A 57,671-nucleotide genomic window follows, 5' to 3' on the forward strand; every position below is an offset into this window, starting at 1 on the left:
ACGCTATGGCGATGATCAACGCGCGCCCCGTCGTGAGGGCGATCAACGTCCTCCGCGTCGTTTCGATGACGAACGCCCGCCGCGACGCTTTGACAACGACCAGCCGCCGCGCCGCTTCGAAGATCGTCCGACACGTCCGCAACGGCCAGAGCGTGAACGCGAGGAACGCGCTCCGCGCCATGCTGAAGAGCGCGCACCCCGTCAGGCACCGCAAACCGAATCGAGTGGTTTGGTCCGCCTGTCCAAGCGCATGTCCGAACTGGGTCTGTGTTCGCGCCGCGAGGCCGATGAATGGATTCCGCGCGGCTGGGTGCTGGTGGATGGTGAGCCCGTCACCGAGCTGGGTTCGCGCGTCAAGCCGGATGCGATCATCGAAATCCATCAGTCGGCGCGCTCCGAGCAAGGCGAGCGCGTGACCGTGCTGATGCACAAGCCGGTCGGCTACGTTTCGGGCCAGGCAGAAGACGGCTATCAGCCTGCCGTTTCGCTATTCGTGCCGGAAAACCAATGGGAAGGCGACCCCACGCGCAAGCGCTTCGCGCCTTGGCAACGCCGGGCGTTGGCGCCGGCCGGCCGACTGGATATCGACTCCACCGGCTTGCTGGTGTTGACGCAGGACGGACGCGTGGCGCGCCACCTGATCGGCGAGGATTCGACGGTCGAGAAGGAATACCTGGTGCGCGTGGTGTGGGATTCGCCGAACGGCCTGGTTGAGCGCGATATCTCCAAGGTCTTCCCGGAAGAGCTGATGGAGAAGCTGCGCTTTGGCCTGTCGCTCGACGGCGAAGAACTCAAGCCCGCGAAGGTGAGCTGGCAGAACGAAGAGCAGTTGCGCTTCGTGCTGCGCGAAGGCAAGAAACGCCAGATCCGCCGCATGTGCGAACAGGTGGGACTGGAGGTGGTAGGCCTCAAGCGCATCCGCATGGGCAGCATCGTGCTGGGCGACCTGCCGGTCGGCCAGTGGCGCTTCCTGGGGCCGTTCGAGAAGTTCTGAGGCTGCCTCTGCCCCAAAGAAAAACCGGTCAACGCATTGCGCGCTGACCGGTTTTTTTATGCCTGCCGTCCAGGTTACAGACGCGGAGCCTGGCAGGCGGCCCCGGTGGTGTTGGCCGATGCGGGCATGCCAAACACCGCTTGCGCGCCGCAGCGCGAGCCGAACATCTTCGCTTGGTCGTGGCCAACGCCAACCACTTCGTGCGCCTGGTGGTTGACGCGCCTGCGCCCCGCCATGTGGTGCTCGTAGCGCCAGTAGTTGCGTGCGCGATCCAGGCGCGTCGGGCCTTCGGCCTCGGCACCGCAGAGCTTGTCGAGCACGCGGTGGTTCGGATCGTTGTCGCTCGTGCCGGCCAGGTAGGTCACGTGGCGCTGCGCATATCGGTTGAACAACTGCCGGCCGGTCTTGCCAGCGGCATACGGGACCATGTCGACCATGCCGTACTTGTAGTGGTCATAGTCCGGACAAACGCTGGTGCTGTAGCGTGCAAAGCCCTTGCCGCGCGGACGCTCCGGCGTGAAGTACAGATATGACGACGGATTGGCGACCACGTAGCGCAGATCGATGCCACGCTTGCGGATCGCTTCGTCCACGTTGTTGAGGACGGCGTAGCGTTGCACGATCTGGCCACCGCCCGAATGGCCTGCCACCGTTACGCGCTTGACGTTGGGCGCACGCGCCGGGTCCGTCACGTAGCCGATCAGGTCATCGAGTACCTGGAGCGAACTCAGGTCCGTGTACGGCGCGTTGGTGGCGTTGAAGCCGCCGATCCAGCCATCCACCGACCACACCGGCATGCCGTCGAAACCCTTGCCCTCATCGGGCGTACCGGGAAAGTTCGGGGCAATCAAAAGGACTTCGTCGGGGTTGCGGCCGCTGGCCTGGAGCAGATCGGCGCCCGCGGTGTAGTAATCGTTGCCGTTGCGCTGCAGGCCGTGCTGCATGAATACGACTTCGCGGATGCCGCTCAGATCGCCATCGAGCGGATGGTTGGCGTAGACGGGGAAATCGTAGGCCACGGCATCCGCGCCCAGATGCACGCGTTGCCAGACCGGACCCTGAGGCTTCTGGGCAGCCGGTGCGGCCGCCGTGGTTTCGGGTGCCTGCGGCCCCGCGCACGCAGCCAACCCCAGCATCGCCGTCATGGCGACCCCAAGCGCCAGCCGGCGCCAGCCCCTCAAACCATCGCGCTTCATATCGTCTCCGTGGTGGATGAAACATGCGTCCACCCGCCCCCGCAGGTGCGACGCTCCCGCAGTCTCGATCAGTCGTCGTGATTGGCGGGCAATTCCGGGAACAGCACTTCGGTAAAGCCGAAGCGGGTGAAATCCTTCACGCGCATCGGATACAGCACGCCCTGCAGGTGATCGCATTCGTGCTGCACGACACGGGCGTGGAAGCCCTCGGCAATGCGGTCGATGGCGTGACCGTGCTGGTCGAAGCCGGTATAGCGCAGGCGCGTATGGCGCGGCACGACGCCACGCAGGCCCGGCACCGAGAGGCAGCCCTCCCAGCCGTCTTCCATCTCGTCCGAAAGCGGCTCAATGGTGGGGTTGATCAATACCGTCTTGGGCACGGCCGGCGCATCCGGATAACGATCGTTGCGATCGAACCCGAAGATGACGACTTGGAGATCCACGCCGATCTGCGGCGCCGCCAGACCGGCACCCCGCGCCGCATCCATGGTGTCGAACATGTCTTCGATCAGGGCCGTCAGTTCGGGGGTATGGAAACGCTCGACGGGCTTGGCCACGCGCAGCAGACGGCTGTCGCCCATCTTGAGGATGTTTCGGATCATGCCTGGTCTCCCGCCGGTTTTTTTAACAGCGCGAGCATACCCGCTTCGTCCAGAACCTTCACGTTCAATTCTTCGGCTTTAGCGAGCTTGCTGCCGGCTTCTTCTCCGGCGACAACATAGTCGGTCTTCTTCGACACCGAACCCGATACCTTGGCGCCCGCCGCTTCCAGCATGGCCTTGGCTTCGTCACGCGTGAGGTTGGGCAATGTGCCGGTCAACACGACCGTCTTGCCGGCCAGCACGCCTTCTTCGGTGGCTTCAGCCGGCATGGCGGCAAGCAGCTCGTCGCGCAGCGCGTCGAGCTGCTCCAGTTGCGCGCGATGGTCGTGCGAGCCCAGCCATTCGAGCAGCGACGCGGACACATCCGCCGGCAGCCCGGCCAACTGATCAGGCTCCACGCCGGCCAACTGGACTAGCGTCGGCGCCGCCACAGCCAATTGCTTGGCACGCGCGGCTGTCAGCTTGGGCACCCCAAGCGTGGCGTACAGCTCAACCGGCTCCAGTTTCTCGCGCAGCTTCGCGTTGGGCGCATGCTCGCCTTGCGGGGCGACGCCGGCTTCCAACAGCGCATCCAGCGCCTGCTGATTCTTCGGTTCGGCAAAGAAATCGGCAATGGCTTCAGCCACCGTGGCACCCACGTCGGGCAGCGCCAGCAGCAACGGTGCCGGCGCCCGCCGGATGATGGCCAGACTGCCGAGCCAATCCGCGAGCGTCTTGGCGGTGGATTCTCCAACGTGGCGAATGCCCAGCGCAAACAGGAAGCGCGCCAGCGGCGGCGTCTTGCTGGCCTGGATACCCTCCAGCAGATTCTCAGCCCACTTAGTGGCGATCTTGCCAGCGGCGACGGTTTCCGGTGTCGCGCCATCGCGCTCATCGGCGCGGCGCTTCATCTCCAGGAAATCTTCGAGCTTGAGCTTGTACAGATCGGCGATGCCGTGTACGTAGTCCAGCTCGACCAGGTTGTCGATGTAACGCTCGCCCAGGCCTTCGATATCCATCATGCGGCGGCCGGCAAAGTGGCGGATCGCCTCTTTTCGCTGTGCCGAGCAGAACAGCCCGCCTGAGCAGCGGGCCACCGCCTCGCCCTCTTCGCGCACGACGTGCGAGCCGCACACCGGGCACGTCTTCGGCAGTTCGAACGGTGGGTGCTTCGGACGCTGCTGCGGATTGAACAGGTCGCTGCCCGGCACGTCATCCATCGGGCGGCGATCGAGCACTACGCCCACCACCTCGGGGATCACGTCACCCGCGCGGCGCACGATCACAGTGTCGCCAATGCGTACATCCTTGCGGCGTACTTCGTCTTCGTTGTGCAGCGTCGCGTTGGTGACGGTCACGCCGCCAACAAACACCGGCACCAGCCGCGCCACCGGTGTGATGGCGCCCGTGCGGCCGACCTGCACGCCGATGGACTCGACGGTGGTCAGCGCTTCCTGCGCCGGATATTTGTGCGCAACTGCCCAGCGCGGCTCGCGCGTGCGAAAACCGAGTTCGCGCTGCAACGCGAGCGAATTGACTTTGTAGACCACGCCGTCGATATCGAACGGCAGGCTGTCGCGCTTGGCGCCAATGGCCTCATGGAACTCGACGAGCCCGTCTCCTCCCTTCACAGCCGCGCGCTCCGAGCTGACCGGAAAACCAAATGCCTGCAGCGCATCGAGCATGCCGGAATGGGTGTCGGGCATGCCTTTCCAGCCGACCACCTCGCCCAGGCCATAGGCGAAGAACGACAGAGGGCGCTCCGCAGCCATCTTCGGATCGAGCTGGCGGACGGCACCGGCCGCGGTATTGCGCGGATTGACGAAGGTCTTGTCGCCGCGCTCACGCTGACGGGCGTTGAGCTTTTCAAAATCGTCGCGGCGCATGTAGACCTCGCCGCGCACTTCGAGCACGTCGGGCACAACGCCATCAAGCGGATGCACGCCCAGCGGAATCTGCCGGATCGTGCGGATGTTCTGCGTGACGTCTTCGCCTGTGGTGCCGTCACCGCGCGTAGCCGCCTGCACGAGATAACCGCGCTCGTAGCGCAGGTTGATCGCCAGGCCATCGAACTTCAGCTCAGCGGCATATTCGACGGGCGGATCGGTGTCATCGAGGCCCAGTTCGCGGCGTACGCTGGTGTCGAACGCGCGGGCGCCGTTGGGGGTGGTGTCGGTCTCAGTGCGGATCGACAGCATGGGAATGACATGCCTGACCGCCGCAAATTCGGGCAGAACCGCCCCGCCGACCCGCCGCGTGGGCGAGTCCGGCGTCTTCAGCTCGGGATGTTCAGCTTCCAGCGCTTCCAGCTCGCGATAGAGCCGGTCATATTCAGCGTCGGGCACGCTGGGCTGGTCGAGCACGTAATACTCATGGGCGTAGCGGTTCAGCTCAGCGCGCAGCCAAGCTGCCCGCGCCTCGGACGTGGCACCGGACGCGGGTTCTGCAGTCTTGCTCATCGTGCGTCCGTCAGTGGCTGAACAAGCGCACCGCGGTGCTGGAACCGGCCGGGATGCCGCGCGATTCCAGCTTGTCATACAGCACGCGCAGATGCTTCTGGATGGCGACGAACGATTGCTCCGTCAGCGGACGCAGGTTGTCATCCACCACCTGCGCACCCATGCGCTGCGACAGCGTGTACGCGTATTCGCACACCAGCTTGAACGGCTTGCTCGGCTCTTCCGCCACCGGCACATCGAGCAGCAGCGTGATCTGGCGGCCGGCCTTGACGGTCAGGTCATCGCGCAGGAAATTGGTGTCGCCAAACTGCAGCGTGAACAGTGCGCGCTGCACACCATCGGCGCCCGCATGGAAGCGCGTGAAACGCGTGCCGTCGCGCGAGAGCACAAGGCCGTCTTGCGTGGCCACCGTCTGCACGTACGCGGCCGACCAGGGCGCACCGTCGGAGATCACGCTCACGCCCAGTTGCACATCGCACTCGGCGGCAAACGCGTCGAGTTCGCGCGCATTGGAGATCGTCTCGTTCATGTCCGGCAGTTCCGGCACGGCATCGGCCGCTTCCGACAGCGGATCGATCGCGTTGATGAATTCCGAGAACTCCAGCGCATTCAGCGGGCCGGTGCGGTTGGCCAGTTGCACGGCCACTTGCACGTCGAGGTAGCGCTGACCGGCGCGAATGGCTTCCCATGCATTGGCGGCGGGGTTCAAACCTTCCACGTGGATCTGCTTGGTGCCTGCGCGGCGCAGCTTGGCCAGCGCCGGCAGCAGCCGGTCGCCCGACACTTCACGATCCGGATGCAGCGGCACGATGCAATCGATCAGCGGATCGATCACGCCATTGGCCGGCTCCAGCGAACCCGGGGCAGGTTCGGCAACCTCTTCCGTCTCGGCGGCTTCGAGCACGGCATCGTCGCCCGAAGGCGTGAGCTCAGCGCCGATCACGCCGGCTTCGGTGTCGGCACTGCCCGTGGCGGGAATGTGCGTCTTCGCCGAGAAACCGGGCTCAAGACGCGGTTCAACGCGGTTGGGTTCCTCACGCTCGCCACCCAGGGCGGGCTCGGCGCGCTCGGTCCAACCGTCGCCGCGCGGGGTCTCGTCGGCCGGCGGGTTGTACGCCTCGGGACGCCGCGCCTTGCGGATCTGCCACTGGTTGTACACAACGATCACCAGCACAAACACCACGCCGGCGCCCAGCAGGGCCATCACCAGGTTGTTGTCCTGCATTTATGCTGCCTCCGCCATGGTCAGTGCGGCATCCATATCCACTGCCACGATCCGGGACACACCTTGTTCCTGCATGGTCACACCGATGAGCTGTTGCGCCATTTCCATCGCAATCTTGTTGTGAGAAATAAAAACGAATTGGGTCTTGTCGGACATGCGCTTGACCATGTTGGCGTAGCGCTCGGTGTTGGCGTCGTCCAGCGGCGCGTCCACCTCGTCCAGCAAGCAGAACGGGGCCGGGTTCAACTGGAACATCGCAAACACCAGCGCAATCGCGGTCAGCGCTTTCTCGCCGCCCGATAACAGGTGAATCGTCGAGTTCTTCTTGCCCGGCGGCTGCGCCATCACCTGCACGCCCGCGTCGAGAATCTCTTCGCCGGTCATCATCAGCTTGGCCTGGCCGCCGCCGAACAGTGTCGGGAACAGTTCACCAAAGTGATAGTTGACCTGGTCGAACGTACCTTGCAGCAACGCACGCGTTTCCTGATCAATCTTGCGGATGGCGTCTTCGAGCGTGGTGATGGCGTCGGTCAAATCGGCCGATTGGGCATCAAGGAAGCCCTTGCGCTCGCGCGCCGCAGCCAGCTCGTCGAGCGCGGCCATGTTGACCGGGCCGAGCGCGTTGATCGCGTTGTTGATGCGCGTGACTTCACCTTGCAGGTACGAAGGCTTCAGGTCGCCCGTCAGGCGTTCAGCCAGCACGGCTTCGTCCACGTTGGCAGCGGTGAGCTGCTCGGTGAACTGCTCTTGGTTCAGGCGCGCGGCCTGTTCCTTCAATTGCAGTTCGGTAATGCGATCGCGCAGCGGTTGCTGGGCGCGCTCGGCAGTCAGGCGTTGCTCGTCATGTGTGCGTAGCTGCGCCGTCAGCGCATCCAGTTCCATGCGTGCCAGCCCGAGCTTTTCTTCCTTCTCGGCGCGGCGCTCCAGCGCTTCCTGCAAACCGGTGTGCGCAGTCTGCTCGTTGATGGTTTCCAACTCGGCGCGCGCGTTCTCCAGCGTCAGCACGATCTGCTGCGCCTGATCGCCCGCCACCTGGATGTTTCGCTTCAGTTCTGCAATGCGGTTCTGCAGATTGCGCTCGGCAAAGTGCGCTTCCTGTGCGCCGCGCTCCTGATCTCGCAACGCGTTGCGCGCATCGCTCAGGCGAACTTCGAGTGCTTCGAACGCCTGCTGGCTGTCTTCAAAGCGCGCCTGCATGTCGGCAAGCGCCGCATCGTGCTGCTCGAATGTCGCTTCGGATTCCGCACGGATGGCACGCTGCTCTTCGATCTGCGCGCGGATCTCATCCAACTCGCTGTCGATCTGGCCACTGCGCGCGTTGTAGCGCTCCATCGCCTGCGACAGCTTGAGCACGTCCATCTGCAGCACGTGCACGCGGCGTGTGGCCTGCTCGGCGCGGGCGCGCACCTGCGTGAGGTTTTGGCTCGCTTGGCTGTAGGCCGCTTCGGCGCGCACGGCAGCGCTCTTGGCTTCGTCGGCCAGCAGCATCTGCGCACGCACCTGCTTGTGCAGGTTCTCGATTTCCTGGGCGCGAGCCAGCATGCCGGCCTGTTCGGAATCGGGCGCGTACAGCTGCACCGATGACCGGCCAATCAAGTGCCCTGCCTTGATGACAAACGTGCCGCCTTCCGGCAGCGTCTGGCGCGCAGCGAGCGCAGCCTGCATGTCGTCGGCGATATAGACGTCGGCCAGCCAGTCTTGCAGCACGGCGCGAATGCCCGGCTCCGTCACCTGGACCAGCGACATCAGCGGACGCAACCCCGCCGGCGCCTCCACCGGAAGCGCTGCCGGCGGCGGCGCATAGAAAGCCAGCTTGGCCGGCGGCGCGTCAGCTGCAAACGCCTTGATCCAGTCCAGATTGGAGACTTCGAGCGCGCCCAGCTTCTCGCGCAGCACGGCTTCAAGTGCCGGCTCCCAACCCTGCTCGATCTGCAGCTTCTTCCAGAAGCGCGGCAGCTCGCTCAGTTCATGTTTGGCCAGCCATGGCTGAACCTTGCCGTCGGTCTGCACGCTCTCCTGCAACTGCTTGAGTGCCGCAAGGCGGGCTTCCAGGCTGGCAATGGTGGCGGCTTCCGATTGCACGCGGTCTTGCGCAGCACGGCGTGCCTCGTCGAGCTGCGGCACCTGCGTCTCGGCGTCTTCCAGCGCGGCTTGCGCTTCGGCCAGCACCTCTTCCTGTTCAGCCAGTTCGGCACGCAGCGTTTCGAGCTGCACGTCGTCCGGCTTGTCGAGGCCGGATGACTCCTGCGTCAGACGTTCGCGGCGCTGGTCAAGCTGCAGCAAGGCCTGGTCGGCATTGCGCTGGTGCGCGGCTTCGAGTTTGAGCGCCTGTTCCGATTGCAGGATCGCAGCGCGCTGATCGTTCAGCGCGGTCTGCGCATCGCGCCATTGCGCTTCCATGCCAGGGAGTTCGTCGGCTTTGCGTGCAACGTCCTCGGCGGCCTGCGCGGCGCGCTCCTCGGCCATGGCCAACTCTTCCTCGGCCGCGGCAAGGTCTTCCTGCGCCTGCTCGCCCTGTGTATGCCACTGCTCTTGCTGCGCGGTCAGCGTGGCGATCTGCTGCTGGATGCGGTTGCGCGACTCCACCACGTAGCGGATCTCGGCTTCCAGGCGACTGACCTCGGAGTTGGCTTCGTACAGCGCACCCTGCGCGGCGTGCATCGCGTCCGACGACGCGTAATGCGCAACGCGCATCGTTTCGAGTTCGGCCTCGATATGGCGCAACTGTGCGGTCTGCGCTTCAAGGTCGATCTGCGCCTGTTCGATGGCGCGCTGATGGCGTTCCTGCTCGCCCTGCGCTTCACGCTTGCGCAGCAGCCACAGCAGGTGCTGCTTCTCTTCGCCGTCGGCCTGCAGCGTCTGGAAGCGCTGCGCGACTTCGGCCTGACCTTCGAGCTTTTCGAGGTTGGAGCCGAGTTCGCGCAGGATGTCTTCCACGCGCGTGAGGTTTTCGCGGGTATCGGAGAGGCGGTTTTCGGTTTCGCGGCGGCGTTCCTTGTACTTCGACACGCCCGCAGCTTCTTCCAAGAAGATGCGCATGTCATCGGGCTTGGCCTCGATGATGCGCGAGATCATCCCCTGCCCGATGATGGCGTAGGCGCGCGGCCCAAGGCCCGTGCCGAGGAAGATGTCCTGGATGTCGCGGCGGCGCACCGCCTGGTTGTTGATGAAGTACGACGAGGTGCCATCGCGGCTCAGAACGCGCTTGACCGCCACCTCGGCGTATTGGCTCCACTGGCCGGCGGCGCGGCCTTCCGCGTTGTCGAAGACGAGTTCGACGCTGGCCCGGCCAGCCGGCTTGCGCTGGGTCGAACCGTTGAAGATGACGTCCTGCATCGATTCGCCACGGAGTTCCGCAGCGCGTGACTCACCGAGCACCCAGCGCACGGCGTCGATGATATTGGATTTACCGCAACCGTTCGGGCCAACGATGCCGACAAGCTGGCCCGGAACATGAAAATTGGTTGGATCGACGAAAGACTTGAAGCCTGCGAGCTTGATCGAAGAGAGGCGCACGTTGTGTTCGTCTCGAAGGGATCAGAAAAGGGGATAAAGCGGGCGCCCAAGGAACGCGCCTTTGTCATCACATCTGCGCCGTGGAGCGCGAAGTGACAAGGCACGCCCCAGGGGCGCGGATGGCGCCATCATACCATTCGCACCCGGTGCTCCCGCCAATCAAATCGCTACAAAAATGGACGAAATTTGCCGCGCAAGAGAGCAAATTGCTGCAAATTTGTAAGCAGTTTCGCCTTCGTGACAAATAGCGTCAGTCCGGGCGGCGCGTGCGCGAACGTTCCGGCGTGGTGAGCCATTCGAGCAGCGCATTGTGCAGCGCATCAGGATCCTGGATTTGGGGCGCATGGCCCGCATCGGGGAATTCCACCAGCGTGGCGCGCGGAATGGCCTTCGCCGCCGCCCGCCCAAGCTCCGGGTAATGACCAAGCTGCGCACGCGCCTCCGGCGGGGCTGCGTCCTTGCCGATGGCCGTGGTGTCTTTCTGGCCGATGAGCAGCAGCGTCCACGGGCGCAACTGGCCAAACTCATAGACGACGGGCTGTGTGTAGATCATGTCGTACAGCAGCGCGGAATTCCACGCCACCAGATCGCGCCCCGGGCCGCGGTACATCCCGGCCAACATCTGCACCCACGGTTCATATTGCGCGCGCCATTGCCCGGCGTAGTACGTCGACTGCTCATAGGCGCGTATGCGCTCGGCGGTGGTCTGCTTCTCGCGCGCGAACCACTGGTCGACGGTCATGGACGGCACGCCTTTGGCCTTCCAGTCTTCCAAGCCGATCGGGTTGATCATCACGAGCCGGGACACCGCGTTCGGATACATCAGCGCGTAGCGCGTCGCCAGCATGCCGCCTGTCGAATGGCCAATCATGATGGCCTGCTCGATCCCAAGCGAGGCCAGCAACGCATGCGTATTGCTGGCCAGTTGCTGGAACGTGTACTGATACGAACGCGGCTTGCTCGATTTGCAGAAACCGATCTGATCCGGTGCGATCACGCGGTAACCGGCACCCGTCAGCGCGGCGATCGTGCCTTCCCAGGTGGCGGCGCAGAAGTTCTTGCCGTGCAGCAGCACGGCCACCTGACCGTTCGGCTGCTTGGGCGCGACGTCCAGGTACGCCATCTCCAGCGCGTTACCCTGCGACTCGAACTTGAAGAGTTTGACCGGGGCCGGGTAATCGAAGCCTTCCAGCCGGGGGCCATACACGGGGCCAGCCTCTGCGGAAGCAGCGTGCACGGCCGTCGCGGCCATTAACAGCGCAACCGTCAGCGCCGTGGAAATCGAGCGAAGCAACATCCGCAACTCCTCGGTTGATTTGCGAAACACCGGCAGCCTACTTGCGCCGCGACAGCCCCGACAATGCGCCCGCCAGAATGATGCACGCTCCGCCCGCCATTTCCTGGGGGGATAGGCGTTCCGCCGTCAGCAGCGCCGACGACACGGCCGCCACCACGATTTCAAACAGCATCAGCAGCGCCGCGCGATTGGCCGGCAAGCGTTGCAGGCCGCGCTGCACCATCGCATTGCCGCCCACCAGCACGCAGGCCATGCCCACCAGCAGCAGCCACGTATTGCCCTGCGAAAAAGCAGCCGGCACCGCGTGCACGCCATCGAGCAGCAGCGCAGCCGGAAAACCCACCAGCGCGCAGCCCGTGAAGACGACCACGGTGCGCATTTCCGGGCGCATGGTCGGGTGACGTTGCCCCGCCAAGCGCGACAGCACGTTGTTGCACGCAAAAGCGAGCCCTGCAATCAACCCTGCCCATTCCGCCGCTGAACCCGGCCACGGCGTGCCGGCCTCGCCCGACCACAGCATCATCATCGCGCCCGCCAGCGCCAGCGTAAGCAGCACACCGCCGCGCCAGCCCAGCCGCTCGTGCAGCCACAGGCGCGCCAGCAGCGCCGTCCACACGGGCGTCAGATAGAACAAAAGCAGCACCCGCATCACCGTGCCGTGCACCGTGCCCCAGACGAAACCCGCGTTGGTGATACCCGCCGCGATCCCGAGCGCCGGGATCAGCCACGACCACTGGAACGTTGAAAAGTGACGACGCAGCACAACGGCGGCCAGCACGGCCGCAGCCGCGCCCGTCATCGAAGAAGCCAGCATGCTGCCAAGACCCCAGCCGGCCAGCAGGCGGTACGGATACCAGGAAATGCCCCAGACCGAGGCGCCCAGGAGGATGAAGAGTGCCGCCGCCCATTGCGGTTCGTGGTGGCTGGCGCTATCCGCTGAGGGCGCCGAAGAAGCAATCGTTGTCATGTGACCAATAAAAAAAACGGCGGGAATCCGCCGCTTCCTGCAATGTCCGAGGTGACTGGCCACGCGGCAAGCACACGTTGGCCGTATAATTTCGGGCTTCCCGGCAAGCGCCAAGCTTGCCCGCTGACCAGCCCAACACCGCCGCCCCACACCGTGAATCCGCGCCTGTCTGCCCTGCAGCCGTATCCGTTCGAGAAACTGAAAGCGCTCGTCAAGGACGTGACGCCCAGCGCCGCCCATACGCCGATCAGCTTCGGCATCGGCGAGCCCAAGCATCCGACGCCGGCCCTGGTGAAAGACGCGCTGACGGCGGCACTCGGTGGGCTGGCGAATTATCCCACGACGCTCGGCTCCGATGCACTGCGACAGTGCATCGCCGCATGGCTGGAACGCCGCTACGGCTTGCCCAAGGTCGATCCGGCCACCGAGGTCATCCCGGTCAATGGCTCGCGCGAGGCGCTGTTCTCGTTCGCGCAGACCGTCATTGACGGCAGCAAGCCGGGCGCGCGCGTGCTGTGCCCGAACCCGTTCTACCAGATCTACGAAGGCTCGGCGCTGCTGGCCGGCGCCACGCCGCTGTTCGCGAACAGCGACCCGGCACGCAACTACGCGCCCGATTTCGCGGCGATCACGCCGGAAGAATGGCGCAACGTTCAGCTCGTGTTCGTCTGCAGCCCGGGCAACCCGACCGGCGCCGTGCTCACGCTGGAAGACTGGAAACAGCTCTTCGCGCTATCCGACGAATATGGCTTCGTCATCGCCTCGGACGAGTGCTATTCCGAAATCTATTTCGACGAGGCCAACCCGCCGCTGGGCGCGCTGCAGGCCGCGCATCAGCTAGGCCGTAGCTTTGACCGCCTGGTGATGTTCTCCAGCCTGTCCAAGCGCTCCAACGTGCCGGGCATGCGCTCCGGTTTCGTGGCCGGCGACGCCAAGCTGCTCAAGGCCTACCTGCTGTATCGCACGTATCACGGCAGCGCGATGAGCCCGTCGGTGCAATCCGCTAGCATCGCTGCGTGGAACGACGAGGCCCACGTGCGCGACAACCGCGCGCAGTACGTCAAGAAGTTCCAGCAGGTCACGCCGATGCTGGCCGAGGTGCTGGACGTGGCGCTGCCAGATGCGGCCTTTTACCTGTGGGCCAACGTCAAACGCACAGGTCTGTCGGACACTGAATTCGCACGCCAACTGCTGGCGGCCAAGAACGTCGCCGTGTTGCCGGGCAGCTACCTCGCCCGCGAGGCGCACGGTACGAATCCGGGCCAGGACTACGTGCGCATCGCGCTGGTGGCCGGCGTGGACGAATGCCTGGAAGGCGCGCGCCGGATCGTCGAGTTCTGCCAGCAGCGCTGACCCCTTACCCTTTTTCGAATTTCTCCTAGAGCGAACACAGCCATGACGCAACAACTGCAATCCCTGATCGATCAAGCGTGGGAAGACCGCGCCAACCTGTCGCCCAAGGCCGCTCCGGCCGATGTCCGTGAAGCCGTCGCCAACGTGATCGGCCAGCTCGATCGTGGCGCGCTGCGTGTGGCCGAGAAGAAGGACGGCGAGTGGATCGTCAATCAGTGGATCAAGAAGGCCGTGCTGCTGTCGTTCCGCCTGGAAGACAACGCCCCGATGGCTGCTGGTGGCTTTACGCAGTTCTACGACAAGGTGCCGAGCAAGTTCGCCAACTACACGGCTGAAGACTTTGCCGCTGGCGGCTTCCGCGTGGTGCCGCCGGCTGTGGCGCGCCGTGGCTCATTCATCGCCAAGAATGCCGTGCTGATGCCGTCGTACGTGAACATCGGCGCTTATGTTGACGAAGGCACGATGGTCGACACGTGGGCCACCGTCGGTTCGTGCGCACAGATCGGCAAGAACGTTCACCTGTCGGGCGGCGTGGGCATCGGCGGCGTGCTGGAGCCGCTGCAGGCCAACCCGGTCATCATCGAAGACAACTGCTTCATCGGCGCGCGCTCGGAAGTGGTGGAAGGCGTGATCGTCGAAGAAAACTCGGTGATCTCGATGGGCGTGTATCTGGGCCAGTCGACCAAGATTTACGACCGCGAAACCGGTGAAGTCAGCTACGGCCGCATTCCCGCGGGCTCGGTGGTGGTGGCGGGCAACCTGCCGTCGAAGGATGGCACGCACAGCCTGTACTGCGCCGTGATCGTCAAGAAGGTGGACGCGAAGACGCGTGCCAAGGTTGGCCTGAACGAGCTGCTGCGCGGCGACTGAGCGCCAGCGCAAGGCATGCCTGCTAGGCTTGCAGGCATGCCAACCACTTGAAGCGCAGCCATGTCCGAACGCAATGCCACCGGCACCCGCTTCGGCAAGCTGCGCCAACGCATCATGGGTCTTGATCCAAACACCATCGGTACTGTCCTGTCGCTGCTGCCAACCATCCTGGAGCAGGCGAACAAGACCATCGACAAGTTCAAGAACCGCAAGAAGACCGGCGCCGACGCTGCCCGCGCAGAGGGCGCCGTGCCCGACCCGAATACACGGATTGCCGAGTTGGAAGCGGCGATCCTGCAGCAGGCCGAATCCGTCAAGCTGCTGGCCGAACAGCACGCCATCACCATCGACGCCCTGCGCGATGAAGCCGCGCGGCTGGAGCGCCGCCTCAAGCGCATGACGTGGCTGGCGTCTGTCGGTTTTGCACTGGCCGTTGCAGCCCTCTCCTTTGCCCTGCAAGCCTCTCGACACTGATTGCGAATCCCACCATGACGACCCTGCATGGCATCCCCAATTGCGACACCGTGAAGAAAGCCCGCACGTGGCTCGAATCGAACGGCGTTGCCTACACCTTTCACGATTTCAAGAAGCAGGGCGTGAGCGCCGACATGCTGGCCGGCTGGCTCAAGCATGTGCCGCTCACCACGCTGCTCAATCGCAAGGGCACCACGTGGCGCGCCCTGTCGGATGCCGACAAGACGCGTGCCGAAGACGAGGCTGGCGCCATCGCGCTGATGCAGGCCAACCCATCGCTGATCAAGCGTCCGGTGCTGGTGCACGGCAAGACCGTCAACGTCGGCTTCTCGGCGGATCAGTACGCCGCCCTGTTCTAACCACAACAACATCACCGTGACCGTCGTCATGTCGAACATGCTGCCCACGCTTGCCCTCACCGAAGACCTGATCCGCCGCCGCTCCGTCACGCCCGAAGACAAGGGCTGCCAGGACGTGCTGATCGAACGCCTGACCGCTGCCGGCTTCGAATGCGAAACCGTGGTCAGCGGCCCGGACCACTTTCGCGTGACCAACCTGTGGGCCGTCAAGCGCGGCCGGGCTGGCACGGATGGCAAACTGCTCGTCTTCGCGGGCCACACCGATGTGGTGCCCACCGGCCCGGTTGAGCAATGGCACTCCGATCCGTTCGAACCCACGCACCGCGACGGCAAGCTCTACGCGCGCGGCGCGGCAGACATGAAGACATCGATTGCAGGCTTCGTGGTGGCATCGGAGGAATTCGTTGCCAAGCATCCCGACCACGCCGGCTCGATCGGCTTCCTGATCACCAGCGACGAAGAAGGCCCGGCGCACGACGGCACCGTCAAGGTGTGCGACCTGCTGCGCGCGCGCGGCGAGCGCCTCGATTACTGCGTGGTCGGTGAACCGACGTCGGTATCGACGCTCGGCGATATGGTGAAGAACGGGCGACGCGGTTCGCTGTCGGGCAAGCTCACGGTCAATGGCGTGCAAGGCCACATTGCCTATCCGCACCTGGCCAAGAACCCGATCCACCTGGCTGCCCCGGCGCTGGCCGAACTCGCTGCCGCCAAGTGGGACGACGGCAATGCATACTTCCCGCCGACCACGTGGCAGATGTCGAACATCCACGGCGGCACGGGCGCGACGAACATCATTCCCGGCCACGTTACGATCGACTTCAACTTCCGCTTCTCGACCGCGAGCACGCCGGACGGGCTGAAGGCGCGCGTGCACAGCATCCTCGACGCGCACGGCCTCGACTACACGCTCGACTGGACGCTGGGCGGCGAGCCCTTCCTGACCGAGCGCGGCGACCTGTCCGAAGCCCTCTCCTCCGCCATCCAGGCCGAGTGCGGCGTGACCACCGAGCTGTCGACCACGGGCGGCACGTCGGACGGCCGCTTCATCGCCAAGATCTGCCCGCAGGTGATCGAGTTCGGGCCGCCGAATGCAAGCATCCACAAGATCGACGAACACGTGGAGGTGGCTTTCATCGAGCCACTGAAAAACGTGTATCGCCGCGTCTTGGAAACCTTGATCGCCTGAGGTTGCCCATATGGCGCGCAACGTCGAGATCAAAGCGCGTGTGCGCGATGTGGCAGCCCTCATTGAGCGCGCGGCTGCCATTGCGGATTCGGGCCCCGAACGCATCGACCAGGACGACACGTTCTTCGCCTGTGCGAATGGGCGCCTGAAGCTGCGGCAGTTCTCGCCCGAGCGCGGCGAGCTGATCCACTACTTCCGCGCTGACAGCGCCGGCCCGCGCGTGTCGAACTACCACATCGTTCCGACCACTGCGCCCGACGCCCTGCGCGACACGCTGGCCGCCGCCATCGGCACCGCCGGCCGCGTCATCAAGGTGCGCCAGCTGTATCTCGCCGGTCAGACGCGCATTCATGTGGATGCGGTGCAAGACCTCGGCGATTTCGTCGAGCTTGAGGTCGTGCTGCACGATACGCAATCCGAAGACGACGGTGTGAGGATCGCCCATCAACTGATGCACTCCCTCGGCATTGCCGAATCCGACCTGCTCGACGTAGCCTACGTCGACCTGCTCGCTGCCACCCAACGCTGAGCCACATTTCACGCCACCCATGACCACGCCTACCCTGCCCGCCTCCCACCCGTTCACGACGGTTCGCGACCTGCTGCGCTTTGCCGTGTCGCGCTTCACCGCCGCCGGCCTTGTTTTCGGCCATGGCAGCGAAAACGCCTACGACGAAGCCGCATACCTGATCCTGCACACGCTGCATCTGCCGATCGACACGCTGGAGCCGTTCATGGACGCGCGCCTGCTGCCCGAAGAAGTCGCTGCCGTGCTGAAGGTGATCGAGCGCCGCGCCGTCGACCGCGTGCCCGCCGCCTACATCACGCACGAAGCGTTCATGCACGGCATGCGCTTCTACGTGGATGAACGCGTGATCGTGCCGCGCAGCTTCATCGGCGAATTGCTCGAAGACGGGCTGGAGCCGTGGATTGATCAGGAGGACGGCCCGACCGATGTGCTGGAGTTGTGCACCGGTTCAGGCTGCCTGTCGATCCTGGCTGCGCTGCAGTGGCCCAATGCAACCATCGACGCGGTGGACCTGTCGCCGGACGCACTGGTGGTGGCCAATCGCAACGTCGCGGATTACCACCTGGAAGAGCGCATCCGCCTGCACGAAGGCGATCTGTATGCGCCGCTGCCGCCGGGCGTGCATTACGACGTGATTCTGACGAACCCGCCGTACGTGAACGAGACGTCGATGCAGGCACTACCGCCGGAATACCGCGCCGAGCCGCGCATGGCCCTGGCAGGCGGCACCGACGGTATGGACATCGTGCGTCGCATTCTGGCCGACGCACCACGCCATCTGAAGCCGCACGGCGTGCTGGTGGTGGAAATCGGCAACGAGCGTGAAAATGTTGAAGCGGCGTTCCCCGATCTTGATTTGGTCTGGCTGCCCACAAGCGCCGGCGAAGACCAGGTATTCCTGGTCACGCGCGAGGCGCTTTAAGACGCTGCGCCAGGCGCGCCTCCTGCCATTGCAGCCGGCGCGTTCCGTATCGCTGGCAAGGCAGCATCCGCTGCCCGAACAGCCGCAACGGCTTCGCGCTTATGCATCGCGGATGCACCAAGCCTGGCGCCACAAGATGCAGCCGGGGCCAATCGCCTATGTGCCCCAATCCCTGTCTTGACTTCCCCTCGCCGTGCACTAGGGTCTGATTATGCGTGGAACGTGCGCACGCCATAAGCCAGCCGCCCGAGATTCAAGCCACGCAATCCGTCGTCCGACGACGACGCGCGTCAGGCGCGCACGCGCCTGGAAGCTCCGGGAGAACCACCATGACTCCGTGGGAAATCCAAGGGACTGAGCTCATCAACTGCAATTGCTCATACGGTTGCCCGTGCCAGTTCAACGCGCTGCCAACCAAAGGTATCTGTGAAGCGATGGGCGCGATCTCGATCGACCGCGGCTACCACGGCGATGTGCAACTCGACGGCGTGAAGATCGCGGTCTTGTTGCATTGGCCCGGCCCCATCCACGAAGGCAAAGGCAGATGTCAGCCGATCGTCGACGAGCGCGCCACCCCGGCGCAACGCGAAGCCATCCTGAAAATCATGGCAGGGCAAGATACCGAGCCGTTCGCGACGATGTTTTCGGTGTTCGCCTCAACGTTTGAACAGGTATTCGATCCGATCTTCACGCAGATCGACTACGACGTCGATGTCGACGCCCGACGTGGCCGGATTCATGTCGATGGGGTGTTCGATACCGTTGGCGAACCGATCCGCAATCCGATAACGGGTGCCGAACACCGTGCCCGCATCGATCTGCCGCACGGCTTCGAATACGAGCTGGCCGAAGTTGGCTCCGCCTCGAGCCACTCACAGGGCAACCTCGCGCTGGATCTCGAGCATTCCTACGGGCAATTCGCGCGACTGCACCTGAACAACAAGGGACTGATCCGGCATCGCCCTGCTGCATGAGCAGCCTCGAAAGCGTCCTCCAACGCGAGCGCGCCATCACGGTGCTCGGCATCATTGCCGTCGTCGCGTTGTCGTGGTGGTATCTGTGGACGGGTGCAGGCATGGGGATGTCTGCACTCGACATGACGGCACTCACGCTGTTTCCGCATCGATTGCCGGGCGCCATCGGCGGCATGGATACATCGCTGTCGACCGTGGCCTTGATGTGGTGGGTGATGATGACCGCGATGATGACGCCCAGCGCGGCGCCGCTCATCCTGCTGTATCGGCGTGTTCTACGGCACCACGGCACGGCCGAATCCAGGTCGGCAATCCTCTCGGTGTGTCTTCTGGCGGGTTACCAGACTGCGTGGCTCGCCTTTTCCGTGGGTGCGGCATCGTTGCAGATGGCGCTGCAGCCGACGGGCCTCATTTCACAAATGATGCTGTGGTCAAAGAGCGCGGTGCTCTCCGCAATAGTGCTAGCAGCGGCGGGGGCGTATCAGTTCTCTGCGCTCAAGCGCACGTGCCTGGCGCAGTGCCGCTCGCCGGTAGGCTTCCTGACCGCGCATTGGCGCCCTGGCGCTGCAGGCAGCTTCTTGCTGGGCATGCGCCACGGCGCGTACTGCGTAGGCTGCTGCTGGGTGCTGATGGCGTTGCTGTTTGTGGGCGGCATCATGAATCTCGTCTGGATTGCCGCTCTGTCCCTGGTCGTTTTTGTGGAGAAGATCCTGCCACGCGGCGCACAGGTCGGCCGCGTGCTGGGCGTTGTGCTGATTGCCTGGGCAGGTGCAACGCTGCTGGTTTGATCCCGTGCTGCTGGCATGCAGCGGCCCGAATACCGCGCGTATGACAGCCGTCAGACCGTCAGGCCATCAGGACGTCACCTCGTCACACGCATCCTTCACCACGCAGATACTAAAACGTTTGTCGAATACCTGGCCGCTCGGGCAATGGTCGAAGACCGCCTGCGACTGTGCGTCGCAGGTGGCGTAGGCAGTGGTGCAATTGGTGCGGACCGGTTGCTTGGGGCCACGGTTGGTGCCGTCGTCCAACATGAAGCGCGCGGATGGCCCGGGGCATTTGAACTCTGCGGCGGCCTTGGCCAGCGCGGCGGCCGCCTTTTCGGCTTTGGAAGTCTGCGGCGTCGGTGGGGTCGATGGCGACGGGCGGCGTTCGCAGGCTGTTAGCGCAAGCGCACAGAGCAGCATGCCGAGTGTGAGTGCGCGGGTCATGGGGGGGCTCCTTCGGGGTTGGATATCCTGAAGTTTACGCTTGGGTAGGCGTTTTTTGGTCCATCCCTATTTCGTCCCCTGCCGGGACCGACCTCCTTTCTTTGTCTTGCCAAAGAAAGGTAGGCAAAGAAAGGCGCGCGTGGGATGGCGCCATGACTTGCGCCGCGCCTTTCTCAGCGCAGCATCGCGGACATGGCGGACAGGCTGTTGAGCATGCGCACGGCATGTTCGACGGAGTCGGCGGCGAAGCGCAGCATCGTGCCGTCTACGCGTTCCAAGGCGGGCCACTGGCAGAACAGGTCAGCCAGTGCCGGCGTTTGCGTTTGCAGGCGGCACACGATCGGGCCCCGGATGCGCAGCGGCATGCTGAAGTGCCCGCGCTGTACCGTTGCCTTCACCGCCGCATAGATGGCTTCGCACGACTGCTCTGGCGAGAGCGATGTCCCGGCGTTCTGCCCCTCGGCCTGCTTGGTCTCGACAAACGTGGTGTGCGGCAGCAGCGGCTTCGTTTCTCTGATGAACACATCGTCGCCGCTGGCAACGGCAACCGGCACGCCGCGCTCGCCAGCCAGGGCGCCATAGAGGCCGGCTTCGCCCAGTTCCTGCTCGTTGAACCAGACGCGCGCAAACGCAAAGCTGTTGATGGTGTGCGCCAGCACGCCACGGCTGCCAGCACGGGCGTGGTAGCCGATCATGCAGACGGCGTCGCAGCCGTCCACGCCGGCCATCATGCTCAGGTAACGCGGCTTGCCGAGTACGAAGCGTGCGCGGCGGTCGATGGAATCGGGGATGAGGTTGCGGAAACCACCGTGCGAATCGTTGACCAGTACGTCGGTGGCGCCGCCATCGAAGGCGCCACGGACGGCCGCGTCGGCTTCTGCGGTCATCCAGCGGCGGGCGCGTTCGTATTCAGCGTTACCGGCACGCGTTTGCTCGGGGTGGAACACGTTGGCTACGCCTTCGATATCGGCGGAGATCAGGATTCGCATGGGGTCAGGTCAGAGCAATTCGGTCAGTGCGCGGCGCGTGTTGCCGTCGCGGCCGGTGACGGCCGTCGCGTGGAACAGGGCGTGCACGATGGCTTGTTCGACGCTGTCGGCGGCGGCCTGGAACAGCGGGTCGAGATGCGATTCGTGCGTCATAGCAATGGCAGGCATGGCGCGTGTGCCTTCGTGCGGGACGGTGTAGGCAGTGGAAAACGCCAGCGCGATGTCGCCGCTGCCATGACCGAACACGGAGCCAGTGCGTGCCAGACCGGCGCCTGCGCGCAAGGCAAGACGGCGCAACTGGCGTGCATCCAGCGGCGCGTCGGTGGCGAGCAGCATGATGATCGAGCCTTTCTCCGGCTCCGGGGTGCCGGCGGCCAGCGCTTTCGCTAGCGCCGCACCGACGTGGCGCCCAGCAAGCGTCAGATTCTCAGTCACACCAAAGTTGGACAGCACCAGCGCGCCGACCGTGCGTTGCGCGCCGTCGGCGAGCGTCAGCACACGCGAAGCCGTGCCGATACCACCCTTCACGCCAAACGAAGACATCCCCCGCCCTGCACCGACCGCACCCTGCTCGAACATCTCGGCTGCCGCAGCGCAGGCCGCGTCGTAGTGAACGTCCTGCACAGCAAACGCCTGCAGGTCGTTCAGGTAGCCGTCGTTGCATTCGAAAACGAGCGGATTGACGGTCGACCATGCGCGACCGATCTGCGGGTTGGCCGCGATGGCCTGGCGGATCTGCGCCTGCGCCACGGCGCCCACGGCAAACGTGTTGGTCAGCGCGATCGGCGTTTCCAGCACGCCCAGCTCATCCACCTGCACCAGGCCGATGCTCTTGCCGAAGCCGTTGAGCACCACGCTGGCCGCAGGCACCTTGTCGCGGAACGGGTCACCCGCATGCGGGCGCACCACCGACACGCCGGTCTGGATGTCACCGCCGGCAATGGTGGCGTGGCCGACGGTCACCCCGGCCACGTCGGTGATGCTGTTGCGTGTGCCGGCTTGCAGCGCGCCGATATGCGGAAGGCTTAGAGACATGCGAACAACTCAGCGACGGTCGATCTTCGGGTCTAGCGCGTCGCGCAGGCCGTCGCCCAACAGGTTGAACGCCAGCACGGTCAGGAAGATCGCCAGGCTCGGGAAGATGGCCACGTGCGGCGCCGTCACCATGTCGGCGCGCGCCTCGTTCAGCATCGCGCCCCATTCCGGCGTGGGCGGTTGTGCACCCAGGCCCAGGAACGAGAGGCTGGCCGCGGTGATGATCGAGGTGCCGATCCGCATCGAGAAATACACGACGACGGACGAGATCGTGCCCGGCAGGATATGCCGCATGATGATCGTCCAGTCGGACGCGCCAATGCTGCGCGCGGCCTCCACATACGTCAGGTGCTTGAGCATGAGCGTGTTGCCGCGAACCAGCCGCGCAAATGCCGGAATGCTGAACACCGCCACGGCAAAGATCACGTTGATCATGCCGTTGCCCAGGATGGCCACGATGCCGATGGCCAGCAGAATGCCCGGGAAGGCGAACAGCACGTCGGAGATGCGCATGACGATGCGGTCCCACCAGCCTTCGTAGTAGCCGGCCAGCAGGCCGAGCATGGTGCCCACGATGGCGCCGATGATGACCGACACAAAGCCCGCTTCCAGCGAGATGCGCGTGCCCATCAGGATGCGGCTGAAGATATCGCGGCCCAGCGAGTCGACGCCAAACCAGTGCTGCGCCGACGGGCCCGCGTTGAGCGCGTCGTAGTCGAAATAGTTTTCCGGGTCGAACGGCACGATGTGCGGCGCGAGGATGGCGATCACCGCCAGCACGATCACGAACACACCGGCGCCCATCGCCAGATGCTGCTTGCGGAACTTGCGCCAGAACTCTGTCCAGGGGGTGCGGACGGGTTCGGCAACGGTTTGCGGCGCGACCGCCGGGCTTGCGGCTTGTGTCATGGCGGTCTCCTTACTTCTTGTAGCGGATGGTCGGGTTGATCACGGTGTACAGCATGTCCACAACCAGGTTGATCAGGATGAACTCCAGCGAGAACAGCAGCACCTCGGCCTGGATGATGGGGTAGTCGCGCATCTCGACCGCATCCACCAGCAGACGACCGAGGCCCGGCCAGTTGAACACCTTTTCCACAACGATCGAGCCGCCGAGCAGGAAGCCGAACTGCAGGCCCATCATCGTCACCACCGGGATCATCGCGTTGCGCAGGCAATGCTTGATGACCACCACCGTCTCGCGCACGCCCTTGGCACGGGCGGTGCGCACGAAATCTTCCTGCAGCACTTCCACAAACGATGCACGCGTGAAGCGCGCCATCACGGCGGCCACCGCAGCGCCCAGCGTGAGCGAAGGCAGGATGTAGTGCCGCCAGGTGTCCGCACCGATGGCCGGCAACCAGCCAAGCTGCACCGAGAACACTTCCATGAGCAGCATGCCCAGCGCGAACGCAGGGAACGAGATGCCGGACACGGCGAGCGTCATGCCCAGACGGTCCGGCCACTTGTTGCGCCATACGGCAGACGTGATGCCGATCACCATGCCGAAGATCACCGCCCACACCATGCTGGCAATCGTCAGGTTGAGCGTGGGCCAGAAGCGCTCGCCAATCTCTTCGCTCACCGGTCGCTTGGTGCGGATGGAGTTGCCGAACTCGCCGCGCAGCGCGTTGGCGAAGAAGCGCACAAACTGCTCGTGCATCGGCTTATCCAGCCCGAGATCGGCACGGACCAGCTCGACGGTGGCCGGGTCCGCTTCGGGGCCGGCAGCCAGTCGCGCCGGGTCGCCCGGCAACAGGTGCACGAACAGGAACACCAGCACTGCCACGATCAGCAGTGTCGGGATCACGCCCAGCACACGTTTAATGAAGTAGTTCAGCATGGCAAATCCACCGCAGGCGGCAATTCAATGGCCCGCGCAACGGGTGCGCGGGCCGGTACGGCAATGAGACTTATTGCTTGATGTCGATGTCGTCGAAGCTGAACGAACCGTCCGGTGCCACGTAGGCACCCGACAGACGCTTCGAGCGCGCGTAGACGATCTTTTCCGTCACCAGGAAGGCCCACGGTGCGTCTTCCCAGATGCGCTTCTGTGCATCGGTGTAGAGCTTCGACTTCTCAGCGCGATCGGTCGTGCGCAGTGCGCCGGCGATGTCGGCATCCACCTGCTCGTTCTTGTAGTACGCGGTGTTGAACGACTTGGGCGGCATGGCTTCGGATGCAAGCAACGGACGCAGCGCCCAGTCCGACTCACCCGTCGACGACGACCAGCCTGCGTAGTACATGCGCACGCCGGCGTCTTCCGGCTTGGGTACGCTTTCCACACGCTCGACGCGCTGGCCGGCTTCCAGCGCCAGCACCGACGTCTTGATGCCAACCTGGGCCAGTTGCTGCTGCACGAACTGGATGATCTTCTGCGCGGTCGTGTGGTTATAGGCCGACCACAGTTGCGTCTCGAAGCCGTTCGGATAGCCAGCTTCCTTCAGCAGCTCTTTCGCCTTCGCCGGGTTGTACGGCCACGGGCCCAGCTTGACGGAGTAATCGACGCCCGGTGGCACCACGCCTTCGGCCGGCACGGCGTAACCCGCAAACGCCACCTTGGTCAGCGCATCCTTATTGATCGCGTAGTTGATGGCCTGACGCACCTTGGGATTGTCGAACGGCTTCACCTTGGTGTTGAAGCTGACATAGCGCTGGATGATCGACGGCGCGGCAATCAGATCAACCTTGGGGCTGCTCTTGAGCACCGCAGCCTGCTCGAACGGAATCGTGAACGCAAAGTCGGCCTCGCCCGTCTGCATGATGGTGGCGCGCGTGTTGTTGTCGACCACCGGCTTCCAGGTGATGGTGTCGACCTTCGGCAGGCCGTGCTTCCAGTAGCCGTCGAACTTCTTGCCCTTCAGGTAATCGGTCTGCTTCCACTCGACAAATTCAAACGGGCCCGTGCCAACCGGATGGAACGCGATGTCCTTGCCGTACTTCTTGAGCGCCGTGGGCGAAATCATGGCCGCCGACGGGTGGGCCAGCACGTTGATGAACGGCGAGAACGGCTCTTTGAGCGTCACGCGTGCGGTGTACGGGTCAACCACTTCGGTTTTGGCCACGCGGTTGAACAGCACGAAACGCTTGAGCTTGTTGGCCGGGTCCGTCACGCGGTCCAGGTTTGCCTTGACGGCGTTGGCATCAAACGTGGTGCCGTCGTGGAACTTCACGCCCTTGTGCAGCTTGAACGTGTAGACCAGCCCGTCCTTGCTGACTTCGTAGCTGTCGCACAGCACGTTGACCAGCTTCATGTCCTTGTCGAAGCCGAACAGGCCTTGATAGAACGACTTGGCGGCGCTGAACGACAGCGTGTCGTTAGCGTCGTACGGGTCCATCGTGGTGAAGGTCGAGTAGACCGCCATCACGGCGTCCTTGGCGGCAAAGGCCGGCATGGTGAATGCCGCCAGCGCCAGGCCGCTGGCAACCATGGCTGCGCGCGGGGCCGAAGTAAGCCGATGCGAGAATCGATTGAACATGTCCTTCCTCCTCAAAGAAGTGTTTGGCTTCACTGCGTTCTTCATTGCTTTCAATACGCGCCGCCAATCGAATGGCGGGCAACAAAGTGGTCTGGCGCCACTTGCACCAACGGCTGCACCACCGGCATGTCGCCAATGGCACGGATCGGGCTGGGAATTTCGTGCGTGGAGAGTTCTCGCTTCAGATGGCGGCGCGCCGGGTCTGCAATCGGCACGGCCGACATCAGCTTCTTCGTGTAGGGATGCTGCGGGTTTTCGAAGATGGCGCGGCGCGGGCCGATCTCAACGATCTGACCGAGGTACATCACCGCCACGCGATGGCTGATGCGTTCCACCACCGCCATGTCGTGCGAGATGAACAGGAACGCGACGCCAAATTCCTTCTGCAGGTCGAGCATCAGGTTGACGATCTGCGCCTGGATCGACACATCCAGCGCCGAGACCGACTCATCGGCAATCACCACCTTGGGGTTCAGCGCGAGGGCGCGCGCAATGCAGATGCGCTGGCGCTGCCCGCCCGAGAACTCGTGCGGATAGCGCGATGCATGCGCGGCCTGCAGGCCCACCTTGTCGAGCAGCCACTCCACGCGTTGCTGTGCCTCTTTGCCGGAGGCCACCTTGTGCACCAGCAGCGGCTCCATGATGGAGTAGCCGACCGGCACGCGCGGGTCCAGCGAGGCGAATGGGTCCTGGAAGATGAACTGGATGTTTCGGCGCAGCGTCTGGAGCGCGGGCCCCTTCAACTCGCCGATGTTCTGGCCGGCAAATTCGATGCTGCCGCTCTGGCACTCCACCAGACGCAAGAGCGACCGTCCCGTCGTCGACTTGCCGCAGCCCGATTCGCCGACCAGCGCCAGCGTCTCACCAGGGTAGAGATCGAAACTGACCTGCTCCACCGCATGCACCCGGCGCGTGACGCGGCCGAAGACGCCCGTGGGCACGTCAAAGCGCGTGACGAGATCACGTACACGCAAAATGGGTTGCACATCGTGCGACGCTGCCGGTTGCGGCGTCGTATCCACCGCAGCGGACGTGCCGTCCACGCGCAACAGCGGAAAACGCGCCGGGCCATCAGTGCCTTGCATCGAGCCCAGACGCGGCACGGCCGACAGCAGCGCACGCGTGTACGGATGCGCCGGTTGTGCGAACACTGTGGCAGATGGGCCCTCTTCCACGCGGTCGCCCTTGTACATGACGAGCACGCGGTCGGCCACTTCCGCCACCACGCCCATGTCATGCGTGATGAACACGACCGCCATCTGCAGCTCCTGCTGCAGCGCGCGAATCAGTTGGAGGATTTCCGCCTGGATGGTCACGTCCAGCGCGGTGGTCGGCTCGTCGGCAATCAGCAGCGACGGTTTGCATGACAGCGCCATCGCAATCATCACGCGCTGGCGCATGCCGCCCGACAGTTGGTGCGGATAGCGCCCCAGCACATTGCGCGCTTCAGGAATGCGCACCAGCTCCAGCATGCGCAGCGCCTCAGCTTTGGCCGCGCTGGCTGATTTGCCCTGATGCAGACGAATCGATTCGGCAATCTGCTCGCCCACGGTGAACACCGGGTTGAGCGAGGTCATCGGCTCCTGGAAGATCATCGCGATATCGGCGCCACGCACACCGCGCATGGCGGCGGAGCTGGCGTTGGCCAAGTCCAGCACTTCGCCGTTGCGGCGGCGCAAGTGCATCTGCCCGCCAACGATCTTGCCGCCACCGTGCTCCACCAGCCGCATCAGCGCCAGCGACGTCACCGACTTGCCCGAGCCCGATTCGCCCACCACGGCCAGCGTCTCGCCCCGGTCCACGTGGAACGACAGGTTGCGCACCGCGTCGACCACGCGCTCAGACGTGGCAAAGCGCACGCTCAGGTCTTGCACCTGCACGATGCGCTGATCGGGCATCGCAATGACGCTGTTGGCACTTGGCTGTTTGGTTGATGTCACGAAAACTCTCCTGCTGTCCTGCCTGGCGGCTTCGGCCTCTTACCGATAGATCGACACAACGGGCGCCTGCGCGCCGCGTGCGAACCCGCGGTACATCCCTTCTGTGTTGAACGGCAACGCGACGTTGCCTTGCGCGTCCACGGCGATCAGGCCGCCGCGGCCGTTGATGGCCATCAGCTTGCGCATGACCACGTCATCGCTCGCGTCAGCCAGCGACTTGCCGGCGTATTCCATCTGCGCGGCAACGTCGTAGGCGGCCACGGCACGGATGAACATCTCGCCCGTGCCGGTGCACGACACCGCCGCAACGTGGTTCGCAAAGCAACCGGCGCCGACGATGGGCGTATCGCCCACCCGGCCGACCTTCTTGTTGGTGACGCCGCCCGTGGAGGTGGCAGCCGCCAGGCGCCCTTGCGCGTCGCATGCCACGGCGCCCACGGTGCCGAACTTGTTGTCCGGATCGATGGGTGCTGCTTCCTTGGCCACGAGCGACGCGGCATCGTGATCGAGCAGCGCCATGCCATCTTGCTGGCGGGCGCGCTGCCATTGGGCATAGCGCGCTTCGGTGTAGTAATAGTCCGGCTCGACAAACTCGAGGCCCTGCGCTTGCGCGAACGCCTCGGCGCCTTCGGAGGTGAACAGCACGTGTTCGCTGCGCTCCATGACGGCGCGGGCTGCGAGGATCGGGTTGCGCAGACGCTTGACGCAGGTGACTGCGCCGGCAGCCAGCGTGGCGCCATCCATGATCGACGCATCGAGTTCGTACGTGCCGGCGCTGGTCAGCACCGCGCCCTTGCCGGCGTTGAACAGCGGGCACTCTTCGAGCAGGCGCACGGCTTCGGTCACGGCATCCAGGGCGCTGCCGCCATCCACGAGGATGCGCTGCCCTGCGGCCAGGATGTCGTTAAGCGCCTGCTGGTAAGCGGCTTCCTTGTCGGCACTCATGGCCGTGCGGGTGATGGTGCCGGCGCCGCCGTGAATGGCGAGGATGGGCGTAGTCATGCGTGGCTCGATGTAAATCAGTTTTCAGCGGTGCGTTTGCGGCCGCGTCGGGTGGTTGACGGCGTGCCGGACGCGCTCGTTGCGTCATTGGCGCGCGGTACCTGGCTGGTGTGCAGCCACGGCAGTACGAATTCAGTCAGGCGCTCGGCAGACTCCAGCGAATGCGCCGAGCGATGCGCCACCGCACCGCACAGCGCTTCGAAAAGCGCCACGGCAGCGGTGTCAGACGTGGCAGAGAACTGCCGCTCCGGCCGTGCGTACAACGCAATGTCGGCCAGCGGCGCAAGCGGCGATGTTGGGCTGTCGGTCAGGGCCAGCAGTTGACAGCCTTGCTTGCCCGCCTGCTTGGCCAGCGTGATGGTGTCTGCCGCATAGCGCGGGAATGCGATGGCGATCAGCAGATCCTTCGGTCCGATCTTGCGCAGGTGGCGCGCCGCATCGGATGCGCCGCCCGGCTGCGAAACGGAGATCACCGTGTCGCAGTACAGATCGAGCCCATGGCGCAGCAGCCCGGCCAGATAACCGCTGGCGCCAAAGCCCATCACGTAGATGCGCTGTGCGCCCAGAATGGCGTCTACCGCGCGTTCGCACGCTGCGGGGTCGAGCATGCGGCGCGTGGCGTCAAGGTTGGCGATGTCCTCGTTGAGCGAGGCGGCAAAGATCTCGGCACTGGTGGCGGGGCGTGCCAGTTCGTGGCGCAGTTTTTCTACCGGCGCGAGCGTCGCTTCAAAGCCGCGCAGCAGCCCGGCACGGAACTGCGGATAGCCGTCAAAGCCCAGCGCCAGCGCAAAGCGGTTGGCCGTGGCAATCGACATGTCCACCGCGGCGGCAAACTCGTCGATGCGCATGGTGGCAGCGCGGAACGGATTCGCCAGCACGTATTCCGCCATGCGCTGGTGCGCGGGCGTGAGCGTGGCAAGGGCCGCTCCAATGCGCTCGGAGACCGTCGCATCGGCGGCAAATGCGCCTTTCGACACATCCGTACGCTTGCTGGTGGATTTCGCCATCTTCCTGGGCCGTGAAAATTTTGTGTAAATGTATTTTCATGAATCGGCCGTGTAAAGAAAAAAACTTTCATAGCGACTTATGGTTTTCCCTAGGTCGAAAGCCCGCGCACGGTTGGGGGGCGGGCGCGGCCTCGTCACGGTGCAATGCACCAGTCCAAACGCCGGCAGCGCGCCAGGATCGTGCGACGCAGCACGCTACAATCGCACCCTTCTCCGATTTGCCTTCAAGCGCAGTTTTTCGTGATCCGATTCGACGACCTCGTCCTCCAGCGTGGCACCAAGGTGCTGTTCGACCACGCCACCGCCACACTCAACCCCGGTGAACGGGTCGGCCTTGTCGGCGTAAACGGCAGCGGCAAATCCACGCTGTTTTCCATGCTGCGCGGCGAGCTGCACGCCGACGGCGGCGAAGTCGCCATCCCGCCCACCTGGCAGGTCGCCCACGTGGCGCAGGAAACGCCGGCAGTGGACCGCAGCGCGCTCGACTACACGCTCGACGGCGACACCCGCCTGCGCGACATCGAACGCCGCCTCGCAGCGGCCGAAGCCGCGCACGATGGCCACGCGCAAGCTGAAGCCCACACCGCCTTCGCCGATGCCGACGGCTACACCGCCCCGGCACGCGCGCAGGCGCTGCTGCTCGGCCTCGGTTTCACGATGGCGCAGACCACGCAACCCGTGGCGAGCTTCTCCGGCGGCTGGCGCATGCGCCTGAACCTTGCGCAGGCACTGATGTGCCCGTCCGATCTGCTGCTGCTCGACGAGCCGACCAACCACCTGGATTTGGACGCCGTGGTCTGGCTGGAAGACTGGCTGTCGCGCTACCCGGGCACGCTCGTCATGATTTCGCACGACCGCGAATTCCTCGACGGCGTCTGCACCGTCACGCTGCATATCGAGCACCAGAAACTCAAACGCTACGGCGGCAACTACACGCAATTCGAAACACAGCGCCTGCAGCAGATGGCGCTGCAAGAAGCGTCGTACGCACGGCAGCAGAAGCAGATCGCGCATCTCGAATCGTTCATCACGCGCTTCAAGGCCAAGGCCAGCAAGGCCAAGCAGGCGCAGAGCCGCGTCAAGGCGCTGGAGCGCATGGAGCGTCTCGCACCCGTGCATGCGGCAGCGGGCTTCTCGTTCGAATTCCGCGAGCCCGATGCGGCGCCCAACCCCATGCTCACGTTCGAAGGCGTCGATTGCGGCTATCCCGGCCCAAGCGTCGACGAGCCCATCACCATCCTCAAACACCTGACGTTTTCGATCCAGACCGGCCAGCGCATCGGCCTGCTGGGTGCCAACGGCCAGGGCAAGTCGACGCTGGTGAAAACACTGGCGGAAACGCTGGCACCGCTGTCCGGCACGATCCGGCGCGGCAAGGGCCTGCAGATCGGCTACTTCGCTCAGCACCAGTTGGAAACGCTGGACGACCATGCCTCGCCGCTGCTGCACTTGGCGCGTCTGGCGCCTGACGTCCGTGAGCAGGAGCTGCGCGACTTTCTCGGCAGCTTCAACTTTCGCGGCGACATGGCAACCTCGCCCATCGAGCCGTTCTCGGGCGGCGAGAAGGCGCGCCTGGCGCTTGCCCTGATTGTCTGGCAGCGCCCCAACCTGCTGCTGCTCGATGAGCCGACCAACCACCTGGATCTCGACACGCGCGAAGCGCTGACGATGGCGCTGGCCCAGTTTGACGGCACGCTGATCCTCGTCTCGCACGACCGCCACCTGCTGCGCGCCACGACCGATCAATTTTTGCTCGTCGGCCAAGGCACCGTCGCCCCGTTCGACGGCGATCTGGACGACTACCGCGATTGGCTGCTCAAGCAAGCCGCCGCCAAGCGTGCGGCCGCCAGCGCGTCTGCAGCTCCGGCCGACGCGGATGGCGCACCGGCCGTCAATCGGCGTGACCAGAAACGCGAAGAGGCCGAACAGCGCCAACGCTTGGCCGCGCTACGCAAGCCGCTGCAAAAGAACGTCGACGCCATTGAAAAGCGCATGGCGCCACTGCAAAAGGAAAAGGCCGACATCGAAGCCTTCCTCGCCGACGGCGCCGCGTATGAAGAAGCCAACAAGACACGCATGATGGAAAGCCTGCGCCGCCAGGCAGAACTGAACGCCGAACTCGACGAGCTGGAAGAGCGCTGGCTCGAACTGCACGAACAACTCGAACAAATCAATTGAGGCTGGCGTACCCGGCCAAGGAGACCTGTTGATGACATCGCCCTCGCCGGACACCGCCACGCACCCGCCACTGGCCGGCGTGCGCGTGCTCGACCTCACGCGCCTGCTGCCCGGCCCGGCCGCCACGCGCCACCTGGCTGACCTCGGCGCAGAAGTCATCAAGATCGAAGACCCCGGCCCCGGCGACTACGCCCGCGACATGATGCGCTCCTCCGCCGATCGCGCGGCCGAGCGCCCGAGCCTGTTCTTCCGCTCGCTCAATCGCGGCAAGACCGAAATGCGGCTGGACCTCAAGCGCGCCGAAGACCGCGAAACCCTCATCGAACTCGTGCGCCACGCCGATGTGCTGATCGAAAGCTTCCGCCCCGGCGTCATGGCGCGTCTCGGCGTTGGCTGGGACACGCTGCGTGCGGCCAACCCCGCGCTCGTCATGTGTTCGATCAGCGGCTACGGCCAGGACGGACCGCTCGCGCAAGCCGCCGGCCACGACATCAACTACGTCGGCTACGCGGGCATGCTCGATCAGCTCGCCAGCGCGGACGGCACGCCCATCGTCCCGAACGTGCAGATCGGCGACCTGCTGGGCGGCGCGCTCACGGCGGTGGTCGGCATCCTTGCCGCGCTGGTCGATGCGCGCGCCACCGGCCACGGCCGCTACGTTGACGTCTCCATGACGGACTCGGTGTTTGCGCACAACCTGATGGCGTTCTTTGCTGTCGGGACACGCGGCAAGGCCAGCCCAGCGGGCACCGATCTGCTCAACGGCGGCGTGCCGTGCTACGGCGTGTATCGCACGGCAGACGACCGCTTCATGGCCGTTGGCGCACTCGAATTGAAGTTCTGGCAGGTGATGTGCGACGTCATCGGCAAGCCCGCATGGAAAGACAGCCACTGGGCGCTCGGCCAGCGCGTTGGCAGCGATGAGGCACGCGCCATCCGCGACGAACTGGCTGCGCTTTTCCTGACCGCCACGCAAGCCGAATGGACCGAACGTTTTGCCGATGTTGATTGCTGTGTCACGCCCGTGCTGCGCATGGAGGAAGCGTTGCAGCATCCGCTCTTTACCGAGCGCAACAGCGTCGTGAAGGAGAACAGCGAGCCCGTGCAGCTCGCCCTGCCGCTACGGTTTGCCGATTGACGAATCCGCGCGATCCAGCGTATCGAGCAGGCGCGCGGCTTCTTCCAGTTGATGCTGGCTGAATACGCGGATGCCGTGCTGGCGCAGCAGCGCCGCAGTCACGCCCTCGCCTTGCTGCAGTTGGCTGGAAAACGTCCCGTCGTAGAGAAATGCAGAACCGCAGGACGGGCTGCGCTCGGTAAGCACGGCGACTTGCACGCCAGCCGCCTGCGCAGCCTCCAGGGCGCGTTGCGCACCCCGCACAAAGGCCTCGGTGACATCGTGGCCGTGGTGTTCGACGACACGGGCCGCGCCGCGCAGCACCGCCGCACCACCGCCTTCGCCGTGAATCTCCGCCGGCAGTCGTGGCACCGGCAAACCGCCGGCCATCTCGGGGCACATCGGCACGATGCGTCCTTCCATCTGCCAGCGCGCCAGGATGCCGCCTTCAGTGACGACCGTGCCGCCGTCATAGCGCACCGGCTGGCCCAGCAGGCAGGCACTCACCAGTACGCGTTGCATGATCCGCGGCTCCGACTTAGCGGCGCTCGCGGCGGATCATTCCCACCACCAGCGTCAGCGAAAGAATCACCAGCCAGATCAGCGACCACACCGGCACCGACAGGCCCAGCACCGGCGGCATCGGCCCGACGCACAGGCCATCGGCTTCGAACACCTGCGGCAACCATTTGGCAGTAGGCAGCGCGTTGACCCAGTTCTCGATCGGGTCGATACCGCACGTTGCCTTCGGGTTCAGCAGCAGCGATACGTGATACCCCGCCACGCACAGGCCTGCCAGCCCCGACAGCATCCCCAGGCCATGCCACAGCAGCCGCGTGGCCGACGAAAGCGCCGCCAGCAGCGAGAACACACCAATGCCAAGGAAAGCGAACCGCTGCAAGATGCACAGCGGGCACGGCTGCAGCCCCTCGACGTGCTGCAGGTACAGCGCATAGCCGACCACCCCGAAGGAGATCACGGCAATCAGCAGGAAAAAGGCGCGCGAGTTGGCTTGCATGGCGGCGTCAGTTCAGAGGAGTCGTAGAGAAAAGTTGGCGGATTATCGCACCGCAACGGCACGCGCATTTTCAAATGGCACCCGCGATACCGTTGCGAAATTTTGAACGATCAAGCTTCCAGCGCCCGCACGCGGTCGATGGCCTGCTCAATGCGTTCGACGGCGATCACCTCCAGCCCGTCGATTGCCTGCTTCGGGGCGTTGGATTTCGGAATCACGGCAATCGAAAAACCCAGCTTGGCGGCTTCCTTCAGGCGCTCCTGGCCGCGCGGCGTGGGGCGGATTTCTCCTGCAAGGCCGATCTCGCCAAACACCACCAGCCCACGCGGCAGCGCCTTGTTGCGCATCGACGAATGGATCGCCAGCAGCACCGCCAGATCCGCCGCCGGCTCGGTAATCTTCACCCCGCCCACCGCGTTCAGGAACACGTCCTGGTCAAAGCACGCAATGCCGGCGTGGCGGTGCAGCACCGCCAGCAACATCGCCAGCCGGTTCTGCTCCAGGCCCACCGCCAGACGGCGCGGATTCGGCACGTTGGCCGTATCCACCAGCGCCTGGATTTCCACCAGCAGCGGCCGCGTGCCTTCCTGCGTCACCAGCACGCACGAACCCGGCACCACCTGCTCGTGCTGCGATAGGAACAGCGCCGACGGATTGGCCACGCCGCGCAGGCCGCGCTCCGTCATCGCAAACACGCCCAGTTCGTTGACGGCGCCAAAGCGGTTCTTGAACGCCCGCACCAGCCGGTAGGCGGAATGCGTATCGCCCTCGAAATACAGCACCGTATCGACGATGTGTTCCAGCACACGCGGGCCCGCCAGCGCGCCTTCCTTGGTCACATGGCCGACCAGAATGGTCGTCACATCCAGCCGCTTAGCAATGCGCGTCAGTTGCGCCGCGCATTCGCGCACCTGGGCCACCGAGCCCGGCGCCGAGGTCAACGCCTCCGAATACAGCGTCTGAATCGAATCGATGACGACCACCTCGGGCTTTTCCACCTCGATGGTCGCCTGGATGCGCTCAAGCTGGATCTCGGCCAGCAACGCCAGGTTCGGGCTCTCGATGCCCAGGCGGCGCGCGCGCAGCGCGATCTGTGATCCGGATTCTTCGCCGCTCACATACAGCACGCGCCGATCGGCCGACAGGTTGGACAACGCCTGCAGCAACAGCGTCGATTTGCCGATGCCCGGATCACCGCCGATCAGCACCACACCGCCGCTGACCAGGCCACCGCCCAGTACGCGGTCAAATTCGTCGATGCCGCTGGAGAAGCGCGGCACGTCCACCGCGTCGATGTCCGACAGCTTGCGCACCGTCGCGCTCGATGCCAGCGACTGGAAGCGCGCGCCGGCGCCAGACGTCGGCTGCGCAACTGTTTCCACCAGCGTGTTCCACTGCTGGCAATTCGGGCACTGCCCCGCCCATTTCGGCGCCGTGCCCCCGCACTCGGTGCACGTATAGACCGTCTTGCTCTTTGCCAAACAACCCCCTGCTTACGGCACCGCGCATGGGCGGCCGCCGCTTGATCTTTGTATTGACGATGCCGCGCTCAAGCGGCCTTGCCCAGGTCGCTGGCGTCTGCCGTGCTGACCGGTTCGACCGATACCGGCACACGCGGCGCCAGTGCGCACATCAGCTCATAACCGACCGTGCCGGAGGCCTGCGCAACATCGTCGATCGGCAAGCCTTCGCCCCACAGCGTGACGGGCGTGCCGACACGCGCCTCCGGCACGCCGGCCAGGTCAACGGTAATCATGTCCATCGACACGCGGCCCACGATGTGCGTGCGCACGCCATTGACCAGCACCGGCGTATGGTTGCCGTCCCAGCCCGGCGCATGGCGCGGGTAGCCGTCGGCATAACCGCACGCGACGATGCCGATGCGCATTGGGTGCTCCACGGTAAAGCGCGAGCCGTAACCAATCGTCGCGCCCGGCTGCAAATCCTGAATGGCGATCAGCTCGCTCTTGAGCGACATGGCGGGCATCAGGCCAGTGCCGTCAATGTCCGCCGCCACGCCCGTCGGCGACGCGCCGTACATGATCACGCCCGGGCGCACCCAGTCGCGATGCGCTTTCGGATGCCACAGCGTGGCCGCGGAGTTGGAAAGCGACGCCTCGCCCGGCAAACCTTGCGTGGCGTGTTCAAACGCGGTGAGCTGATGCTCAATGCCGCGCGGGCCATCGGCATCGGAAAAATGCGTCATGTGGACAATCGTGCCGACGCCCGAAATGGCTCGGGCGCGTTCCCATGCGGCGCGGTAAGCGGCAGGCGCGAAGCCGAGGCGGCTCATCCCCGTATTGATCTTGAGCTGCACGCTGATGGGGCCTTTCAGGCGCGCCAATTCCAGCATGCGCAGTTGCTCTTCGCAGTGAACGGTGGTGGTCAGGCGGTACTGCTCGACGACGGCCAGATCTTCCGGCTTGAAAAAACCTTCGAGCAAGAGAACCGGCCCCTGCCAGCCGAGTTGGCGCAGGCGGACGGCCTCGTCCAGGTCGAGCAGACCGAAACCATCGGTGTGGCGCAGGCCTTCATACACGCGTTCGATGCCGTGACCGTATGCATTGGCTTTGACGACAGCCCACACGCGCGAATTGGGCGCATGGCGGCGGGCAACCTGGAGATTATTGGCAAGTGCTGGGCCGTGGATGACGGCCTGGATGGGTCTTGGCATGACGGCAAACCTGCAAAAACGTGAATGCGATAGCGCGCTCGTGGCGCGGCGTCGGTGCTGCAATGCAACAGGCAAATTGGCTGTGAGCGGGCCGTGCGCCCGGCCTCACGCGGTGAGCGTTCTATTTGACCACAGGACGCCAACTGGTTCGCGCCTGTCATGAGCCTGCCAAAAAAGAAAGTGCGCCGCCGTCACCGGAAGCGCACAAGTTTCATGATATAAAGCCGTTCAATTTAGGCATGGGAAAACCGTCGTGATGCGCTGCCAGCATGGAGAAAGTTGGGCACCAGCCACTTCTTTTTGCGCGATGGCGTCACATACGGTTTGGCCATGCAAACAGGCGAGACCAAAACAAGCTGCGGGCGGAACGCATGGCCCGAACGCCTGTCAGTGAAGATTCCCGCGGTTGCCCGGCGATGCATCTCCTGCAGCACCGGACGGGCCCCGCCCAAGGGAACCACAATCCGGGGAGCCCGCGCGGGCGCTGGCATCAAGGCCGCCACCGCGCACCTGTGCGCTGCGCGGCCAGTCAGCCGACGCATCGCCTGGCCGGCACCTCCGGGGGGCGCTTCCGAGTGCCGGCACGCTGCCGGCAAGACGTGAAGACGAACATGGCACCGCGGTCTACGGGGACGAATTCGAAGGTATGAAGAAGGGCTTTTACACCATCATGGCGGCGCAGTTTTTTTCGTCGCTCGCCGACAATGCGCTGCTTATTGCCGCCATCGCCCTTCTGACAGAGATGCATGCGCCGCAGTGGATGACCCCGCTGCTCAAGTTGTTCTTCGTGCTCTCTTACGTTCTACTTGCCGCCTTCGTGGGCGCGTTTGCCGATTCCCGGCCCAAGGGCAAGGTGATGCTTATCACCAATGCCATCAAGCTGATTGGTTGTGGCGTGATGCTTACCGGCCTGCACCCGTTGCTCGCCTATGGTGTGGTCGGCTTCGGCGCGGCGGCGTATTCGCCGGCCAAGTACGGCATCCTTACCGAACTCCTTCCCCCTGAAAAACTCGTCGCTGCCAACGGGTGGATCGAAGGCCTGACCGTGGGCTCGATCATCCTGGGCACCGTGCTGGGTGGGGCGTTGATCTCCAACCATGTCTCGGCATGGCTGCTGTCGTTCGACATTCCTGGGCTTGAGCGCATCGACACCCCGGCCGAAGCGGCCATGCTGGTGATCATGGTGATCTACCTGATCGCGGCGCTGTTCAACACGCGCATTCCCGATACCGGCGCGCGCTATCCGCAGCAGGAAAAGAATCCGGTACGTCTCATTTCGGAGTTTGCCGACTGCTTCAACGCTCTGTGGCACGACAAGCTGGGCCAGATCTCACTGGCGGTGACGACACTGTTCTGGGGTGCCGGCGCCACGCTGCAATTCATCGTGCTGAAGTGGGCTGAGCAATCGCTGGAACTGAACCTCTCGCAGGGCGCCATTCTGCAGGCCGTCGTGGCCGTGGGGGTGGCTGCCGGCGCCATGGCTGCAGCCGTCAAAATCCCGCTGCGCCGCTCGCTCGACGTGCTTCCGGTGGGCGTGGCAATGGGCGCGGTGGTCATGCTGATGGCGTTCTACACCAAGCACACGATCCCGGAAATCACGTTCCACATCGGCGGGATGAAGCTGCCGCTGTACATGATGATCGCCTACCTGTTCCTAATGCTCGTGGGCGCCATGTCGGGCTTTTTCGTGGTGCCGATGAACGCGCTGCTGCAACACCGCGGGCACGTGTTGCTCTCAGCCGGACACTCGATTGCGGTGCAGAACTTCAACGAAAATGTGTCTGTGCTGCTGATGCTGTGCCTGTACGCGCTGCTCATCAAGCTGAACGTTTCGGTGGGCGTGGTGATCGTGTCGTTCGGCATCTTCGTCTGTGTGACGATGGCGCTGGTGATGCGCCGGCATCGCCTCAACGAAAAGCTGTTCCACACCGCCGCGCTCATCGGCGAAGACAAGCATCACTGACGCAGTGCCCGCCCCGCCGGCCGGGGCTTACTGGCCGCCGCGCTCCGCGTAGATCTTGCGCGCCAGACACAGGTCTTCCCATGCGCGCGCCTTGTCTGTCAGCGTACGCAGCAGGTAGGCCGGGTGATAGGTCACCACCACGGGCACGCCTTCCACTTCGTGCACTTTGCCGCGCAACTTGCCGACAGGCGTCTGTGTCTGCAGCAGGTTTTGTGCGGCAATGCGGCCCAGCACGACGATGATGCGCGGCTTGACCAGGGCAATCTGACGCTTGAGATACGGATCGCACATCGCCGCTTCGTCCGGCTCCGGATCGCGATTGCCGGGCGGGCGGCACTTGAGCACGTTGGCGATGAATACACCCTTCTCGCGCGACAGGCCGATCGATCGCAGCATGCTGTCGAGCAGCTTGCCGGCCTGGCCGACGAACGGCTCGCCCTGCTTGTCTTCCTGCTCGCCCGGTGCCTCACCGATCAGCATCCATTCGGCCTGACGGTCGCCAACGCCGAAAACGGTGTTCGTGCGGCGCTCGCACAGCTTGCACGACGTGCAGTTCGAAACGGCGGCTTCGAGCTGCGCCCAATCGAACGCGGCAATGCGCTGGGCACGCGAGGCGGCCGAGTCCGACGGCGCCTCCATTACCGGTGGTTCGACTCGCGCAGCCGCGGGCTCCGCAGCCGCAAACGAGGCGGCCTCAACCTCCACGGCGACCGGCTCGGTGACGGCGACCTCGGCCGCCTCGACGGCCTCCAACGCAGCCGGCTCAGCACCGCGCAATGTCCATTCGGTCGAAACGCCCAGCGCTTCCAGCATTCGGGATCGACGATTCATGCAGCCTCCACCCCGCTTGCCTCACACACCATGCGCATGACGAGCGCATCTTCGCGCGTGTTGTTTTCGGCCGGGTAATAGCGCTTGCGCCGGCCGATCTCCGCAAACCCGACACGGTGATACAGCGCAATCGCGCCGGTATTGGATGGGCGCACTTCCAGCAGCAGGCTGCCGAAGCCATGCACCAACGTGAGTGCCGTGGCCAGGCGCAGCAGCCAACGGCCCAGCCCTTGCCGCTGCCACGCCGGTGCAACGGTCACATTGAGCAGGTGCATCTCATCGACCACCGGCATGAGGATCAGGTAGCCCGCGACCTCGTTGCCGCCGTCACGCAGAACAATGCCGATGTGGCCGGACTTGAGCGAATCCTCAAAGTTACCGCGGGACCAGGGAAACGTGAACGCCGCCTGCTCGATCGCTGCGACGCCCGCCAGATCGAGGGCGGTCATGCGCTCCGCTCGCCAGCCCGCAGGCAACGGCGCTTGCGCGATGACGCCGGCCAGCGCGTTCTCGATCAGGCTCATGGCTGTGCACCTGCGGCGGCAGCCTTGGCCTGCTGCACAGCCTGCCGCTCTTCAATGGTGAGCGCGACCTTGTCACGCACATAGAGCGGCGCCGCGTCTTCGGGGCGCACCGTATGGCCGGCAGCCAGGAGGCGCAGACCCACGGCGATGATCTCGCGAGCGTGCGGCGCGACTTCCGGCAACACAGCAGCGGCACCTGCCGCAATGCTCAACTGATCGCCGAACACCGCTGCGGCATTGCCCGCCAGCCAGTACGGCTGCGTTGGCGCGGCAACGCTCTGCGGCTCACTCACCTGAATAGCGGAAAGCGCGTGCCAGCCGGAGGCATCCTGCGCCGCATCAGCGGGCACGAAGCTGGCCCAGTAGCACTCGTCCATGCGCGCATCGAGGGCGATGGTCACGGCTGTGCCGGCCGGCAATGTTGCGCGCGTCTGTTCCGCGCAGGCGACGAGGGAATTGACTGGCACGACGGGCAAGTCCGCGCCGAACGCCAAACCCTGCGCCACGCCGCACGCCGTGCGCAGTCCTGTGAACGAGCCAGGGCCGGCGCCAAAGGCAATCGCCGCGCAATCGGCCAGGGCGATACCCGCCTCGGCCAACAATTCGGAAGCCGCCGGCAGCACGCGGCTACTGGAGCGCGGGCCGGTGTGTTCATGACGGAACAGCGTGCGCGTGCCGTCACCAAGGGCGACGGAGCAGAACTCGGTGGAGGTGTCGAAAGCAAGAATCCAGGGCATGGCGGCATTGTACCGGCTGGTGTGGTGCCCGAAGGCGCAAACCCGTGGCCGCCCATGGGGAAAACGCGCTAAAAATCGACCGGAAAACCGAAGCCATCCTCGAATTCAAACGGCCCGGCCATACAACCCCGGCGCTATCATCGCCAGACCATTGTTTTTAGCCGGGAATCATCATGAGCGACCTGCAAGCCCGTTTCGACCAAGCCCAAATCGATGTCAAGGGCCTCTCCGAACGCCCCGCCAACATGACGCTGCTGCGCCTCTACGCGCTGTACAAGCAAGGCGCCGAAGGTGACGCGCATGGCGACAAGCCTGGCTTTACCGACATCGTCGGCCGCTACAAATTTGAAGCGTGGGAAGGCCTGAAGGGCACGTCGCAAGACGAAGCCAAGCAAAAGTACATCGACCTCGTCGAAGAGCTGAAAAGCGGCGCAACGACCTGATCGTCGAATCGCCACATGAAGAACCGGGCCTTGCGCCCGGTTTTTTATTGCGCTGCAGGAATGGCGGACGGCAGCTCTCGGCGGCGCATGCGCCACGCTGCCAGCACGGCCAATGCACACAGCGTGCCGAGAAAGATGAACGTCTCGTCGAAGGCCAGGATGCGTGCCTCGGGGTCGACCGCGGCGCCATGCACGGTTTCGATACCGCGTGTGGCGAGCCGCCATTGCAGAAAAATGCCTGTAGCCGACACACCGATCGCCCCACCCAGTTGACGCAGGAAATTGACGGCGCTGGAGCCCTGCGGGATCAAGGTGAAATCGACGCCGCGCATGGCGCCCAGACTCAGCGACGGCAGCACAAAACCGAGCCCGATCCGCCCGACGATGGCAATGGCAATCAACAGCAGGTAGCTGGTGGCACGCGTGTTCGTTGCCATCAGGAAGAATGAAAGCGCCAGCGCTGCCAGACCGAACGAGACCAGCCGGAACGGCTCGATGCGATTGGTCAGCCGCCCCGCCAGCATGATCGTCACGGCTAGCACCAGCCCTGCGGGCAAGAGCACGAGCCCCGCGCGCGACGGCGCATAGGCCAGCGCCACCTGCATATACACGGGCACCAGATACGTCGAACCGTACAGCCCTGCCCCGTAAATGAAGGCCACCACCGCCCCCATCGCAAACTGTCGGTAGCTGAAGAGGCGCAGGTTCAGCAAGGGCGACTCCACCCGCTGCTGCCAGAATACGAAGCCCGCGACACACACGGCTGATACGAGCATCAGCACGATGCCGTGCGTCGCGTCGCTGTGCAGCGCGACCAGCCCGTTGAGCAGCGTGACCGTCGCGCCGCCGATGAGCAGCAGGCCGCGCCAATCAAGCGGTTTGGGCTCGCCCGCCATCGACGAGTTGACGGCCATGAAGCGCCGCGCCATCGCCCACCCAATCAGCGTGAACGGCATCACCACGAAGAAGATCGAGCGCCAGCCGAACAGCTCCACCAGGAAGCCACCCACGCTCGGGCCCACGGCTGGCGCCAGCACGACGCCAAAGCCGAACAGGCCGAAAGCCTTGCCCTGCTCTCGTTCGGGAAACACGCGCAGGATCAGGATGTTGGGCAGCGGCTGCATGATGCCGGCCGCAATGCCCTCCACGACCCGCATGGCGATCATTACTTCGTAATTGGGCGATAGGCCGCCAGCCAGCCCGCCCACGCCCAGCAGCAGCAACGCGCCGATAAACGTGCGCCGCAGCCCGAAACGCAGCAGCAGCCAGGGCGTCAGCAGCATTGACAAGGTCATCGCCACCATGAAGCTGGCCGACACCCACTGCGCGCGTTCCTGCCCGAGCACGAAGTGCCGGCTCAGATCGGGAATCGCCACGTTGACGATGGTGGCCGAGATGACGGACGACACCGCGCCCACCATCAGCGTGAACAGCACAAGCCACTTGAAGCGCTCGCCGTAACGCGCGCGCAGGGCCTCCAGGGTGGGCGTGAATGTCGTCATGGTCTCGTTGTAGTGATGTGTGAGACGACCAAAGGCAAGCAAAGCAACCCGGCCGGCGCCTCCTCCAGCGCCGGCCGGGCGGGACACGTCAGCCGAGGCGGCCGGTGGCAGCGATCTCGCGGATGCGGCGCACGGTGTCGATGTCGGATTCGCGATAGGCGGATTTGACGATCTCGGCGTAGCGCGTGTCGCCGGTTTCGTCGGCGTTGGGCAACGTGGTGTCGTAGACGAAGCGGATGAACGCGGCGTTGACCTCGTTGCTCTCGATCGTCATGGTCAGCGACCCGCCGGCGTGTTCGCCGGTGGCTGCGGTGGTGTAGGTCACGCGCTTGTGCGGCTCGAGCGTCACGCGATCCTGGATGCGCGCCTTGCCGAAGACCAGTTCGCGCTCGACCCAGCCGTCACCCTCAGCGGTGATGATGCATTCGTCCAGGCTTTCGACAAATTCGGTTTGCTCCCGCACGCGCAGCACCAGGCCTTGCCAGATCTGGTTCAGGGTCAGCGTGTCGATGAGGGGGTTCAGTGGATCGTTGACTTCCACCAGGTGTTCAAAGCGCAAAGCGGCCTCCGCAAGTTTTCGTGACATTATCGCGCGGCTTCGCCAGCCTTGCGCCAAATGAAAAAACGCCGGCGGGTTGCCCCAGCCGGCGTTTTCCTCTGCGCGCCTTCAGCGTCGCTTAAACCTGTTCACGATCCGTAGCGAGCGGTCCGAGGTTGGCTCGAGAAGCGCAGCCGTACACGGGTACAGCGAGCATCACAGGGCCAAGATCGGGGCGTGCAGTAGGATCGTGGGCAGGTTTTAGATTTCTTCGTACAGCGGCAGCGTCAGGAATTCCGCAAAGTCTTCCGACGTCGACATCTGTTCGAAGATTTCTGCAGCACGGTCAAAGTGGCCCACCGCGCCCGTCTCCTTCACCTTGGCCAATTCCTCCGGGATCAGCTTGCGCACCAGCTCAGCCGTGACCTTGGTGCCGTCTTCCAGCTTGCCCTTGGGCGAGCGGATCCACTGCCACACCTGCGAGCGCGAGATCTCGGCCGTGGCGGCATCTTCCATCAGGTTGTGGATCGGCACGCAACCGTTGCCGGCCAGCCAAGCACCCAGGTAGTGGATGCCGACGTTGATGTTCATGCGCAGGCCGGCTTCGGTGATCGGCGTTTCCGGCTGGAAGTCCAGCAGGTCAGCCGCCTTCACTTCCACGTCCGGGCGTTGCTTCTCGAACTGGTTGAGCTTGTCGCCCAGCACTGCCACGAATTCCTTCATGGCCGGCTCGACCAGGCCCGGGTGAGCCACCCAGCCGCCGTCGTAGCCGTCGGTCGCGTCGCGCTTCTTGTCGCCGATGATGCCAGCCATGGCGATGGCGTTCTTCTCCGGATCGTTCTTGATCGGGATCAGCGCGCTCATGCCGCCGATGGCGGGCGCACCACGCTTGTGGCAGGTCTTGAGCAGCAGCAGCGCGTAGGCGCGCATGAACGGCGAGGTCATCGTCACCTTGGCGCGGTCAGCCAGGCAGAAGTTCTTGTCGACCTTGAACTTCTTGATGCACGAGAAGATGTAGTCCCAGCGGCCGGCGTTCAGGCCTGCGCTGTGCTCACGCAGTTCGTACAGGATTTCTTCCATCTCGAATGCAGCGAGGATGGTTTCGATCAGCACGGTGGCCTTGATCGTGCCTTGCGGCAGGCCGATCTCGTTCTGCGCCATCACGAAGATGTCGTTCCACAGGCGCGCTTCCAGGTGGCTTTCCATCTTCGGCAGGTAGAAGAACGGGCCGGCGCCACGAGCGATTTGCTCCTTGGCGTTATGGAACAGGAACAGCGCAAAGTCGAAGATGCCGCCGGAAACGCGTTCACCGTCGATCAGCACGTGCTTCTCGTCCAGGTGCCAGCCGCGCGGGCGCACTTGCAGCGTGGCGATCTTGTCGTTGAGCTTGTAGGTCTTGCCGTTCTGCTCCAGCGTGAGCGTGCGGCGGATGGCGGCCTTCAGGTTGACCTGGCCCTGGATCTGGTTGTGCCAGCTCGGCGAGTTCGAATCTTCGAAATCGGTCATGTAGCTGTCCGCGCCCGAGTTGAACGCGTTGATGACCATCTTGGCATCGACCGGGCCGGTGATTTCCACACGGCGGCAATGCAGTGCCGGCGGGATCGGAGCAACCTTCCAGTCGCCTTCACGCACAGCCTTCGTTTCAGCCAGGAAATCCGGGCGCTCGCCAGCGTCAAGGCGCTTGGCGCGCTCAACACGGGCCGCCAGCAGCTCTTTGCGACGCGGCTGGAAGGCACGATGCAGCTTGGCAACCAGCGCCAGTGCGTCGGGGGTCAGAATGTCTTCGTAGGCCGGCAGAATCTCAGCCTTGATCTCCATGCCTTGGGGCAGCGTGAGCGCCATGGTGTTCTCCAGAGAATTGATGTGAGGGTTGAACGCGTTTTGGTCTGACTTTGGCCCTATGGCTGGGCCGATTGAATGCAATGCCTTATGTCGCTTGTGTTGCCTGCACGAACTGCAGCAGATCGCGCATGTCGTGGCCGGCCGCGGTGGGCGCCACGTCGAGTACCTCGGGCGGATGCCCCAGGCGGTTGATCCAGAATGTTGTGAAGCCGTACCAGGTCGCGCCGCAGGCATCCCAGCCATTGGACGAGACAAACAGAATCTGTTCCGCAGGCACACCAAACGCTTGTGGTGCCAGCGCATAGGCTTGGGGTGCGGTCTTGTAGAGCTTGACCGCATCGACCGACAGCACGTGATCGAACAGCCCGGACATCCCGGCACTCTTCACGGCAATGTCGAGCATCTGCGGGTTGCCGTTGGAGAGGATGCCGAGCGGGAGCCCCATCTCGCGCAGGCGGCGCAGCGCGGGCACGTTCTCCGGAAACGCCGACAGGCACGCATATTCGCGCATCAGCGTGGCTTCGTCGTGGGCGGAAAGCTCTACGCCCAGGCGCGCCGCCGCATAGCGCAGCGCATCGACGGTGATATCCCAGAACGGCTTGTAGTGCTCGCCCGAGGGGCCGGCCAGCGAGCGGATGCGCGTGTAATCGATCTGCTTGTCGCGCCAGAGCACCGAGAGCGCTTCGCCCTTGCCGGCAAACAGTTGCTCGGCGCGCGCGGCCACGGAATACACGTCGAACAACGTGCCATAGGCATCGAAAACCACCGCGCGAATCGAACTCATCAGAAGCTCCACGGACCCGAAGGTCTCGCACTTGCGCGTTCCATTACGCAGAACGCCTTGCCGACCTTCGCAACGAGGGCCATTGTAGAAAAGCTGACGCACCGCACAAAGACGGCAATGGTCACTTGATCTTTGACTTTTACTGATGGAATGACGAGTGATAACCTTTATATTCGTCACAATCCCGCAGACCCCGGTTGCCACGGTATATATCAGGCATGGATCATTTCAAGCAGCTCGAAACCTTTGTCGCCGTCGCAACACGCGGCAGCCTATCCTCCGCCGCCGCCGCTGAGGGCGTGGCGCCTGCCATCATCGGGCGCCGCATCGACGCGCTGGAAGAACGCCTGGGCGTCAAGCTCCTGGTGCGCACCACGCGGCGCATCACCCTCACGTTCGAGGGTTCGGCGTTCCTGGAGGATTGCCAGCGCGTTCTCAATGACCTGCACAACGCAGAGGCCAGCGTTTCGGCCGGTGGCGTGAAGGCCAGCGGGCACCTGCGCGTGACCGCCCCCGCCGGTTTTGGCCGCCGCCACGTCGCGCCGATGGTGCCGGACTTTATCGAGGCCCACCCGGATGTCTCGATGACGCTGGACCTGGGCGACCGGGTTGTCGACCTCGTCAACGAAGGCTTCGATTGCGCGATCCGCCTGGGCGACCTGCCCGATTCGAGCCTCGTGTCGATCCGCCTGTGGGAAAACCGCCGCGTGGTGGTGGCTGCGCCCTCGTACCTGGAGCGCCGGGGCGTTCCAACCCAGGTGGAGCAGCTTTCGACGCACAACTGCCTGGCCTTCGGCGCCAGCGCCAACGTGCAGCGCGGCTGGGTCTTCCAGCAAGGCGGCAAGGCCGTCACCGTGAAGGTGTCCGGCACGATGGAATGCACGGACGGCGCCGTGCTGCGCGAGTGGTGCTTGCAAGGCTATGGCTTGGCGTGGCGCTCGTGGTGGGAGGTCGGACATGACATTGCCACGGGCAAGCTGGTGACAGTGCTCGATGCCTTCGAAGCACCACCGATCGGCATCCACGCGGTGTTTCCGCAGCGCAAGCACCTGCCGCTGCGGGTGCGTCTGTTTATCGATTTCCTCAAGAACACGTATGGCAACCCGGCCTACTGGCGCCGGGCGGACGCCGTTATCGGGATCGATTAGCAATCACCCCGAGTGGGTGAAACACCGCGCGCAGCCTACAATCAAAACAAGAACGTCTTCCGCATCCCGCCTCAGGAGGCCGCATGTTCAAGCACATCCTCATCCCGACCGATGGTTCCGAGCTGTCGCGCAAGGCGGTGGCAGGGGCGCTCGACTTTGCCAAGACGCTGGGCGCGCGCTTGACGGCCTACACCTGCCTTGAGGAATACCCCTACACGCCGTTCTCCGAGATCGTCGTCGAGACCCCGCAGGCGTTCAAGGAGCGCGTCGAAGCGCAGGCCCGCGTGGTGCTCAAGGACGTGGAAGACGCCGCCGTCAGCGCCGGCATCAGCTGTGACACCGACATGAGCTGCTTTGCCGTGCCCTACATGGGCATCATCGACGCGGCCGAGCGCCATGGCTGCGACGTCATCTTCATGGCATCTCACGGCCGGCGCGGGTTGGCCGGGCTGCTGCTCGGCAGCGAGACGCAGAAGGTGCTCACGCATACGGAGATTCCGGTGATCGTCTATCGCTGAAATCCCCTTCTGCCCGCACGATATCCAGCCGCCTTTTCAGGCGGCTTTTTTTCTCCTTGACTCTTGTCTTGCTGGCGCATACAACTTTGTACACAAAACAAAAACATCTTGTGTACATTTTTGCGCACAAAGACTGCACGGTCTTGAAACCGGCAAAAAATCAAAGGAGACAGCATGACCAGCACTACCGCTTCGGCGGCGCAGGCGGTTGATTCGCCACACGCGCATCCCAACGTCGTCCTCAAGCCGCACTACGACCCGCGGCTTACCAACGAAGATCTCGCCCCGTTGCGCAAGCAGACCTGGGGAACGTACAACATCTTCGCGTTCTGGATGTCCGACGTGCATAGCGTGGGCGGATACCTGACAGCAGCAAGCTTGTTCTCGCTGGGCCTGTCGAGCCTGCAGGTGCTGTTTGCGCTGCTGGTCGGCATCGTGATCGTGCAGGTGTTCTGCAACCTCGTCGCCAAACCCAGCCAGGCGACCGGCACGCCGTATCCGGTGATCTGCCGCGCGTCGTTCGGGGTGCTGGGCGCGAATATTCCAGCCATCATCCGCGGATTGATTGCGGTGGCGTGGTACGGCATCCAGACCTATCTGGCATCCAGCGCGTTCCTCGTGCTGGCATTGAAGTTCATGCCGCAACTCGCGCCGTATGCAGACGTCACGCAGCACGGCTTTGTCGGCCTGTCGACGCTCGGTTGGTCGGCCTTCATGCTGCTGTGGGTGCTGCAGGCGTTCGTGTTCTGGCACGGCATGGAATCGATCCGCAAGTTCATCGACTGGGCGGGCCCGGCGGTGTACGTGGTGATGATTGCGCTGGCCGCATGGCTCGTGCACAAGGCGGGCTGGAACAACATCAACCTGACGCTTTCCTTCCTCAAGTACGAAGGCTGGGATGCCGTGCCGGTGGTGCTGGGCGGGATCGCGCTGGTGGTCTCGTACTTCTCGGGCCCGATGCTGAACTTCGGTGACTTCTCCCGCTACGGCAAGGATTTCACCTCGGTCAAACGTGGCAACTTCTGGGGGCTGCCGGTCAACTTCCTCGGCTTCGCGCTGCTGACTGTCATCACCACTTCGGCAACGCTGCCGGTGTTTGGCGAGATGATTTCCGACCCGGTCGCCGTCGTTGCGCGCATCGACAACATCACAGCCGTCGTGCTGGGCGCGCTCACGTTCATGATCGCGACCATTGGCATCAACATCGTGGCCAACTTCGTGTCGCCGGCATTCGACTTTTCCAACGTGGCGCCGCAGCACATCAGCTGGCGCACGGGCGGCATGATTGCGGCGGTGGCGTCGATCTTCATCACACCCTGGAACCTCTACAACAACCCCGAGGTGATTCACTACACGATCGACGTGCTGGGCGCTTTCATCGGTCCGCTGTTCGGCATCCTGATCGCCGATTACTACTTCGTGCACCGCCAGCAGGTGCATGTGGACGATCTCTACACGCTGCGCCCCGCCGGCCGCTACTGGTACCGCAACGGCTACAACCCGGCTGCGGTCTGGACGCTGATCCCGTCCGCGCTGATTCCGATGGCATGCGTGGTCTTCGAACGGCTGCACGCACTGGCCAACTACAGCTGGTTCATCGGCGTGGGCATCGCGCTGGCGCTCTACACCGCGCTCAGCCGCAAGCAAGGCACCCTCACCCGCTAATCCGAGTCATCGACGCATCAGGAATATGGACATCCGCATCATCAATCCCAACACCACGGCGAGCATGACCGCGCTCATTGGCCGCTGCGCACAAGCGGCGGCCGCGTCGGGCACGCGCATCACGGCAGTGAGCCCGAAGATGGGCCCGGCTTCCATCGAGAGCCACTACGACGAGGCCCTCTCGGTGCCCGGCATCCTGGAGGAAATCCGCCACGGCGAATGCGATGGCGCCGACGCTTACGTCATCGCCTGCTTTGGCGACCCGGGGCTCTACGCTGCACGCGAGCTGGCGCACGGCCCCGTGATCGGCATCGCTGAAGCCGCCATGCACATGGCGAGCCTGATCGGCAACAGCTTCAGCGTGGTGACGACGCTGGAACGCACCGTCGGCATGGCTTGGCACCTGGCCGAGCGCTACGGCATGCGGCATGCGTGCCGCAACGTCCACGCAAGCGACCTGCCCGTGCTTGACCTGGAGAAACCCGGCTCCAACGCCCGCCAAATCATCCTGGAAGCGTGCCGCAGCGCGCTCGCACAAGACCGCAGCGACTGCATCGTGCTCGGGTGTGCCGGTATGGCAGACCTGTGCGAAGACCTGAGCACCGAGCTGCGCGTGCCTGTCATCGACGGCGTGGTTGCGGCGGTGAAACTGGTCGAGGCGCTGGTCGGCATGCGGCTTTCCACCAGCAAGCGCGGCGATTGGGCCCGGCCGCTTCCGAAGCCCTATACCGGAATGCTTGCTCCGTTTGCACTGGCGTAGTGCAAAGCGGAGTGGCGCATTTGCTACCATGCACCACTCCGCTTCTTCTTCTGCACTGCCACCTGCCATGCCCGCACCCGCACGGGAACCTGCCGACGGCCAACCGGCTGCCGAACCGATCTACCAGGGCCTGCTGACGGCCATCATGGAGCACCGACTGCCGGCTGGCACCAAGCTGGTCGAAGAGCGGCTGTGTGAAGCCACCGGCGCGGGCCGGCCGCGCATCCGCCAGGTGCTGGCTCGGTTGGCGCATGAACATCTGGTGACCCTCGTGCCCAACAAGGGCGCTTTCGTCGCGCAGCCTTCCGTGAAAGAGGCGCGCGACGTTTTCCAGACCCGCCGCATCATCGAACCCGAACTGGCCGGCATGCTGGCAAGCGCATGCACGCCCGCCAAGGCCAAACGCCTGCGCGAACACATCGCAGCAGAACACGCGGCACGCGAACGCGGCGACCGAGCGGCCACCATCCGTCTGTCGGGCGAATATCACGTCCTGATTGCCGAGATGGCCGGCAACCACGTGCTGGAACGGCTCACGCGCGAAGCCGTCTCGCGCACGTGCCTGATCATCACGCTCTATGACCGCCCGGGCCTGCCCGCCTGCCCCGAGCACGAGCACGACACCCTGACCGAAGCGATTGCCACTGGCGATGCCGCGCGTGCGCACGACCTGATGCGCGAGCATCTGGAGCACATCGAGCACTCGCTCGACCTGCACGCGACGCCCACATCGGCGCTGGATCTCGAATCGATCTTCAGGCGCGCCTGATCAGCCACCCCGCAACACGCCGCGCCAAGCCGCAATCGCCCAGACGAAAAAAAAACCGCGCCGTTGCAGAGGCGCGGTTCGAGAGGCCGGCGTGTGGTCAGCACGGCCGGCGCAGGTACCTGGATGCCGGATGCGTCGGCAACCTCAGGCAACCTTCTTGGCTTGCGCCGTTTCTTCGAAGAATTGTTCGTCTTCCGTCGAGCCCTTCAGCGCCGTGGTCGATGCCTCGCGTTCGATGGTCTGCGTCACGGCATCGAAGTAACCCGTGCCGACTTCGCGCTGGTGCTTCACAGCGGTGAACCCCTTTTCCGCTGCTTTGAACTCGGCTTCCTGCAGCTCGACGAATGCGCTCATCTGGTTGCGGGCATAGCCGTAGGCCAGGTTGAACATCGAGTAGTTCAGGGCATGGAAGCCGGCCAGCGTGATGAACTGGAACTTGTAGCCCATGGCGCCGAGTTCCTTCTGGAAGCGGGCGATGGTGACGTCGTCCAGGTTCTTCTTCCAGTTGAACGACGGCGAGCAGTTGTAGGCCAGCATCTTGCCCGGGAACTTGGCGTGGATGGCTTCGGCAAACTTCTTGGCGTATTCCAGATCCGGCTTGCCGGTTTCGCACCACACGAGGTCGGCCACCTCTGCGTAGGCCAGGCCGCGCGAGATGGCCTGCTGCAGGCCCGGCTTGGTGCGGTAGAAGCCTTCGACGGTGCGCTCGCCGGTGCAGAAAGGCTTGTCGTTCTCGTCCACATCGGTGGTCAGCAGGTCGGCGGCTTCTGCGTCGGTGCGGGCGATCAGCACGGTCGGCACGCCCATCACGTCGGCAGCCAGACGCGCGGCCACGAGCTTGCTCACGGCTTCACGGGTCGGCACCAGAACCTTGCCGCCCATGTGGCCGCACTTCTTCACGGCGGCCAGCTGGTCTTCAAAGTGCACGCCTGCGGCACCGGCCTCGATCATGGCCTTCATCAGTTCGAATGCGTTCAGCACGCCGCCAAAACCGGCTTCAGCATCTGCCACGATGGGGGCGAAGAAGTCGATGTCGTCCTTGCCTTCGGACCATTGAATCTGGTCAGCGCGCTGGAACGTGTTGTTGATCTTCTTCACCACCTTGGGCACCGAATCCACCGAGTACAGCGATTGGTCCGGATACATCTCGCCGTTGCTGTTGGCATCGCCCGCGACCTGCCAGCCCGACAGATAGATCGCCTTCAGGCCGGCCTTGACCTGTTGCATGGCCTGGTTGCCCGTCAGTGCGCCGAGCGCGTTGACGAAGGGCTCGTTATTGATCAAGTCCCACAGCTTTTCGGCACCACGCTTGGCCAGCGTGTGTTCGATCTGCAGCGAACCGCGCAGGCGCACGACGTCTTCAGCGGTGTAACCACGCTTGATGCCCTTCCAACGCGGGTTGGTATCCCATTCCTTCTGCAACTTTTGCACTTCGAGTTCGCGTGACATCGCACTCTCCTGTTTGATCGCATCCATCAAATAAAAACCGGGTAATTCACTCTGCACCTTGAGCCGCTGGCACCTTCTTGGGGCGCTGCTGGGTGGCTCATGTCATATGTCTTATATAAGAGTGTAGAAATGGCCGGTGCAGCGCAACAAGGAGAACATGCGCAGGAATTGAAGTTTTTACATCATATTTTTCAAAGACTTAGCGCCTCCGTTTCATGATGCGGAAAGATTTTTTCTATCATGAAAGAAGGTGATGGTGCTGTGCGATGCAGAATTTTTGCGGACCAAAACCCCTTTCCGCATTGTGAAAAATCGTGGATATCTGTCGTCACATCGCAGGGCCACAAAAAACGCCGCAGATGCGGCGTTCAGGATGGTGATCGGGTGGAAACTCAGGACGTGCGTTCTACTTCCGCCAAGACATCCCACTGCAGGAGATCCGGGGCCTTGCCCTGGAGGGCTGCGGCTATGAACAGATAGATCGCATCGATGAAACCGGCTCGAAACTCGCGCGGCAGCGCGTGCGTGATGCCGTCGATCTTCGAGCGCAGCCGCATGGCGACAAACGGCCGGCCGGCACGTGCGTCGATGTGCGTACGACAGAGAAAATCCTTGGCTGCGAGGGCGCCCGATTGGTAGTGGCGTAGCGCGCTCAACGTGCACCTCCGTAAGACGGATGCCAGGAGATGCAGGGCGGTGGCGAAGGGTAAGACGCGGGGCGATGCCCGCTTGAGACCATCAACATGGAGCCTCCGTGGGATCAAAAGGAGGCCCAACCAATTCGCTGCTACGCGAGGGGTGGCGGGCCCGACAGTAGGGGTAGCAGACCGACTCCCACGGGGCCGGCAGACCTTGCGGTCTCCCTACCCGGCCCGCCATAAAGACAATAGGCGTGCGCAGGCTCCAGACGAAAAAATGCCGCGCTGAGGCGGCCGTCCGGGCCGTGGGAAAAAAGCTTGTGGCGGGCTGCTACACCCGGCTGTTCAGAGAACAGCGCGCGAATTATATCGTGCGCCCCTCCCCCTCCAAATCGGAATCAGCCTCGAGACAAGCGATGCGCCACCCAATCTCCACCTGTGATGACGGGCCGCCCGGCAATGTGCTGCGGGCTGACCGGATAGACAATGCAGTCGACCGGTTCGCTGCCCAGCATGACGGCGTGGCTCTCGCGCAGGAACAGCGCATCGCCGCCGGGGTAGACCTCTTCGATCTCGTCCAGCACGGGAACAAGCGCCGCGTCGATTTGGTACACATCGCCACGCACGGCGGTGCCGGTCGGGTCCAGCACGAGGCCGGGGTACGCACCAAAGTCGTACAGGCGGCCGTGCAACGTGGCGGTACCGAGCAACTCCGGTTCGGGAATGCCGCGTTTGGCTGCGGCAACCCGCAAATCATTCGCCTCACCGGCGCGCAGCGTGCCGTAGACGAACACATGGATGGCATTGGCGCGGGTCATTCGAGCATGTCCAGCGAAACCAGCACACCGTCTTCATCGGCATAGATCCATTCGCCGGACTGGATGTAAGCACCCGGCATCTGCACACCCACTTCGCGCTGCCCGGCGTTCTTCTTGATGCTCTTGCGCGGATGCACCGCCAATGCGTGGATGCCGACGTTGCATTCGGCCAGCTCGCGCGTATCCCGTACGCAGCCGTTGAGCAAAATCCCTTCCCAACCGTTCTCTTCCGCCAGCTTGCCTAGGTTGCCGCCCACCAGCGCGCAGCGCAGCGAGCCGCCGCCGTCGATCACCAGCACGCGGCCTGCCCCCTGCTCTTCCAGCGCGGCGCGTACCAGGCCGTTGTCTTCAAAGACCTTGAGCGTGGAAGCCGGGCCGGCAAACGCAGCGCGCTTGCCAAAGCTGCGAAATACCGGCGTGAGCACACGCAGGCTGCCGTACACCAGCTTGTCTTCGTGCATGTCGCACAAATCAGTCACGGGAATCATCGTCATGGCAATGGATGGTTTGGCGTTAGCAAAAACAAAAACGAAAAGCGAAAGCGGATTCAACTGCGCGACTGTGCACGCAACGAATCGATCGTCGCGCGTGGGCTGATGATGTTCGGATCGGTCTGCACCTCGATGACGGAGGCAACGCTTGCAACAAGCGCCGACTCCACAGCCGACTGGAAGCCTTCGAGCGAGCGCACCGTGTGCCCTTCGGCGCCGTAGACTCTGGCCAATGCGGCGAAGTCGGGGTTGCGCAGCTCCGTGCCGCTCACATGCTCGGGGTACTCGCGTTCCTGGTGCATGCGGATGGTGCCGTACATGCCGTTGTTGATCACGATAAAGATGACCGGCGCGTTGTACTGCATGGCGGTCGCCAGCTCCTGGCCGTTCATCAGGAAGCAACCGTCGCCGGCCATGCAGATGACGGGCGTGTCGGGGCAGACGATTTTGGCCGCCACCGCGGCGGGCGCGCCATAGCCCATCGCCCCGCTGGTCGGCGCCAATTGCGTGCGCGAGCCTGCCGCCAGCGCGCCGTATTGATAGAACCGATGCAGCCACGTGGCGTAGTTGCCCGCGCCGTTGGTCAGGATGCTGTTTTGCGGCAGCCGCTCGCGCAGCCATCGCATCGCGCGGGCCATGTCGATGCCCTTGCCTCCAAACGGCGGCGGCACGATGTTGGCGAGGTAATCGGCGTTGGCCGCTTCTGTCCAGGCAGACCAACGCGGCGGGGTGTCGGGCGAGTCGGGCGTTACACCATCCAGCGCTTCGGCAATCGCGGGCATCGACGCGTGAATCATCAGATCCGCCTGGTAGACGCGTCCCAACTCTTCCGCTCCGGCATGCACGTGGACGAGCGTCTGCTTTGGGCGGGGCACATCGAAGAGCGTGTAGCCCGAGGTCGTCATCTCGCCCAGGCGTGTGCCGATGGCGAGCACCAAGTCGGCATCTTTGACGCGCGCGGCAAGCTTCGGGTTGATGGCGATGCCGACATCGCCGGCGTAATTCGGGTGGCGGTTGTCGAACAGGTCTTGCCGGCGGAACACGCAGCCTGCGGGCAGATTCCACCGCTCGGCAAAGGCCTGCATGCGGGCGGCGGCTTGCGGCGTCCAGCCCGAACCGCCCAGCAGCAGCATCGGGCGCTCGGCGTTCTGCAACAGCGTCTTCAGGCGGGCCAGGTCGTGCGGGCTGGGCCACGCCATCGCGCGCGCTTTCGTTGCCACCTCGGGCGGCACATCGGCCACGGCGGCAACCTCGGTCAGCATGTCTTCCGGCAGCGCCAGCACCACCGGGCCGGGGCGGCCTGCGGTGGCGGTCTGGAACGCGCGTGCGATGTATTCAGGGATGCGCTCGACGCTATCGATCTGCGCGACCCACTTGGCCATCTGGCCGAACATGCGGCGGTAGTCGATTTCCTGAAACGCTTCGCGGTCGGCGAAGTCACGGCCGACCTGCCCGATGAACAGGATCAGCGGCGTGGAGTCCTGAAACGCGGTGTGTACGCCAATGCTGGCGTTGGTGGCGCCCGGCCCGCGTGTGCAGAAGACGATGCCAGGCCGCCCAGTGAGCTTGCCGTAGGCATCCGCCATGTTGGCGGCGCCGCCCTCTTGCCGGCAAACGATGAAGCGCGCGCGGTCGCGGCGCTGGTAGAAGCCTTCGAGCACCGAGAGATAGCTCTCGCCGGGCACGCCAAAGGCCATGTCGACGCCATGGGCCAGCAGTGCATCAACAAGAATCTGGCCGCCGTGGCGTGGCTCGGCAACGTTGCTGGCGTGGCGTGCGACTGGTGTCTCCATGGCGGGTAGTCTCGCTCTCGATCCGTTGACGACACAAGGGATCATAGCGGAACACGCCGCTGCGGCGGCTACATCTGCCGGAACAAATGCGCGTATTGCCGCGCAACCGGCAGCGTCTCGGTGCGCCCGCGTATCTTCAGCCCCAGGCGGCCCAGCGACAGATGCACGGCGCTCGATACATGCGCCACGTTGACCACCGTACCGCGGTGCACCTGCCAGAAGTGCTCCGGGTCGAGCTGGGTCAGGAGGTCACGCAGGCTGGTGCGAATGAGCGATTCGCCGCTGCCCGCCACCACGTTGACGTACTTGTCGGTCGCTTCCAGATAGATCACGTCATCCACGGGGATGAAGCGCACTTCCTGCCCGACCAGCGCCTTGATGAAGCGCAGATAGCCGCCCTGCGGCGTGGCACGCGTTTGCGCGGCGCCCTGCAGGCCGGCAAGGCGCTCGACAAGTTCCGCCAGCGTCTGCGCGGGATCGGTCACGGCAGGCGCGTTGGCGTTGGCGCTCAGGCGCGTGCCGAGGCGGTCCTTCAGCCGCTTGACGGTCTCGGCCAGGCGCTCGGTCTGCACGGGCTTGAGCACATAGTCGACCGCGGCTTGCTCGAAGGCGTCGAGCGCGAACTGGTCATATGCGGTAACGAACGCCACCAGCGGACGGACTTCCCGCTGCGATAGCTCGCGCGCCACATCAATGCCCGACAAACCCGGCATGCGGATATCGAGAAAGACCACATCGGGGTCCTGCCCGTCAACGGCATCGTCAATCACGTCGAGCACGGATTGGCCGTCGTGCACGGCCGGCAGCAACGCGGCCTCGGGCCATAGCGCCGCCAGTTCGGCGACGAGGTTTTCAGCCAGTGCCGGTTCGTCGTCGGCAATGAGCACGCGTGGGGAAGCAGGCATCGATCAGGTTCCGGCGGATGCGCGCGATGAGAGCGCGCCGGTGGCGTTGGCGGTTGAGCGGGAGGTTGAGCGAGAAAAGCGGCAGCGCCATTCCGGCGCGTCGGCTTGAGACGGTGCAGGCGCTGCTTCGTGCGCCAGCGGCAATTCGACGATGATCGTCACGCCGTGCGGCGCGGTCTCCGTAATCGTCAGGCGTGCGTCGCCATCAAACAGACGCGACAAGCGTTCACGCACGTGCGTGAGCCCCAGCCCGGAGCCCGTGGCGCCGTCGTTGCCGAAACCGACACCCGTGTCGCGCACTTCCAGCACGAGCCGCTCGCCCTCGCTGCCGGCAGCCAGGCGAGCAGACAGGGCGATCTCCCCGCCCTCGCGCGCGGGCTCGATGCCGTGCACCACGGCGTTTTCCACCAGCGGCTGAATCAGCATCGGCGGGATGACGATGTTGGCGATGGCATCGTCCAGCGCCAAGGAGAAACGCAGGCGATTGCCAAAGCGCAACGCCTGGATGTCGAGATACGCGCGCAGCAGCGCAAACTCTTGCGCCAGCGTGCACTGCTCGGCGCGTGCGTGCGAGAGCGAGCTGCGCAAAAAGCCGATCAAATGCTGCAGCAAACGCCGCGCGGCGGCCGGGTCCCTTGCGATCAGCACATCCACGTGGGCGAGCGAGTTGAACAGGAAGTGCGGCTCAATCTGGGCCTGCAGCGCCATCAGTTGCGCGCGCACGACCTGCTTCTCGGCCTCTTCACGCTCCAGCGCATCGAGCGCAGCCTGGCGCTGCAATGCGGCCAGCTTGCCGCGCGACCAGTAGTAATACGTTGCGCCAAGCGCAGCCAGCATGGCGATGATGAAACTCATGCGCAGGCTGTCGGCGCGCCAGGGTTCAGGGTGCGGATTGTTCAGACAGAGGATCGTCCGCGCGATCCACTGGCCGAACGGCACACCGATCAGCACCGCGCCCACGATGACCCACGGAAACACCTTCTTGTTGGGCGGGC

Annotated in this window: 53 protein-coding genes (1 of these 53 running past the window's edge); 19 read left to right on the forward strand and 34 right to left on the reverse strand. The window is 64.3% G+C overall.

What is annotated here, in order from left to right; translation table 11 throughout:
- The coding region (locus BG83_RS0105600; protein ID WP_024975798.1) for a pseudouridine synthase at positions 1-994 on the forward strand (994 nt) is incomplete at its 5' end.
- 74 nt (positions 995-1,068) lie between these two features.
- On the opposite strand, the gene BG83_RS0105605 is transcribed toward BG83_RS0105600, so the two are convergent.
- The 7 genes from BG83_RS0105605 to BG83_RS0105635 form a co-directional block, all read right to left on the reverse strand.
- Positions 1,069-2,190, reverse strand: a complete 1,122-nt coding sequence (locus BG83_RS0105605; RefSeq protein ID WP_024975799.1) for a hypothetical protein — start codon at positions 2,188-2,190, stop codon at positions 1,069-1,071.
- Positions 2,191-2,258: 68 nt separating this feature from the next.
- On the reverse strand, positions 2,259-2,792 hold the full coding sequence (def, locus tag BG83_RS0105610; RefSeq protein WP_024975800.1) for a peptide deformylase: 534 nt from the start codon (positions 2,790-2,792) through the stop codon (positions 2,259-2,261).
- A complete protein-coding gene (ligA, locus tag BG83_RS0105615) occupies positions 2,789-5,230 on the reverse strand; it encodes an NAD-dependent DNA ligase LigA (RefSeq protein WP_024975801.1) in 2,442 nt (813 codons plus the stop codon). The genes def and ligA overlap by 4 nt, the downstream gene beginning before the upstream one ends.
- Positions 5,231-5,240: 10 nt before the next feature.
- Entirely contained in the window at positions 5,241-6,455 is a 1,215-nt protein-coding gene (locus BG83_RS0105620) for a cell division protein ZipA C-terminal FtsZ-binding domain-containing protein (protein WP_024975802.1), read from the reverse strand.
- Entirely contained in the window at positions 6,456-9,971 is a 3,516-nt protein-coding gene (smc, locus tag BG83_RS0105625) for a chromosome segregation protein SMC (protein WP_024975803.1), read from the reverse strand. It lies immediately after the preceding gene.
- Positions 9,972-10,221: 250 nt separating this feature from the next.
- A complete protein-coding gene (locus BG83_RS0105630) occupies positions 10,222-11,268 on the reverse strand; it encodes an alpha/beta fold hydrolase (protein WP_024975804.1) in 1,047 nt (348 codons plus the stop codon).
- A gap of 37 nt (positions 11,269-11,305) precedes the next feature.
- On the reverse strand, positions 11,306-12,235 hold the full coding sequence (locus BG83_RS0105635; RefSeq protein WP_024975805.1) for a DMT family transporter: 930 nt from the start codon (positions 12,233-12,235) through the stop codon (positions 11,306-11,308).
- A gap of 153 nt (positions 12,236-12,388) precedes the next feature.
- On the opposite strand from BG83_RS0105635, the gene dapC reads away from it, so the two are divergent.
- The 9 genes from dapC (at position 12,389) to BG83_RS0105680 (ending at position 19,693) form a co-directional block, all read left to right on the forward strand.
- Positions 12,389-13,588, forward strand: coding sequence for a succinyldiaminopimelate transaminase (gene dapC, locus BG83_RS0105640; protein WP_024975806.1), 1,200 nt, complete (start codon positions 12,389-12,391; stop codon positions 13,586-13,588).
- A 42-nt stretch (positions 13,589-13,630) separates the two neighbouring features.
- Entirely contained in the window at positions 13,631-14,458 is an 828-nt protein-coding gene (gene dapD / locus BG83_RS0105645) for a 2,3,4,5-tetrahydropyridine-2,6-dicarboxylate N-succinyltransferase (protein WP_024975807.1), read from the forward strand.
- Between the two features lie 60 nt (positions 14,459-14,518).
- Positions 14,519-14,932 (forward strand): membrane protein, encoded by a 414-nt coding sequence (locus BG83_RS0105650; protein ID WP_024975808.1) that lies wholly within the window; start codon positions 14,519-14,521, stop codon positions 14,930-14,932.
- Positions 14,933-14,946: 14 nt separating this feature from the next.
- Positions 14,947-15,291, forward strand: coding sequence for an arsenate reductase (locus BG83_RS0105655; protein ID WP_024975809.1), 345 nt, complete (start codon positions 14,947-14,949; stop codon positions 15,289-15,291).
- 37 nt (positions 15,292-15,328) lie between these two features.
- Positions 15,329-16,480 carry a succinyl-diaminopimelate desuccinylase gene (gene dapE / locus BG83_RS0105660; protein ID WP_024975810.1) on the forward strand — a complete coding sequence of 384 codons (1,152 nt, stop codon included), beginning with the start codon at positions 15,329-15,331 and terminating at the stop codon, positions 16,478-16,480.
- A gap of 10 nt (positions 16,481-16,490) precedes the next feature.
- Positions 16,491-17,009, forward strand: a complete 519-nt coding sequence (locus BG83_RS0105665; protein ID WP_024975811.1) for a class IV adenylate cyclase — start codon at positions 16,491-16,493, stop codon at positions 17,007-17,009.
- A 19-nt stretch (positions 17,010-17,028) separates the two neighbouring features.
- A complete protein-coding gene (gene prmB / locus BG83_RS0105670) occupies positions 17,029-17,931 on the forward strand; it encodes a 50S ribosomal protein L3 N(5)-glutamine methyltransferase (RefSeq protein WP_024975812.1) in 903 nt (300 codons plus the stop codon).
- A gap of 329 nt (positions 17,932-18,260) precedes the next feature.
- Positions 18,261-18,905, forward strand: a complete 645-nt coding sequence (locus BG83_RS0105675; protein ID WP_024975813.1) for a DUF1326 domain-containing protein — start codon at positions 18,261-18,263, stop codon at positions 18,903-18,905.
- A complete protein-coding gene (locus tag BG83_RS0105680) occupies positions 18,902-19,693 on the forward strand; it encodes a DUF2182 domain-containing protein (protein ID WP_024975814.1) in 792 nt (263 codons plus the stop codon). Before BG83_RS0105675 ends, BG83_RS0105680 begins: the two co-directional genes overlap by 4 nt.
- Before the next feature lie 66 nt (positions 19,694-19,759).
- Here BG83_RS0105680 and BG83_RS0105685 read toward each other — a convergent pair whose 3' ends face one another.
- The 9 genes from BG83_RS0105685 to BG83_RS0105725 form a co-directional block, all read right to left on the reverse strand.
- Positions 19,760-20,119 (reverse strand): chitin-binding domain-containing protein, encoded by a 360-nt coding sequence (locus BG83_RS0105685; protein WP_024975815.1) that lies wholly within the window; start codon positions 20,117-20,119, stop codon positions 19,760-19,762.
- Positions 20,120-20,292: 173 nt separating this feature from the next.
- Complete coding sequence (locus BG83_RS0105690; protein WP_024975816.1) at positions 20,293-21,108, reverse strand: M55 family metallopeptidase; 816 nt, start codon at positions 21,106-21,108, stop codon at positions 20,293-20,295.
- Between the two features lie 9 nt (positions 21,109-21,117).
- Entirely contained in the window at positions 21,118-22,143 is a 1,026-nt protein-coding gene (locus BG83_RS0105695) for a P1 family peptidase (RefSeq protein ID WP_024975817.1), read from the reverse strand.
- A 9-nt stretch (positions 22,144-22,152) separates the two neighbouring features.
- Positions 22,153-23,052: a glutathione ABC transporter permease GsiD gene (gsiD, locus tag BG83_RS0105700; RefSeq protein ID WP_024975818.1), complete on the reverse strand. Its 900-nt coding sequence runs from the start codon at positions 23,050-23,052 to the stop codon at positions 22,153-22,155.
- A 10-nt stretch (positions 23,053-23,062) separates the two neighbouring features.
- Positions 23,063-23,986, reverse strand: a complete 924-nt coding sequence (gsiC, locus tag BG83_RS0105705) for a glutathione ABC transporter permease GsiC (protein WP_024975819.1) — start codon at positions 23,984-23,986, stop codon at positions 23,063-23,065.
- A 70-nt stretch (positions 23,987-24,056) separates the two neighbouring features.
- Positions 24,057-25,622, reverse strand: a complete 1,566-nt coding sequence (gsiB, locus tag BG83_RS0105710) for a glutathione ABC transporter substrate-binding protein GsiB (RefSeq protein WP_024975820.1) — start codon at positions 25,620-25,622, stop codon at positions 24,057-24,059.
- Positions 25,623-25,672: 50 nt separating this feature from the next.
- A complete protein-coding gene (locus BG83_RS0105715) occupies positions 25,673-27,520 on the reverse strand; it encodes a dipeptide ABC transporter ATP-binding protein (protein WP_419177590.1) in 1,848 nt (615 codons plus the stop codon).
- Positions 27,521-27,601: 81 nt separating this feature from the next.
- Positions 27,602-28,564 carry an isoaspartyl peptidase/L-asparaginase family protein gene (locus tag BG83_RS0105720; RefSeq protein ID WP_024975822.1) on the reverse strand — a complete coding sequence of 321 codons (963 nt, stop codon included), beginning with the start codon at positions 28,562-28,564 and terminating at the stop codon, positions 27,602-27,604.
- Between the two features lie 17 nt (positions 28,565-28,581).
- Positions 28,582-29,571 carry a MurR/RpiR family transcriptional regulator gene (locus tag BG83_RS0105725; RefSeq protein WP_024975823.1) on the reverse strand — a complete coding sequence of 330 codons (990 nt, stop codon included), beginning with the start codon at positions 29,569-29,571 and terminating at the stop codon, positions 28,582-28,584.
- A gap of 240 nt (positions 29,572-29,811) precedes the next feature.
- Here BG83_RS0105725 and BG83_RS0105730 point away from each other — a divergent pair, with 240 nt between their 5' ends.
- Positions 29,812-31,749, forward strand: a complete 1,938-nt coding sequence (locus BG83_RS0105730) for an ATP-binding cassette domain-containing protein (RefSeq protein ID WP_024975824.1) — start codon at positions 29,812-29,814, stop codon at positions 31,747-31,749.
- Positions 31,750-31,780: 31 nt separating this feature from the next.
- Positions 31,781-32,887, forward strand: a complete 1,107-nt coding sequence (locus tag BG83_RS0105735) for a CaiB/BaiF CoA transferase family protein (protein WP_024975825.1) — start codon at positions 31,781-31,783, stop codon at positions 32,885-32,887.
- Here BG83_RS0105735 and BG83_RS0105740 read toward each other — a convergent pair.
- From BG83_RS0105740 to alr, 4 genes are all read right to left on the reverse strand, one after another.
- The gene (locus BG83_RS0105740; protein ID WP_024975826.1) at positions 32,870-33,388 is read right to left on the reverse strand and encodes a DUF523 domain-containing protein; all 519 of its coding nucleotides are present in this window, start codon (positions 33,386-33,388) and stop codon (positions 32,870-32,872) included. The genes BG83_RS0105735 and BG83_RS0105740 overlap by 18 nt on opposite strands.
- Positions 33,389-33,404: 16 nt before the next feature.
- Positions 33,405-33,884 carry a disulfide bond formation protein B gene (locus BG83_RS0105745; protein WP_024975827.1) on the reverse strand — a complete coding sequence of 160 codons (480 nt, stop codon included), beginning with the start codon at positions 33,882-33,884 and terminating at the stop codon, positions 33,405-33,407.
- A gap of 110 nt (positions 33,885-33,994) precedes the next feature.
- The gene (radA, locus tag BG83_RS0105750) at positions 33,995-35,365 is read right to left on the reverse strand and encodes a DNA repair protein RadA (RefSeq protein WP_024975828.1); all 1,371 of its coding nucleotides are present in this window, start codon (positions 35,363-35,365) and stop codon (positions 33,995-33,997) included.
- Positions 35,366-35,433: 68 nt separating this feature from the next.
- Positions 35,434-36,558, reverse strand: a complete 1,125-nt coding sequence (gene alr, locus BG83_RS0105755; protein ID WP_024975829.1) for an alanine racemase — start codon at positions 36,556-36,558, stop codon at positions 35,434-35,436.
- A gap of 646 nt (positions 36,559-37,204) precedes the next feature.
- Here alr and lplT point away from each other — a divergent pair.
- Positions 37,205-38,521, forward strand: coding sequence for a lysophospholipid transporter LplT (gene lplT, locus BG83_RS0105760; protein WP_024975830.1), 1,317 nt, complete (start codon positions 37,205-37,207; stop codon positions 38,519-38,521).
- Positions 38,522-38,548: 27 nt separating this feature from the next.
- Here lplT and BG83_RS0105765 read toward each other — a convergent pair whose 3' ends face one another.
- The 3 genes from BG83_RS0105765 to tsaB are packed head-to-tail and all read right to left on the reverse strand — an operon-like array spanning position 38,549 to position 40,613.
- Positions 38,549-39,352: a uracil-DNA glycosylase gene (locus BG83_RS0105765; RefSeq protein ID WP_024975831.1), complete on the reverse strand. Its 804-nt coding sequence runs from the start codon at positions 39,350-39,352 to the stop codon at positions 38,549-38,551.
- On the reverse strand, positions 39,349-39,876 hold the full coding sequence (gene rimI / locus BG83_RS0105770; protein ID WP_024975832.1) for a ribosomal protein S18-alanine N-acetyltransferase: 528 nt from the start codon (positions 39,874-39,876) through the stop codon (positions 39,349-39,351). The genes BG83_RS0105765 and rimI overlap by 4 nt, the downstream gene beginning before the upstream one ends.
- A complete protein-coding gene (gene tsaB / locus BG83_RS0105775) occupies positions 39,873-40,613 on the reverse strand; it encodes a tRNA (adenosine(37)-N6)-threonylcarbamoyltransferase complex dimerization subunit type 1 TsaB (RefSeq protein ID WP_024975833.1) in 741 nt (246 codons plus the stop codon). Before tsaB ends, rimI begins: the two co-directional genes overlap by 4 nt.
- A 173-nt stretch (positions 40,614-40,786) precedes the next feature.
- On the opposite strand from tsaB, the gene BG83_RS0105780 reads away from it, so the two are divergent.
- Positions 40,787-41,056 carry an acyl-CoA-binding protein gene (locus tag BG83_RS0105780; RefSeq protein WP_004626591.1) on the forward strand — a complete coding sequence of 90 codons (270 nt, stop codon included), beginning with the start codon at positions 40,787-40,789 and terminating at the stop codon, positions 41,054-41,056.
- 44 nt (positions 41,057-41,100) lie between these two features.
- Here BG83_RS0105780 and BG83_RS0105785 read toward each other — a convergent pair whose 3' ends face one another.
- The 4 genes from BG83_RS0105785 to BG83_RS0105800 all read right to left on the reverse strand — a co-directional run bounded on the left by BG83_RS0105785 (position 41,101) and on the right by BG83_RS0105800 (position 45,722).
- The gene (locus BG83_RS0105785) at positions 41,101-42,558 is read right to left on the reverse strand and encodes a DHA2 family efflux MFS transporter permease subunit (RefSeq protein WP_024975834.1); all 1,458 of its coding nucleotides are present in this window, start codon (positions 42,556-42,558) and stop codon (positions 41,101-41,103) included.
- Positions 42,559-42,646: 88 nt separating this feature from the next.
- Positions 42,647-43,117: an SRPBCC family protein gene (locus tag BG83_RS0105790; RefSeq protein WP_024975835.1), complete on the reverse strand. Its 471-nt coding sequence runs from the start codon at positions 43,115-43,117 to the stop codon at positions 42,647-42,649.
- 240 nt (positions 43,118-43,357) lie between these two features.
- Complete coding sequence (gene aceB, locus BG83_RS0105795) at positions 43,358-44,938, reverse strand: malate synthase A (RefSeq protein ID WP_024975836.1); 1,581 nt, start codon at positions 44,936-44,938, stop codon at positions 43,358-43,360.
- 85 nt (positions 44,939-45,023) lie between these two features.
- The gene (locus tag BG83_RS0105800) at positions 45,024-45,722 is read right to left on the reverse strand and encodes a haloacid dehalogenase type II (protein ID WP_024975837.1); all 699 of its coding nucleotides are present in this window, start codon (positions 45,720-45,722) and stop codon (positions 45,024-45,026) included.
- Between the two features lie 218 nt (positions 45,723-45,940).
- Between BG83_RS0105800 and BG83_RS0105805 the strand changes: the two genes are divergently transcribed.
- The 5 genes from BG83_RS0105805 to BG83_RS0105825 all read left to right on the forward strand — a co-directional run bounded on the left by BG83_RS0105805 (position 45,941) and on the right by BG83_RS0105825 (position 50,582).
- A complete protein-coding gene (locus BG83_RS0105805) occupies positions 45,941-46,870 on the forward strand; it encodes a LysR family transcriptional regulator (RefSeq protein ID WP_024975838.1) in 930 nt (309 codons plus the stop codon).
- A gap of 83 nt (positions 46,871-46,953) precedes the next feature.
- The gene (locus tag BG83_RS0105810) at positions 46,954-47,388 is read left to right on the forward strand and encodes a universal stress protein (RefSeq protein WP_024975839.1); all 435 of its coding nucleotides are present in this window, start codon (positions 46,954-46,956) and stop codon (positions 47,386-47,388) included.
- 174 nt (positions 47,389-47,562) lie between these two features.
- Positions 47,563-49,053 carry an NCS1 family nucleobase:cation symporter-1 gene (locus BG83_RS0105815; protein WP_024975840.1) on the forward strand — a complete coding sequence of 497 codons (1,491 nt, stop codon included), beginning with the start codon at positions 47,563-47,565 and terminating at the stop codon, positions 49,051-49,053.
- A gap of 25 nt (positions 49,054-49,078) precedes the next feature.
- Positions 49,079-49,813: an aspartate/glutamate racemase family protein gene (locus BG83_RS0105820; RefSeq protein WP_024975841.1), complete on the forward strand. Its 735-nt coding sequence runs from the start codon at positions 49,079-49,081 to the stop codon at positions 49,811-49,813.
- A gap of 28 nt (positions 49,814-49,841) precedes the next feature.
- Positions 49,842-50,582 carry a GntR family transcriptional regulator gene (locus tag BG83_RS0105825; RefSeq protein WP_235193162.1) on the forward strand — a complete coding sequence of 247 codons (741 nt, stop codon included), beginning with the start codon at positions 49,842-49,844 and terminating at the stop codon, positions 50,580-50,582.
- Between the two features lie 144 nt (positions 50,583-50,726).
- Here BG83_RS0105825 and aceA read toward each other — a convergent pair whose 3' ends face one another.
- The 7 genes from aceA to BG83_RS0105860 all read right to left on the reverse strand — a co-directional run.
- Positions 50,727-52,031 (reverse strand): isocitrate lyase, encoded by a 1,305-nt coding sequence (aceA, locus tag BG83_RS0105830; RefSeq protein WP_024975843.1) that lies wholly within the window; start codon positions 52,029-52,031, stop codon positions 50,727-50,729.
- Positions 52,032-52,423: 392 nt separating this feature from the next.
- Positions 52,424-52,687 carry a hypothetical protein gene (locus tag BG83_RS0105835; protein ID WP_024975844.1) on the reverse strand — a complete coding sequence of 88 codons (264 nt, stop codon included), beginning with the start codon at positions 52,685-52,687 and terminating at the stop codon, positions 52,424-52,426.
- Between the two features lie 380 nt (positions 52,688-53,067).
- Positions 53,068-53,487: a gamma-glutamylcyclotransferase family protein gene (locus BG83_RS0105840; protein ID WP_024975845.1), complete on the reverse strand. Its 420-nt coding sequence runs from the start codon at positions 53,485-53,487 to the stop codon at positions 53,068-53,070.
- Positions 53,484-53,981, reverse strand: a complete 498-nt coding sequence (rraA, locus tag BG83_RS0105845; protein ID WP_024975846.1) for a ribonuclease E activity regulator RraA — start codon at positions 53,979-53,981, stop codon at positions 53,484-53,486. Before rraA ends, BG83_RS0105840 begins: the two co-directional genes overlap by 4 nt.
- A gap of 53 nt (positions 53,982-54,034) precedes the next feature.
- A complete protein-coding gene (locus BG83_RS0105850; protein WP_024975847.1) occupies positions 54,035-55,771 on the reverse strand; it encodes a thiamine pyrophosphate-binding protein in 1,737 nt (578 codons plus the stop codon).
- Between the two features lie 68 nt (positions 55,772-55,839).
- Entirely contained in the window at positions 55,840-56,676 is an 837-nt protein-coding gene (locus tag BG83_RS0105855; RefSeq protein WP_024975848.1) for a LytR/AlgR family response regulator transcription factor, read from the reverse strand.
- A gap of 3 nt (positions 56,677-56,679) precedes the next feature.
- Positions 56,680-57,671, reverse strand: partial view of a sensor histidine kinase gene (locus BG83_RS0105860; RefSeq protein WP_024975849.1) — the 3' portion only. 283 nt of this gene lie beyond the right edge of the window; the window shows 992 of its 1,275 coding nt (coding positions 284-1,275); its start codon lies beyond the right edge, outside the window; it ends in the stop codon at positions 56,680-56,682.

This window comes from Ralstonia pickettii, from assembly GCF_000607165.1.
Classification (GTDB): Bacteria; Pseudomonadota; Gammaproteobacteria; order Burkholderiales; family Burkholderiaceae; genus Ralstonia; species Ralstonia holmesii.

Coding starts and splice junctions, on each gene's coding strand:
- BG83_RS0105620 (WP_024975802.1), bottom strand. CDS start 6,455: ATGCAGGACAACAACCTGGTGATGGCCCTGCTGGGCGCCGGCGTGGTG.
- BG83_RS0105780 (WP_004626591.1), top strand. CDS start 40,787: ATGAGCGACCTGCAAGCCCGTTTCGACCAAGCCCAAATCGATGTCAAG.
- BG83_RS0105680 (WP_024975814.1), top strand. CDS start 18,902: ATGAGCAGCCTCGAAAGCGTCCTCCAACGCGAGCGCGCCATCACGGTG.
- BG83_RS0105805 (WP_024975838.1), top strand. CDS start 45,941: ATGGATCATTTCAAGCAGCTCGAAACCTTTGTCGCCGTCGCAACACGC.
- BG83_RS0105630 (WP_024975804.1), bottom strand. CDS start 11,268: ATGTTGCTTCGCTCGATTTCCACGGCGCTGACGGTTGCGCTGTTAATG.
- BG83_RS0105655 (WP_024975809.1), top strand. CDS start 14,947: ATGACGACCCTGCATGGCATCCCCAATTGCGACACCGTGAAGAAAGCC.
- ligA (WP_024975801.1), bottom strand. CDS start 5,230: ATGAGCAAGACTGCAGAACCCGCGTCCGGTGCCACGTCCGAGGCGCGG.
- BG83_RS0105850 (WP_024975847.1), bottom strand. CDS start 55,771: ATGGAGACACCAGTCGCACGCCACGCCAGCAACGTTGCCGAGCCACGC.
- BG83_RS0105605 (WP_024975799.1), bottom strand. CDS start 2,190: ATGAAGCGCGATGGTTTGAGGGGCTGGCGCCGGCTGGCGCTTGGGGTC.
- rraA (WP_024975846.1), bottom strand. CDS start 53,981: ATGACGATGATTCCCGTGACTGATTTGTGCGACATGCACGAAGACAAG.
- BG83_RS0105720 (WP_024975822.1), bottom strand. CDS start 28,564: ATGACTACGCCCATCCTCGCCATTCACGGCGGCGCCGGCACCATCACC.
- gsiB (WP_024975820.1), bottom strand. CDS start 25,622: ATGTTCAATCGATTCTCGCATCGGCTTACTTCGGCCCCGCGCGCAGCC.
- BG83_RS0105635 (WP_024975805.1), bottom strand. CDS start 12,235: ATGACAACGATTGCTTCTTCGGCGCCCTCAGCGGATAGCGCCAGCCAC.
- BG83_RS0105690 (WP_024975816.1), bottom strand. CDS start 21,108: ATGCGAATCCTGATCTCCGCCGATATCGAAGGCGTAGCCAACGTGTTC.
- BG83_RS0105745 (WP_024975827.1), bottom strand. CDS start 33,884: ATGCAAGCCAACTCGCGCGCCTTTTTCCTGCTGATTGCCGTGATCTCC.
- gsiC (WP_024975819.1), bottom strand. CDS start 23,986: ATGCTGAACTACTTCATTAAACGTGTGCTGGGCGTGATCCCGACACTG.
- lplT (WP_024975830.1), top strand. CDS start 37,205: ATGAAGAAGGGCTTTTACACCATCATGGCGGCGCAGTTTTTTTCGTCG.
- BG83_RS0105695 (WP_024975817.1), bottom strand. CDS start 22,143: ATGTCTCTAAGCCTTCCGCATATCGGCGCGCTGCAAGCCGGCACACGC.
- aceA (WP_024975843.1), bottom strand. CDS start 52,031: ATGTCACGCGAACTCGAAGTGCAAAAGTTGCAGAAGGAATGGGATACC.
- prmB (WP_024975812.1), top strand. CDS start 17,029: ATGACCACGCCTACCCTGCCCGCCTCCCACCCGTTCACGACGGTTCGC.
- BG83_RS0105855 (WP_024975848.1), bottom strand. CDS start 56,676: ATGCCTGCTTCCCCACGCGTGCTCATTGCCGACGACGAACCGGCACTG.
- BG83_RS0105725 (WP_024975823.1), bottom strand. CDS start 29,571: ATGGCGAAATCCACCAGCAAGCGTACGGATGTGTCGAAAGGCGCATTT.
- tsaB (WP_024975833.1), bottom strand. CDS start 40,613: ATGCCCTGGATTCTTGCTTTCGACACCTCCACCGAGTTCTGCTCCGTC.
- aceB (WP_024975836.1), bottom strand. CDS start 44,938: ATGGCGCTCACGCTGCCCCAAGGCATGGAGATCAAGGCTGAGATTCTG.
- BG83_RS0105650 (WP_024975808.1), top strand. CDS start 14,519: ATGTCCGAACGCAATGCCACCGGCACCCGCTTCGGCAAGCTGCGCCAA.
- BG83_RS0105815 (WP_024975840.1), top strand. CDS start 47,563: ATGACCAGCACTACCGCTTCGGCGGCGCAGGCGGTTGATTCGCCACAC.
- alr (WP_024975829.1), bottom strand. CDS start 36,558: ATGCCAAGACCCATCCAGGCCGTCATCCACGGCCCAGCACTTGCCAAT.
- BG83_RS0105675 (WP_024975813.1), top strand. CDS start 18,261: ATGACTCCGTGGGAAATCCAAGGGACTGAGCTCATCAACTGCAATTGC.
- def (WP_024975800.1), bottom strand. CDS start 2,792: ATGATCCGAAACATCCTCAAGATGGGCGACAGCCGTCTGCTGCGCGTG.
- BG83_RS0105735 (WP_024975825.1), top strand. CDS start 31,781: ATGACATCGCCCTCGCCGGACACCGCCACGCACCCGCCACTGGCCGGC.
- BG83_RS0105740 (WP_024975826.1), bottom strand. CDS start 33,388: ATGCAACGCGTACTGGTGAGTGCCTGCCTGCTGGGCCAGCCGGTGCGC.
- dapD (WP_024975807.1), top strand. CDS start 13,631: ATGACGCAACAACTGCAATCCCTGATCGATCAAGCGTGGGAAGACCGC.
- BG83_RS0105825 (WP_235193162.1), top strand. CDS start 49,842: ATGCACCACTCCGCTTCTTCTTCTGCACTGCCACCTGCCATGCCCGCA.
- BG83_RS0105840 (WP_024975845.1), bottom strand. CDS start 53,487: ATGACCCGCGCCAATGCCATCCATGTGTTCGTCTACGGCACGCTGCGC.
- BG83_RS0105715 (WP_419177590.1), bottom strand. CDS start 27,520: ATGCCCGATCAGCGCATCGTGCAGGTGCAAGACCTGAGCGTGCGCTTT.
- dapE (WP_024975810.1), top strand. CDS start 15,329: ATGCTGCCCACGCTTGCCCTCACCGAAGACCTGATCCGCCGCCGCTCC.
- BG83_RS0105665 (WP_024975811.1), top strand. CDS start 16,491: ATGGCGCGCAACGTCGAGATCAAAGCGCGTGTGCGCGATGTGGCAGCC.
- rimI (WP_024975832.1), bottom strand. CDS start 39,876: ATGAGCCTGATCGAGAACGCGCTGGCCGGCGTCATCGCGCAAGCGCCG.
- BG83_RS0105810 (WP_024975839.1), top strand. CDS start 46,954: ATGTTCAAGCACATCCTCATCCCGACCGATGGTTCCGAGCTGTCGCGC.
- BG83_RS0105785 (WP_024975834.1), bottom strand. CDS start 42,558: ATGACGACATTCACGCCCACCCTGGAGGCCCTGCGCGCGCGTTACGGC.
- BG83_RS0105765 (WP_024975831.1), bottom strand. CDS start 39,352: ATGAATCGTCGATCCCGAATGCTGGAAGCGCTGGGCGTTTCGACCGAA.
- BG83_RS0105820 (WP_024975841.1), top strand. CDS start 49,079: ATGGACATCCGCATCATCAATCCCAACACCACGGCGAGCATGACCGCG.
- BG83_RS0105685 (WP_024975815.1), bottom strand. CDS start 20,119: ATGACCCGCGCACTCACACTCGGCATGCTGCTCTGTGCGCTTGCGCTA.
- gsiD (WP_024975818.1), bottom strand. CDS start 23,052: ATGACACAAGCCGCAAGCCCGGCGGTCGCGCCGCAAACCGTTGCCGAA.
- BG83_RS0105800 (WP_024975837.1), bottom strand. CDS start 45,722: ATGAGTTCGATTCGCGCGGTGGTTTTCGATGCCTATGGCACGTTGTTC.